This window comes from Hymenobacter mucosus (assembly GCF_900188255.1).
In the GTDB taxonomy this organism is placed as follows: domain Bacteria; phylum Bacteroidota; class Bacteroidia; order Cytophagales; family Hymenobacteraceae; genus Hymenobacter; species Hymenobacter mucosus.
This window is the reverse complement of the sequence record NZ_FZNS01000007.1, coordinates 1-57,671: the sequence shown is the minus strand read 5'-3', so window position 1 is coordinate 57,671 and position 57,671 is coordinate 1. Positions and strand designations below refer to the sequence as shown.

The following is a 57,671-nucleotide window of genomic DNA, read 5'->3' as shown; positions in this document are numbered from 1 at the left end:
CGGCGTGCTTGGCCACAATAGCGTCCATCTTTAGGCCGTTGCGCAGGGTATTAAAGTACTGCTGCTCGTTGAAGCCCGTAGCCGAGCCTTTGCTACCCGACCAGCTGCCGGTGGGCAGAGTGTAGTAGTGCAGCGTGAGGCCCCACATTTGGTTGGTGGGAATGCGCTTCATACATACCTCCGTCCAGTTGGCGTCGTCGCCGTTGGCTCCACTCACAATTTTCTTCATGGGTGGTGCGCCTTCGTAGTTGTGGGCGAAGGTGGCGTAGCGCTTGTACACGTCGGTGTAGTACTCGGGCGTCATGTTGCCCCCGCAGCCCCAGCTTTCGTTGCCAATGCCCCACCACGTCACTTTGTAAGGCTCGGGGTGGCCGTTTTTGCGGCGCTCCTGCACCAGCGGGGTGTCTTGGTTGGCATTCAGATATTCCATCCAGCCGGCCATTTCCTGCACGGTGCCGCTGCCCACGTTGGCGGCCAGGTAGGGCTCGGTGCCCAGCAGGTCGCAGAGTTCTAGAAACTCGTGCGTTCCGAAGCTATTGTCCTCCAGGTTATTGCCCCACCACAGGTTTAGCATCTTGGGGCGCTGGGCGGTAGGTCCGATGCCGTCGCGCCAGTGGTAAGTGTCGGCGAAGCAGCCGCCGGGCCAGCGCAAGTTGGGTACTTTAATCTTCTTGAGGGCCTCTACCACATCCATGCGTAGGCGGCCTTTCTTGGGCACGTTCAGAGCGGGGTCAACCCAGATGCCGTCGTAAATGCAACGCCCCAAGTGCTCGGCAAATTGCCCCTGAATGTGCTTGCTGATGATAAGCTTCGGGTCGCCGGGCTGCACCGTCATTTGCACGGCTTGCGCCACGGAGAGTAGCGGGGCCAAGCTCAGGGCTGCTAGTAGCCCCAGGCGCTGGGTTTGTCGGCGCAGAAAGGAAGGTGCAGAAGTGGAGTGGTGGAGTGGAAAGGTGGGCATAGATGGAAAAAAGAGTGTGGTGGGATGTTAACAGAACAGAATAGAACTTGGGGTTACTGCGCATGTACAGGCAAAGCGGCTTGTAAAACCAATTGCCTCGAAGCAGTATGGTACTTTCCGGCTGTAAACTCGCACTTTTTTAGCACAATCGTTTGCGTAAGATTAGGACGAGCAGGTTCGAATGAGAGTAAGGTCAACCGTAGCTGTAGGGCTTTTGGCAAAGCAGGAAGGCCCAACGAGGCATAAAAAAAGCCGTGCGCGCGGCACCACCCCAGTGCTTGGCCAAGTTCCCACGCCTGCCAAGCCCCTGCTTCTAGTAGAAGCCGAGCCATTCCCTTTCCCCGACCTCCTCATTTCCCCTAACAGAATGAAGGCTACGGAGCAATGTGCTCTGAGTAGTGCCGCGCAGTGCACGGCAAGTTGGACTGATCTTTATCAGAATCAGCGTGATTACTTGAATAGAATAGCCTTGGTAGTACCATCAGCAAACGATACCTGCGCGCGGTCATCGGTAGCTGAGTAAACTACCTTCTTCACGGGCAGCAACTCCTCCGTTCGCCATGGCTGGCCCGACTTTTTCCAGAGCAGCAGCGTTGCGTAGAGGGGAGCAGTAGCTGCCGCCGGGGCCAAGGTAGCAGTGGCATTTATAACCGTGCTAGCAGGCTTCACCGGATGCAAACCGGTAGCATCCACCACTTCTGGCGCCGACCACCCACTGAGGGTAACCATAGCCAGTTGGTACGTGCCATTATCAATGAGTTGCACAGGGTGTCCCTTCACCCGGCGCGTCTCCCGTTTGATGGTGCCCGTGAGGTTGGGCAGAGCGTAATGACCCAGCCGCATGGGCGCCGAACCCGTGCCCACACTCTTGTCTACCCGTAGAATGCCGTTGGGCAAGGGTAAGTCAGCCAGCTGCAAGCGAATAGTTTTGTCGGATTCCAGTTCGGCGGCGCGGTAATACACCCCATCCTCGTACTTTCTGAACGTAAACAGGCGCAGGGGCTCCCACTGCTTGTCCTTGTTTTTGAAGACGTAGTTCATGGCTACCTCCCCATTGGGGCCATCGGCTTGCCAAGGAAACGTGCTGCTGTAGCTCAGGCGATTGTAGCTCTCGTTACCCCGGTAAGGGTCAGTGATGCTACGGTCGGCCGCGGTCCGAATTTCGGCGGCACCCACGTTGGGGTAGTCGGTAACGAGGATATTGGGGCCGGGCTCAAACAGATTGAACACAGTGCCAGGAGCCAGCTCTTTCCCCCAGGGGCCCTCGTTTTCGGTAGCCGTCCAGAAAGGAGAATCGGCCGGTACGAGCAGGCCCAGAAATGCCTTGCCCATCCAGTACACGCTGCCCCGGCAACTATAGGCCTGCACGGCTGGCTCGAAGGCACCGTAGAACCCCAGGGTGGGCACGTTGTCCTGCAGAAACTGGGGGTTTTGCAGAAACTGCAAAATGGCGCCCGACGCAATGCGCCGCATCCAGCCGAAGTTGGTGCCTGGCACCGGCTGCAACCCCATCAGCGGGAAGGGCACCACGGCCCCAAACCGATAGGTAATGCTGCGGCCCCACATAATCATGCTGCCGTCGCGCCCAAACATATAGGGGTAGTTGTTGACTAGCGGGGCGAAGTTGGCCGTGAGTTGCTGCGCTACCTGGGGGTAGTGCTGCCGCCCGTAGTACTCCGACCACAGCCGGCCATACATCTGGAAGGCCCACATGCTATAGTAGTCGAAAGCCGGTGCATCGTCGTACCAGCCCTCGCCGCGGTAGTGCATAAGCTGCTTTTGCAGGTATTCCTCCAGCAGCTTTTCGTTGACCTGATAGCCCCGGCTCTTGAAAAAGCTGAGGATGAAGATGTTGAAGTAGCGCCAGTTTTGGGGCACCGTTGGCCCGTCGCCGTAGCTGAGCATAGTGGCCGCTAAGGCCGCCTGGGTAGCCTTGGGCAACGGGTCCCACAAGATTTCGGGGGCGGCAAACAGAGCTACGGCTAAGCCGCCAAACTCTACTAGGTTCTGGCTGGGGCCACCATTTGCGGCCCGGGGCTTGATGTAGGTGTCGCTCTGCGGGTCAACCAACCGGGTCAGTTGGTGCCGGTAATAGTCGCCCACCTGAATGCCGTTGAGCGTCAGGCTGGGGTCTTCCTTGAGCAAGGGGGCTGCCATGAACAGCGTACGACACAGACCTTCCAGCTTTTCCGTGGGCACTTGGCCCTCATTGCGCGGGTAGCTTTTGCCCGGTTGCTTCGGAAACTGCATGGGGTCGTTGAGGGTGCGCACGTAGCTGAACGCCCCGCTAAGCAGGTAGCGCGCGGCGTCCTGCCAGTGCTTGCGCGTCATGCCCGTAAAGGGGCTGCGCTGCCGATCCGGCTGCTGCACCTCAAACCGGGGCAGCTTGCTTGTGGGGGCTACTACCGTCGTAGTGAAGGCAGTGGGCGCCGGAGTTTGCGCCCCTACCCCGCCCCCGCTGCTCACTCCGGCCAGCAACAGCACCAACCGACCACGACCGGGAGCCTGCTTCAGTGCTTGAAGAGCACCCGCAAGCAAACTAGTAAGGGGCGGGGTAGGCAGGGGCATACGCGGGTTAGTTGGATTTACGGGCTTCGCCCTCGACTTTCACGACGTCCAGAATGGGCTTATCTACGCCTACTAGCTGGCTTTGCTCAGACTTAAGCAGTTCCAGAACCACCACTTCATTGGTGCCTTTCTTGAGCCACTCGGCCGGGGCGTACAGAGTTTGCTGGGGGCCTACCTCCCAGTAGCGGCCTAGGTTGTGCCCATTCAGCCACACAACGCCCTTGCCCCACTGGCTCATATCCAAGTACGTATCGGCGGGAGTGCCTACCGTAAACGTGCCCTGGCGCAGCACCGGGCCGCTTTTCAGGCCGGCGCCTGTTTTGCCGGCCGGTGCCTTCATGGTCTTGGCAATGTCATCGAAGGGCAAGCGGTAGTGCTGCCAGTTCCGCACTTCGGCACCCGCAAAGCGTACTTGCTCGGTGATGCCTTTACGGTTCTGCGTCAGAAATGGACCGAAGTTGAGGCGGCCCAGATTTTCTACCAGAATGTCCAGCGTGACGGTGCCTTTGGGGAGCGTGAGCTCCACCTGGTCCTCGCCCTTGCGCCGATCCAGCACGGCCACCCGTTCCCCGTTCACCATCACAACAGCGTAGTCGCGCAGCTCTTTTAGCTGCAACGTGCCCTTACGCCCGCCCGCTAGCGTGGTGCGGTACAACACAAAGCCATAGGCCTGGTGCAGGGCCTCAAACGACTGGGGCTGGGCGTTTATTACCGGCTGGGGTAAGCGGCTCAGCACACTCACGGGGGCACCCATGCTAATGGCGGGTAGGCGCATGGTGGGCTTAGCGGGCGGCACCGGGGGCAGCGTAGCGCCAGCCGGTAGGTATTTGGCAATTACTTCCCGGAACGCCTGAAACTTGGGCGTGGCGTTGCCCGCCTCATCCAAGGGGGCGTCGTAGTCGTAGCTGCTGGTTTGGGGTTCAAACTTGGTGTCGCCGCCTTTGTAGTTAGCTCCGTTCATGAAGCCGCGGGTGGTGCCCCCGTGGAACATGTACATGTTGATGGAAATACCTGCTGCCAGCACCGAATCGAGGCGGGGCGTGTACTTCTCGGCCGGCACTGTGTGGTGCGGCGTGCCCCACCAGTCGAACCAGGCCGGGTACCACTCCGCAATATAGAAAGGTCCTTTGCCGCCGTGGTAGGTGCGCACCAGTTGTTTCACCTTGCGCGGATCGTCCCAGCCGTTTACGGCAGGCAACAAGCCAGGTAGGTGGCCTTCCTTCACCTTTTCGCCAGGGTCACAGGTATAGAGCAAGCCATCGAAGCCTGCTTGCTGAAACATCGTGCGGTTCAGGGCCAGATAATCCTTGTCGTTGGAGTAGAAGCCGTACTCGTTTTCCACTTGCACCATCAGCACGGGCCCACCGTGGTTGACCTGCAAAGGTGCCAACTGCTTAGCTACTTCCTTCAAATAGCGCCCGTAGGCCGCCAGGTACTTGGGGTCTTTGCTGCGTACTACTAGGCTCGCGTCTTGCTGCAACCAGTAGGGGTAGCCGCCAAATTCCCACTCGGCGCACACGTAGGGACTGGGACGGAGCACCACCCACAGGCCTTCTTCCTGCGCCATGCGCACGAAGGCCGCAATATCATGATTGCCGCGGAAGTCGTACTGCCCGGGCTCGGGCTCGTGCACGTTCCAGAATACGTAGGTGCCAATAGTATTAAGGCCCATGGCCTTAGCCATGCGCATGCGCTGGCGCCAGGCCTCGCGCGGTACGCGGGGGTAGTGCAGCTCACCCGAAATCATCTGAAAGGGCTTGCCATCCAGCAGGAAATCATTGTCTCCCAGCGTAAACGTATGCTGCGCGGCAGTAGACTTAGGTCGAGCTGCTGGTTTGGTTTGTGCGGTTGCCGCGTAGGTTAGGCTCAGGCTGCTTAGTAGCACGGCCCCAGCAAAATGCTTCCCTATCATCACGTACTAAAGTTGTGTGTGGTGAGTTTGTGAAAAGCGTACGTCCCTCCCGCTCCCAATAAGTACGCGTAGATTGACTGGCTTTGTTATGATAAAAACAGCCAGCACTGGGTGCTAAACCGCAAAATCCTGCTTGAATAGGCGTGTTCAGCCAACAGTGCCCTAACAGAGTAGGTAGGTCGAGTGATATCACTTCATCATCCTACTGTGAAAGTGGCGCTGCCTTTAGGGGTACCGCGCCCAAATTACCAGCCCGAAGCATTCTCATGCCTTACGGGGTAGCAGGTTGCTCATGAACCTTTGGCGGGCAAGTAATAATCATGATGATCAAAGGTAGAACTAGCTCTAGGGACGAAACGGGGATAATTCCACCGAAAGGAGGGGGTAAATTGGTACAAACCGCCAGAAGCAGCTCTCTACTGAACTCCTTTGCCTAGCACGCCGCTACGGGATAGTAGTGCGCAGACGCTGGTAAATGCATGGTTTCGGGCGCGTATTAATGAGTAGCCAACTACGCGACAGATAGGCTACAATACTTATGGACACCGACTTCGGCATCTGGTTGCCTACACCGCTTCATTGCTTACTTGGCTAGATGCAATGGTAGCCCAGTTTTCTATTCAGCAGCTACCGGAATAAGGCATCGTTATTATCTTAATTTATATAATTTTTACAATAATTCATTGAATTTTTAATTGCTTAGCTTAAGAAGAATTGACGAATTCAGCCCCCTTTTTCGCTGGAAAGATGGCCGTTGTCGGCTCCTAGGAGCCTGTACTTTTACTCCACCCTAAATCGGTGCCCAGCTTGGTATGTGCAGCTTCTCCGCGGCCACCGACTCCTCGAGCTACTCTCTTTTCTTCCCACCCTGCGGGTTTCGGCCGGCAGTTAGTCCCCTTAGCGTATGAAAACAAAATCTATTCTCCTCTGCGGAGCTCTACTGCCCTTAGTAGCAGCTCCTGTTGCGGCAAATGCCAGTTCTCGGACTACCTCCACAACAGCTCAGCCTTCTACCGTGGCCGATACACCCATAACAGGTACGGTGCTGGATGAAAAAGGCGAGGGCATGCCCGGCGTTACCATTGTGTTGCAAGGCACCACAGTGGGCACAATCACCGATGAGAATGGACGTTTTACCCTGCGCATCCCAAGCGGCACGGTAGGCGCCAAGCTGATTATCACGTCCGTGGGCTATAACCGCCAGGAAATAGTAGTGGGCGAACAAACCACCCTCACGGTGAAGATGGCCGCCAACACGCAGCTGCTCGACGAGGCCGTGGTAGTTGGCTATGGTAGCCAGGAAAAACGAGCCGTGACCAATGCCGTGACCACCGTGGAGGGTAAGGAACTAGCCAAGCTCACCGTGAGCGACGTGGGCTCGGCGCTGCAAGGCAAAGCTTCGGGTGTGACGGTAGTGGGCGCGGGCTCCGAGCCGGGCAGCCAGCCGCAAATTCTGATTCGTGGCATCTCGACTATCAACGGCAACAGCCCCCTGTACGTAGTTGATGGCCTGCCCGTCAACAACATCAACTATCTTAACCCCAAGGACATTGCCACCATATCCGTGCTGAAAGATGCGGCTTCGGCGGCCATCTACGGTTCGCGGGCGGCCAACGGGGTAGTGCTGATTACCACCAAAACGGGCTCCCAAGGCGAGCCCGTTGTTACGGTAGATGCCACCACTGGTGTGTCGGACCCCACGCGCCTCCCCGATATGGCTTCGGCCAGCGAGTACGCCCGCATCATGAACTTAGCGGCCACCAACTCGGGGCAGCCAGCCGTGTACCCCAACCCCGGCTCGTTTACGGAAACCACCAACTGGTGGAAGCAGATTGCCCAGCGGGGCATCACCCAAAACTACTCGGTAGGCCTGTCGGGCGGGAGCGAAAAAGTGCTGTATTCTACGGGTCTGAGTTACTTTAAGGAGCGCGGCCTGGTAAAAGGCTCCGATTTCGACCGCCTGTCGTTGCGCGTGAAAACGCAGTACCAGGCCGCCAAGCGCCTGAAGGTGGGCCAGGACCTGAACCTCACCATGACTACCCAGAACTACCTCAATAGCGGTAGCTTGTTCCGGGATGCATTCAACGACGACCCTATTACCAGACCCCGTGTGGAGGGTACCTCGGGCAACCCCTACGATTACTACGGTGTTTCACCCACCGACATCGGCAACCCCCTCGCTACCATAGAGCGCAACGACGACAAGCGTAACCAGTATTCCTTGGTTGGGAATATATATGCCAACTATGAGTTCTTGCCGGGCTTGGTTGCTGAAACTCGATTTGGCACCAACACCAGCATTTATGAGCGCAATGCGTTCTACCCCTTCTTCAACATTGATGTGAATGAGCGCAATCTCGTCAACTCGGTGACGCGGGAGCACAACCTGACCATCTATTGGAATAATACCAACACGCTGACGTACACCAAGTCGTTTGGTGACCACAACCTGACGGCCCTGGGCGCCGTGACCCTAGAAAAGTTTGACACCCGCACCCAATCGGGTTCGGGCCAGGCCATCCCCAGCAACGACCCCAGCTTGCGCTACCTCGACGCGGCCACCGCCAACTACAGCGCCTACGGCAACGACTACATCAACACCATTGCCTCGCTGATTGGGCGCGTCAACTACGACTTTAAGGGGCGCTACCTGCTGTCGGCCAGTGTGCGGCGTGATGCAGCCTCAGTGTTTCCGGAAAGCAACCGGTGGGGCACCTTCCCCTCCGTGTCGGCGGGCTGGCTAGTGTCGGAAGAGTCTTTCCTGCAAGACGTGGAGCAGCTAAATTTCTTTAAGCTGCGCGCCAGCTGGGGCCGGGTAGGTAACCAGAACATCAGCAACACGGCCTTCATCGGAACCCTGGCCAAAACGTACTACGTGACCGGCGAGGACCCCACGGCGCAGGTAGCAGTAGTACAAAGCAACGTGCCCAACACCGACGTGAAGTGGGAAACAGTGGAGGACTACAACGTGGGCGTTGACCTGGGCTTTTTGCAGAACCGCCTGACGGTAACGGCCGACGTGTTTCGGCGCAACACCTACGACATGCTCATGTACCAGGCCATTCCGGCCCACGTAGGTGCCGGCTACAACAGCCCCATCACCAACGTAGGCAGCCTGCACACCAACGGTTTCGACTTCACGGTGGGCTATGCCAAGTCAACGGGAGCCTTTACTTATGGCCTGAGCGTAAACGGCACGCGGGCTATCAGCAAGATAGATGAGCTAGCCAACGGCCAGGCCCTGTACTCGGGCAACACCCCCATCTTTGGGCGTCCCTCCAAAACGGAAGAAGGCGGCTACGTAGGTGCATATTATGGCTACCAAACCGAAGGCATTTTCCAGAACCAGGCCGAGGTAGCAAACTACCGCACTACCGATGGTAAGGTGATTCAGCCGAACGCGGTACCAGGTGATTTTCGCTTTGCCGACCTCAACAACGACGGCGTGATTGACGCCAAAGATCAGAAGTTCATTGGCAACCCCACGCCGGATTTAACCTTCGGTGTCAACCTCTCGGCAGGCTATTGGGGCTTCGACCTGCAAGCCTCATTGGTGGGTAGCCTGGGCAACGACGTGGTGAATGCCAACAAGGGCTGGTGGTACTCGGGGAGCTATAACTACAACAAGATTGCGGGCCTCGAAGACCGGGCCTGGCACGGCGAAGGCACCTCTAACACGGTTCCGCGCATTGCGGCCAATGACAACAACCAGAACCTCACGCGCTTCTCGACCTTCTACGTGGAAGACGGCTCGTACGCCCGCGTCCGCAATCTGCAGTTGGGCTACACCTTCAACAAGGGCTTTGTGAACACGTTGCGCATGTCCAGCCTGCGCCTGTACGTGAGCGGCCAGAACCTGTTCACCTTCACGAACTACAGCGGCATCGACCCCGAAATTGGCTACGGCCGCTCCTACACCGATGCTGCCTCGGCCCTGAACCGTGGTGTCGACCTGGGTAACTACCCTACTACCCGCACCTACTTGATCGGCGCCAACATCACTTTCTAATCCTTCCCACCCGCCCCTGTCATGAAAAAATACTGCCTATACCTGAGCCTAGCGCTGGGCCTAAGCTTGCAAAGCTGCGAGGACTTCCTAACGCAAACCCCCAACGGCCAGCAAACGACTGCCAACTTCTACACGAACGCCGAAGAATGCACCGCCGCCGTGATGGGGTGCTACGCCCTGACGGACCAAGATGACTGGTGGAAGATTGACCGCAGCCGCATGTTCGGCGACGCGGGCTCGGACGACGCCTGGAAGGGTAACGCCATTGCCGGCGACCAACGCGAGTTTGGTGACTTTTCCCGCTTCTTCTGGCTACCCAACAACGAGTGGTTCGATAACCGCTACACCTTCATTTTCCAAGCCATTGGCAACTGCAACGCAGCCTTGGCGGGCATTGAAAAAGCCCCTATTGATGCTGCGCTAAAGCAGAAGCTACTGGGCGAGCTGAAATTCATCCGGGCCTACAACTACTTTGAGCTGGTGAAGGGCTACGGCGGCGTGCCCCTGGTGCTCACTACGCTGACGCCTGCCGAAGCCCTAGCCGTGCCGCGCGCCTCGGCGGCCGATTGCTACGCTCAAATTATCAAGGATTTGCAGGAAGCCGCTGCGGCCCTACCCGAGAAGCGTGACCGGCCCGGTGCTGAAAAAGGCCGCGCTACCAAAGGCGCCGCCAACGCCTACCTGGCCAAGGCCTACCTCTACACCGAACAGTGGGCCCCGGCTCAGCAAGCTGCGGAGGCAGTTATGAACTCGGCCCAGTACAACCTAAACGACGAGTTCAGCTACGTGTGGAACGTAAACAACCACAACGGCAATGAGTCGATTTTTGAGCTGAACTACAGCCCCAACCAAACCTTTAACCTAGGCACTTCGCTCACGGTGGTAATGCGTAGCCGTGCCGACGGCGGGTGGGGCTTCAACACCCCATCTAGCAACCTGGAGCAAGCTTTCCTTCGCGAAAATGACCCGCGCCTGAAATGGACCATCATCCGGCAGGGCGACAGCGTAGGAACCGCCACGGCCAACTTTGACTACTCGAACTACAACACCAAGCCTTCGGAAAACGAATCGGGCCGTACGAGCCGCAAAATGTTCGTACCCCTGGCCGACCGCCCCGCCAACGAGCGGGAGCACGCCCCACTCAACCGCATTGAGATGCGCTACGCCGACTTGCTGCTGATGCACTCGGAGGCTTCGTACCGCTTAGGGCAGGAGACCAAGGCCCTCTCTTCGCTTAACCTGGTGCGGGCCCGCGCCAACCGCCTGCAGCCCGGCACGGTGCTTCCTCGTCGGTCTACTGGCGCGCAGCTGCTCAACGACATCTGGCTGGAGCGCCGCTTGGAGCTGGCCATGGAAGGCCACCGCTACTACGACCTTGTGCGCCAGCATCGCCTAGTAGCCGTGATTCGAGCCTTCAATGCCTACCAGGCCACCAGCACCGACCCCTACGACAAAGGGAAACTGAAAGACCAGATTTCGGAAAGCAACAACCTGTTTCCGATTCCTACAAACCAGATTCAGCTTTCGGGCGGCGTAGTAACACAAAACCCTGGCTACTAAGCAACGGCACAATTCGCCCGGCGCAGATTGAGTTTGCGCCGGGCGAATTTATGTTAACGTCTGCTTACTACTTCACTCTGCACACCTGCCAACTGGAGCGCAGTGCTTTTTCACTACTCCTCCTGCGGGGCTTGGCTACCCACTTTCTGTAGCCAGGTGGCTGGGCTACCGTTTCATTTCGTTTATTATGCTTCACTTTCTGAGGTGTCTGCCCACAGCGCTGGGCCTTGGTTGGGGTGGGCTGGTGCTGGCTACTAGTTCGGCTGTTGGCCAGCAAGCTCCCGCGCCATCCGTACTTACCGTGCGTATTAACACAAGGCAGCCCCAGCAAACCATTGCCAACTTCGCGGCTTCCGATGCCTGGGCCTGTCAGTTTGTGGGCACTTGGCCGGCGGCCAAAAAAGAAGCCATTGCCGACTTGCTGTTTAGTACCGAAAATGGGCCTGGCGGCCAGCCCAAAGGCATTGGTCTTTCGCAGTGGCGCTTCAATATCGGGGCGGGCAGCGCGGAGCAGGGTGAGCAAAGCGGCATAAAAGACGAATGGCGACGCGCCGAGTCGTTTTTAACGCCCGCGGGTACCTACGACTGGGACCGGCTGGCCGGGCAACGCTGGTTTTTGCAAGCCGCGCGGCGGCGGGGTGTGCAACAGTTTTTGGGCTTCCTAAATAGTCCCCCCGTGTCGCTCACGCGCAACGGTAAGGCCTACGCAACGGCCAAGCAGCCCAATCTGGCACCCGACCGCCATACGGACCTGGCTACCTACTGCGCCCGCGTACTTGAGGGCGTGCGCCAGCGCACGGGCATTACCTTCGACTACCTCAGCCCAGTAAACGAACCGCAATGGGACTGGAGCGACGGTGGTCAGGAGGGCACGCCCTTCCGAAACGAAGACATCACTGGTATTTGCAAAGCCCTCAGCGCGGCGCTGGTTGCCAACAAATTGCCTACCCAACTCCTCATTACCGAGGCCGGCAAGCTAGACTACCTCTTCAGCCCCGCCGACAAGCCCGAACAGGGCGACCAGATAGGCGCTTTCTTCGGCAACGCTACGGCCCCCACGTACTTAGGTAATACGCCGCGCGTTGCCCGTATCATAGCGGGACACAGCTACTTCACTACCTCACCCCAAACCCAGGCCGTAGCCACGCGTCAGCAGCTAGCCGCCCGGGTATCTGCCACCGACAAGCTGACCTATTGGCAATCAGAATACTGCATTCTGGGCGATAATGCCGGCGAAATCAACGGCGGCCCGCGCGACTTGGGCATGACGCCGGCCCTCTACCTGGCCCGCGTAATTCACACCGACCTAACCGTAGCCAATGCGGCGGCTTGGCAGTGGTGGCTCGCCATTTCACCCTACGACTACAAAGACGGCTTAGTGTACGTCGATAAAAACAAGACGGATGGAGCCTTTTACCCCAGCAAAATGCTGTGGGCCCTGGGCAATTTCAGCCGTTTTGTGCGGCCCGGCGCCGTACGCCTAGCTACCCAACTCGACCAGAGCCCTGCCGGTGCGCCGCTGGTATCGGCCTACCGCAGCCCCAACGGGCGACAACTGATAACGGTGGTAGTCAATGAGGGTGCGGCTCCGGCAACCCTGCGTCTTGTAGTATCTGGGCAGCGGCTGGGCTCCGGCCAGCCCTATGTTACCTCGGCTAGTGCTAGTCTGCAGCCTGGTCCGCCAGTACCCGCCACCCAGGCCTTGCGCGTAGCGCCACACTCCATCACCACCCTGGTAAGCACGTTGCGCTAGTTCTTTGCTTAATCCTCCCTGTCTGCTGTGTTATCAGACTTTTGGCTTTACTTCCGACTGGAAATTTCATTTGGGCGACGTGAAGGGCGGTGAGCTACCTGCTACTAACGATCAAGCCTAGCGCCGCCCTCCACCTTACGCTTAGCCGGCACCCCTCGCACCCTACGCCCAAGCCCCGACCGCATTACTCTTGCCACCAAAAACAATGGGGCAGCACCGCTGGAACTTTCCATCGTAGACCAAGTGGGCGCGCCGGTACCCGACGCCAACACCGAAGTAACGGTACGCGTGAACAAGCCCGCCCGGCTGCTGGGAATCGAAAGTGGTGCTCATGCCAGCCATGAGTTCTACACTGGGCCGCGCCGCCACGCCTACCAAGGTTGGTGCTCATATAGGTGTAAGCTACGGGTGCGGGTCCTATTCAAATTCTGATGACCGGGCTCCCTGCCCAAACTATTGCGCTACTGGCCAAGTAGTCTCTGGGTACAGGGCGTTATGTAAGCAAAGCACTTGGCCTAGCCCGAATGGGTTCGTGGCCCTATACTCTCGCGGCAAGGCAGTATGCTGACGTGCTTGGCGGTGCCTTGTTAGTAAGCCAATGGCTTACGTAAGTAAGGTGCCACCGGGCACCAGCGCAGCCGTTTAACACTACCTCACCTGCTCAGGGTGCTTCGTTTACTGCCTTACTGCTCAGCGGGCTAGGCATATTATCAAATCATTTTTCGCCTTTCCGTTACGACCAGGAGCGGGGCTTTTCTATTGTACATACTCCAGCTTAGGACAGCCAGTTTTCTTCTCTTTAATACGTATAGTCCTACTCTGAAATCAGCTTACTATAATTAGTATAGCAGAATAGAAAAAGAGCACCGAAAGGCGAATTGGATTATAGTAGGTTTGTGGGACTACCAACAATAGCCTGCGCTGCCGTCTTTCGAGGATATGCGTGCGTAAGCACCCTGTGATACTACTCTATTTAGTATTGCCTGCACTAAGTATATTCGTGCTCCAAGACCACTATAAGCGGTTAAATTAGAACGGCGCTTTCACCGCTAACATGGGAGCTTCAAGACAAATTACCCGCTCAATTGCTGCTAGAAGTGGGGTCAAAAGATGCCTACTACTGCATATTATAATTAATCCTTAGTTTTGTTTTAGAATTCTTGTTCTCAAAAGCCACATGAAGGCCTAGCCTGATGCATGCGCTATACCATCTGATTTACCAAAGCCACGCGAAAGAACCGTTCAACTTGCCTGAGTTGATAGCCTTATTGACGCAATCCCATAAGCACAACAGTAATAAGAATATTACGGGGCTACTGCTTTACTTGCCAAGTGGACAAATTCTCCAGTTGTTGGAAGGCGAAGAATCCGTCGTCAAGAATTTATATTATGAACACATTGCGCTAGACCCTCGTCATACGGCCTGCACCGTACTAAACGAGGGTCCTTGGGCAAGGCGCAGCTTTCCAGGTTGGTGCGCTAGTTTTCCGTTAGAATACCCTGGGCAGGAGTGTGACCTGCCAGGTTACGTAGAGCCCAGTAAGTTACGCGCAATGATGAGCTCCCTGGCGCCAAACCGCCCGGGGTTGGTACATCTGGTTATGGATTTCATTGCGCAGTATGATGACTCCTTCTAAGGTCGAGAAGCAGAGCAGCTAGTTCGAGCTTAGCTTTCCTTTACAATGTTGGGCTCACTGTCCTTAAGATCAAGGGTAATCTGGGCCATTACTTGGCGTAAAAGAGTATCTGTAATTTCTACTAGCGGTTCTAAGCTCTGCTGATCAAAGTCACCCTCCCAGCTTTCTAGCTGCTCAATGGGCGCCAGCACTTGGAATACTTGCAGGTGGGCCAGGCTGGGCTTGATTTTGTGAGCCGCCGCCTTCAGTATCTGAACATCCTTGGTTTCCAGGGCATTTTGCATACTAAAGAGTACACTTTCACTGCTTTTCAGAAACGTGCGGAGCATGAACGCCACGAAATTGCTGTCGTTTTGGGCGGCGTTTTTGAGGATATCAGGTCGGTAGAGCGTAGGTGCCTGGTCTTGTTTGGAGGACGAGCACAGCAGCCACTCATGCACAATTTTAAGCAGGTCGTCCTCGTGAAACGGCTTCGATAAGTAGTCGTTCATGCCCGCAGCCAAGCATTTCTGGTTATCTCCCCGAATGGCATTGGCCGTGAGGGCAATGATGGGTAGGCGTTGGCCCAGCACCTTGCGCAGTTGCGCAGTAGCCTCTAGGCCATTCATCACGGGCATCTGCACGTCCATCAGAATCAGGTCGAACTCCTGTTCCTGGGCCATGCGTACCGCCACTTCCCCATTTTCGGCTTCCGCCACTTCAATGGAGGCTTGCCGCAGAAACGACTTGGCCAGTACCCGGTTGTATTCATTGTCTTCGACTAGCAGAACCCGCTTGCCGCGTAGCCCCTCCCGAATGAACTTGGACCCTACGGTAAGCTCCTTGCGGGGCAAATCGGCCACCGAACCGATGGGTAGTGACAACGAAAAGGTACTGATGGTACCACGGTGCTTCTCACTTTGAATGCGGATACTGCCACTCATGAGGCGCACCAAGCTTTGAGAAATACTCAGCCCTAAGCCGGTACCACCAAACTTCCGCGAAACCGACGAGTCCTCTTGGCTGAAATCCTGAAACAAGTGCTTGAGATACGCCGGGTCGATACCAATTCCTGTGTCGCTCACGCAAAACTCCACAACTGCCTCCTCGTTAATCGTACCGGTCAGTTCACAAACAATGCTTACTTGGCCTTTCTCCGTGAACTTGATAGAGTTGCCGGCAAGATTGAGCAGCACTTGGGTGATACGATAAGGGTCGCCGAGTAATACATCGGGTATATCTTGGCTTACCTGTACGCTCAGCGTGAGGCCCTTGTCTTCGGCTTTGTACTGCAAGGTTTTTTCCACCTGCTCGCACACCTTCGACAGGTTGAATCCTATTTTCTCAATTGCCATCTTACCGGCTTCTATCTTCGATATATCCAATATATCGTTGATGATAACCAACAGGTTTTCGGCCGAGGAAGAAATGGCGTGCAAGTAATTATTCTGCTGGGTTGAAAGCGGCGTTTTGGACAGCAGCTGACTCATACCCAAAATGGCATTCATGGGCGTGCGAATCTCGTGGCTCATGTTAGCCAAAAACATCTCCTTGGCTTGGGCCGATTCTTCCGCGTGCTTTTTTGCTTCCCGCAGCTTGCTTTCTAGCTGCTTCTGGTGCGTGATGTCGAGGTGAACCCCAATAGAGCCGACAATCTGCTTCTCATCGTTGTAAAGCGGAGCCCCGCTCACCAGCAACCACTTTAGTGCCCCACGCTTGGTTTTTATTGGTACTTCGTACGTGTCGGAAATGCCAGCGGCGCGCAGGTGCCGTTTATCACGCACCATTGCTTGGTTGGCTTCGTCCAATAGCATCTGATCGGGCGTATTATATAGCAATTCGTGCTTCGTGTACCCGCTTATCTCGCAGTAACTATCATTTACGAAAATAGCTTCGCCGTTCAAATTCAATTCTACTAAGCCTAGGTTCAGATTCTCTAGAATGCCCCGATATTTTTCCTCCCGGCGCTTCAGACCATCTTCCTCCCTCCTGCGTTTTGTTATATCTTCATAGTTCCACAGATAACCGATGTAGCTGTTTTTGGCATAAATGGGCGTGGAGTCGCGGCTCAGGGTTCTACCATCTTTCATAGCAATAGCCTCACCGCGCACTACTACCCCTTGCTGGGTAGTACGGCCAGCATCCTGCTGCATAAAAGTGCTTTCATTGCTGAACTCCCCCTTGATCTGTTCGGCTAGCCAAACGCAATCGGCGCCGACCAATTGGGCAGGCGTATAGGGCAACTTGAACAAGCGGCAGAAAATCTCGTTTACCAGAATAACCTTGCGGTTTTCGTCTTCCAGCAGTACCGCCCTATGCAAGTTAGCAATGGTACTGCCCAGCCGCAGAGTCGATGCTTCGAGCGCTAGCTGTGTTTTTGTAATTTCTGTTATATCCGCATGAGTGCCCGTGGCAATGAGAGGGTTGCCATGCTCATCGCGCTTGGTTATCATACCCCGCGACAGAATCCACATGTCTTGCCCTTCTTCGTCGGTTAGCCGGTATGTGGCTGAGTAGAAGGGTAGCTCACCACGTAAGTATGCGCCCATGGTTTGCCGGGCGGTTTCGTAGACTTTGTGCTGTGGGGTAGTGCCCTGATGCTCCTTATCACTGTGCAAGTGCAACGGCTGCCCATCGTAGGCAAACAGTTGGCAGTACTTGGGCGACATATGGAGTAAATTTTTTTGGAAGTCGTACTCCCAGTCATCATTGCCCAAAGCCGTCATGGAGGCCCGCCAGCGCTGCTCGCTTTCCCGAATGGACTCTTGAGCAACGGTAGACGACGTAATATCCTGCAGAATACCTTGGTAGAGCAGGCCCTTCTCGTCTTTACCAGACATTACGGCCGTTCCACGCCACCACCGCAGAGGTTGGCCCGGTACCACGGCCCGTCCTTCAAAGTGCCAGTTGCTGCGCCTCCTGCTTGCTTGGAAGATAGACTCGTGAAAGCGCGTCCGATCATCAGGGTGTATGTAGTCGGTAATTTGCTGGTCTGGATCCGGGCATATCCCGAATAATTCCTGCAATTTCGGACTGACGTAAGTGCACTGGCAGGTGCCGTCAAAATTCCAGCGCCACTCATACAGTACCCCGGGGGCATTCTCAATCAGGGTCCGGAAACGTTGTTCACTTTCCGTGAGCACAACCTGCGTTTGCTTCCAGACAGAAATGTCCTCAACCATCCCGGCGTAGAACAGCAACTCACCGGCACTATCAAAGATAGGCTGGCATTTTACCCGAATCCAGTCTCCTTCCTTCGTGGAGCAAGGATTGGGCACTTCATACTCGTAGGGTAGCAGCTGGGCTAGGCAGTGGTTAATGTAAGCATCCGTAGCGGTGCCCAGCAGGCTTTTTCCCAGTAATAATTTAGCCTCTACCCCTAGTACATCCTCCAAGGTAAGCCCGCACATTTTGGTGAAGCCCGCATTTACCCACGTAATCCGCCCGTGTGCATCACTAAGCAGCAGAGCCGTAAATACTTGCTGCATGAGCAGTAAACACTGGTCTAGCTGATGTGCGATAGGCCAAGCAGTAGGCGCGTGCTGCTTGGTCTGGGTCGCTTTAAGAGCAAGAATCTCGGCTTCCTTTTGCGCTAGCAGTGCCCGCAACTCCGAATTTTCCATTGCAAGCAGGGCACTCTGGTAATTACTCATTGCCATTAAAATTCTCCGTCTTGGATCATTTTATAAATAGTAGACCGCCCAATGTCCAGCTTCTTGGCTACCAAGGGCACATTGTTCTCATACTTGTCTAGGTGATGGCGAATGATGGTGCAGGTATATTCGCGTAGAGTTTTTTCCTCGGCCAGCAGCCCATTGTTTTTAGCGGCGGGAGGAAACAAGATATCCTCCGGCTGAATTTCCCGACTGTTACTCAGCACCGCAGCTAGTTCGATGATGGTTTTCAGCTCCCGAACATTTCCGGGGTAGTCATACGATATCAGCTTTTCGTGGGCAGTTGGCGCAATGCTCATGGATGGCTTCTGGTAGGCCTTGCAGAACTCATCTAGGAAGTGCTTGCCCAGCAGGATAATATCCATTTGCCGGTCGCGCAGGGGAGGCAGCACAATTGGCAAGCCAATGATGCGATAGTACAGGTCTTCCCGAAAGCTGCCTTTCTTGGTTTCCTCAGCCAGGTTTTTATGCGTAGCCGTCACCAGGCGCACATTCAGCTTGATCTTCTCGCTTCCTCCTACGCGCTGCAATTCCCGCTCCTGCAAAACGCGCAGCAACTTAGACTGAACATTGGGGTGCAGCTCGCCAATCTCATCGAGAAACAACGTGCCGTTATTGGCTTCCTCAAATTTGCCAATCTTGCGGCTGATGGCTCCCGTGAAGGCGCCTTTCTCGTGACCAAACAGCTCGCTTTCTACTAGTTCGCCGGGAATAGCCGCCATGTTCAGCGCAACAAAAGGTCCTTTTTGCCGCTCCGAGTTCATATGAATAGCCTTGGCCACCAGCTCTTTGCCGGTGCCCGTTTCCCCATTGATGGATACGTTGACGGGCGTTTGTGCGGCCCGCTCCATCAGGTCGAAGGTGCGCAGTACGGCTGGGCTGTTGCCTTTCAGCAGCTTGTTGAAGCTGTACTTATCCTGCAACTGCCTTTCCAGGTGTTGAACCTGCTGCTTTAGAGCCGACGTTTCGCGAATCTTCTGGATGGCATTCCACAGAAGCTCTTTGGTGTACTCATCCTTCACCAAGTAGTCGGTAGCACCCAGCTTCAACAGTTCAACGGCCGTTGCAATCTTGCTTTGGGCGCTAATAACGATAACGGGCACCCCAGGAAAGTGGCGTAAAATCTTTTTAAGCAGCTTGTCGCCACTGATATCCGGCAGCGAAAAGTCGATAGTAATAACATCGGGCTTTTCCTGAACTGCCTCAAAGAATTCCTTACCGAGAGAGTAGAGTTTGACTGTATAATCTGGATTTAGAGAGAGTTGATACTGTAGTAGTTGGCCATACCAAGGGTCATCTTCAACAATACAAATGTTGAACTTCGTACTTATGTCGGATTTCATTCGCAAACGAAAAAACGCGTAACACTATAAGCATATGGGCTAAAAATCACACCCCATACTACTCTTTCAAAGTCGGTTAAAAAGGACTAATGGAGTCACTTGCACTATAGTATAGCTCATCCGTTGCAATGTCCAGTAATAGCACTTTACTACATAAATAGCATGCGCTAGCCGGGAAATGACATGACAAAAAATTGCACTTTTATTAATCACCAATTATTAACACTAGAATACTGGCTGTATTTCATGGAAACAGCCCGCTTTATTCACTACAAAATGTACATACATAGGATACAGCCACAAATTTAGTGTTTATACGATATCAAACGATATTTAATTATCTATTCCATAGTACTATACAGCGAAATTTTTTTTTGTAGAATCTAATTTCCCAAAATGAACTGGCTTTTAAAATACAGGAATAGTCCTAGTATTGGTTATAGTTACGCAGTACAATACTTTAAGTTTTGTGCATTGCTTATTTAAAATATAAATTATATAATAAATTTATTATCCTCACAATCTCTGTTTTGTACTTTATGGTAGTAATAGTTTTTTAGCAAACTGCCAATAAATTCCCATTTTTGGAAAAGCTGATTTTCATCACGTTTTGCTACTCTTCATAAAACATCGTCAAGGATTGGTAGTGACCAAGCTGATGTTCCAATAAGGATTGCTGACTTAGGGTACTCAGCAACGGCCGCACGCCCTCTTTGTACTTTGCAGCAGACACGCGCTCTATTAGGTAGTTATACTTCTGGGCAATGATATCCCACTTGTACCGTCGCTCTGCCACGGCCTTCATCTCGACGCCTACGTTCTTCCACGTAGCGAAGCCGATGGTTACAATAGCCGCTTTTAACTGCTCTTTGGAAGCGAAGTATAAGGCTTTGTGTTCGGTGGTAGCCGTGTTGAATGCTACATTGTAGGCAAGAATAGGTAGTCCTAAGTACATGGCTTCGACTAAGGACGGGTTGGTGCCACCGGCGCTATGCCCATGAATGTACATAAAGCAATTGCCACGCAGTACGTCGAGTTCTTCCTGGTTGTAGATGGGGTCCAGCAAATGCAGATTGGGGAAGGCACCGTAAGAAGCTTTCAGCTGACGGCCAAACTCGCTATTGTTCCAGTTACCAACGAGCACGAAGGGATAATCAGTCAGTTCCGCGAATGCCTCCAGAATTAGATGTACGTTGTTTTCTGGCTCGATACGGCACACCTTGAAGGCGTAGGGGCTGCTCAGAAAGGCATACTTCTGTTTGTAGGTAGCGGTAATAGGCTGGCGTACAGTATGGTCGCCGCCGTACTCAATTACGCGGCTCCGGGTGCTGTACGTACGGGCAGTATAATCCTGAATGGCATCGTTATCAGAAATATCGGCGTGGGAGTACTTCACGGCTAGGTTTTCAGCGTAGCGTAGGTACCATTTGGCGAGGCGGTTCCACTTGTCACGGCGCCACTCAATGCCGTCGATGGAAACGATAATTTTCTTACGCGTGAGGAGCTTCACGAAGGGCAGCATAATGCCGCCCGGTACGCCCAGGATGAGCAGCACATCAGCAAAAAACAGGGCGTGCAAGATGCAGAAACAGTCGTAGAGTACGCTCTGAATCCCGTTGGCATCAAGGGGAACGTATACTAGTTGCGCTCCTTCGTAGTGGCTTTGCCGTTTCTCCCGCGGGTACTTCTTACCGCTGCAATAAACGGTTAGCTCGTGTTTATGGCCCAGGTATTTTACTAGGTAGGCCGCTAGGGTTTCAAATCCGCCGTAGCAGGCGGGCAGGCCTACGGTACCAATAATGGCGACTTTCTTGCTGGTCATTGTTCGTAAAGAGAAGAATAGAGGGAAAGGGAATAGAGGCGCGGCTTCTGACACTACTGGCCGGAAGGAAGCAGCCTAGGCCGCAGCCGAGCGTTAAGCGCCGATAGGATTGCCGGTTTCCTGCGCGGCAGGCACGAACACGTGGGAAAACTCAGCCTGGAAATGACGCCGAATCTGTTCGCCGAAGCGAGCAGGAGAAAAAGCGGCGGCGCGCTGCAAACAGGCCGCCGACATGCGAGCATAGGCCCGCGGGTTGTTGCGCAACAGCAGCAGTGCCTGTTGCAAGGCGGGCAGGTCGCGCCCATCAATGGCAAAACCGGTCTGCCCAATCAAGTTTACTTCGCTGACGCCTCCTACCGGGGGTACCACCACTGGCCGACCGTAGTACATAGCTTCCAGGATGGTCATGCCGAACGTTTCTACCCACTCTGCGGGCCGAGACAGGTTGACGACTACTGCCGCCCGCTGGTAGAAGGGGTGCATGTTGCAGGTGGTTGGAAACAGGGTAAGGTTGGCGGGGATGGAATAGGTTGCCCGGTAGCCATCCAGTTGCGCGGCGCTGGCGTTGAGCACCAATTCAAACTGCATATCGGGCAGCGTGCGGGCTAACTGAAAAAACTCGGGCACTCCTTTATAGTCCTTTAGTGAGCAAGCCATTAGCACCACAAATGGCTGCTCAGTAGGACTCGGTGCGTGATGGGCTTCCGTAAGAAATGTGAGCGGCAAGGCATTGTAGACTACCTCTTGATGACGGACCGTTAGCCCTAGCGCTTCCTGCACGTAACGAGACACAAAGAGGGCACGGTCGGCCGTCAGATTTACAATGCGGCACAGCAGGCGCTTAAGCAGTGCGGGCCGAATAGACACTTCGTGCAGATGGTAGACTACCCGGGCCCCGCGGCACTTGGCCGCCAGCGCCGCCCCACCCGGCAACAATGAGTTGATGTAGACCACCGTGCTGGGGGTTGCTAGCCGCATTACGGAGATGAATACCGCCACCTGGGCCCACAGGAAATTAATCAACGTGCGCCACCGGTTAGGGCTCCAGCGGTACGGAAGAGCATGCGTTATCACCCCGGGTAAGTCGCTGAGGAAGCCGGGCTCCTCGTTGGGGGTAGCAGTGAGCAGATCTACCCGATAACCAGCGCTTAGCAGAAAATCGAGCGCGTTGCGCAGCACCAGCGGGCTACCGCTACGGTCGTTAAGTAAATGAACAGCAATAACGTTTTTCATTGAGCAAGGACGTTCTGATAGATGCGCTGCAGTTGCTGACCTCGCCGGGCCCAGGTATGATGGGCAGCTACGTGGGCACGACTACGCTGGGCTTCGGCGGCGAGTAGGGCCGGGTTGGCAAACAGCTGGGTTAGCAGAGCGGCGAAGTCGTGGATGTTTTGCCGGAAGGAGGCGTAGGGCACTTGCAGGCAGGAAGCTGGGGGTACTAGCTCGCCAGGACCTTCGTTTTGGTAGCACAGCACCGGCACGCCATAACTCATTGCCTCGGCTACTACCATCCCAGCGCCTTCGTGGGAAGGAAAGAAAAACACGGAGGCCTGCCCGTAGAGCTGCAGTAGCTCGGCGCGGTCGAGCCAAGCCAGATGCTGGGTGCACTGCGCTACGCCCCGCTGCGCAAGTAATGCGTGCAGGCGCTTTTCCTCAGGGCCGCTCCCAATAAGTAACAGGCGTGCTTTCGGAAGGTCGGCGGGACTCAGACCGTGGTAAAACTCGGCGAAGGCCTCAATGACCATATCAAACCCTTTGAGGGGGACCATTCGGGCGGCAATCATCACTGTGAAGTTCTCGGGCGACATTCTTGGGGTTGCCAAAGGCAAATCCACCGCCACGGAGGGCACAATTTCAAACTGTTCGGCCTTAAGGCGCAGCCGGGGCGCTACCGTAGAGTTCATGCAAAGCACCCGGCGGGCCGACCGTTGCGTGATGCCCAGAAAGGGGTCGAACTGCCAGAAGGCATGCTTCATGAGGCCCAGGAGCCGGTCTTTGCCGTAGGCCAGGGCCCCGTGCTGACGTAAGTGACTAGCCGGAATGGGCGGGTGATGCCCAATGGGCCCCCACACCAGCGGCCGACCCAGTAACCATAGAAAGGAAGGTGTCCAGTCGTTGTGGAAGTTGAGGTTGTGCACCAAATCAACCAGTGGGCGGCGGTACCACAGCCACACTCCCAGCCCCAGCTGCCACAAGTAGAAGTACAGCACCGACAGCAGCGGGCCCTTTTTCCACCAACGCGTCCAGGCCGGCAAATCAAAGTAGAGAAAGGTGATGGAGGAAGCTAGCGGCGCCAGTTCGGGGTGCTCGGCAAGAAACTTGTCGATGGGAGGCTGATTGTTTTCACGCGTGACGGCCACCACCCGGTGCGAGCGGGCCGCCTGCAGAATAAAGCTCCACCCCATGCCATCTTCAGAGCCCTTGTAGGGATTGACGGCGTAGGCCGTGATGAGCACAGTTTTCATCAGGCAACGGCCGCTATGTGGGGCGCGGGCACTCCCGAAGTCTCCCGCACGGAAATCACCCGGGCCGGAACGCCCGCAACCACGCTACGCGCCGGCATTGAGCGCGTAACAACGGCGCCGGCCGCTACTACGCAGCCTTCGCCTATGTGCACCCCATCAAGAACCGTTACTTTGCTACCAATCCAGCAGTTGGGCCCAATATGAATGCCCCGCCGCGTGACGCCCTGCAAACGAATCAGCGCGTCAACGTCCGCGTGGCAATGATTTTCGGGATGGCAGCTGAAGTACTGCCCAATAATGCAGTTGGCCTCAATGCGAAGCCCGCCGCCCCCACCCAAATAGGCAAACTCTCCTATGCCTACCTGATTGCCGATGTAAATGTGCTCGCCTGGCTCCTGCAGGGAGGTAGACACCACAACCTGGCTGTAGGCGCCAATGCTTACGTTGTGGCCCAGCGTTAGCCCCCCGGTAGAGAGGCCGCTGAACCGAACATGGTCACCGGCTTTCAGCCAGCGGCCAAAGCGGATGCGGCTCAAGTAGTTAAACTGTACGTTGTGGCCCAGCATGGCGCCCTGGGGGTTGCGGCCCCGCAGCCACAACAGGCTGCCCCGCATGAGGGCGCCGGCGGTGCGGACTGCAAAGGCGAGCAGCCAGGTAGTGGGCACGGCGGGGTGAATGACGAAGTGCGGGTTGCGACGCCGCACCCAATTTTGTAGCGGTGTTTTCATTTGATTTCTTGCTGGATGTAGCGGCCGATAAGCGTGAGCGTAGCGTCGAGGTTGTGGTTTTCAATAGGCACGTACTGCGACTGGTGGTAGCGGCCCGAGAGTTGCCCAAACAGGGCTTGGTACTTTTGGGTGAGCTGCACAATGGTATCGGCCGACAGCTCCTGCTTGCGCCGCAGAATTTCCTCGGGGGCGGCGTACAGGAAGAAGTTCAAGCGGGGCTTGTTGACGAAGGTGTACAGCGCCTTAGTGAAGCGCTCAGGCAGGCAGATGTTGCTGCGGCGGCTGTCGTTGATAAAGTCGAAGTAGTACCGGTCGTAGAGCACCACGTGGCCGCGGCGCGTGTACTTCAGCCACACCACGGCTTGTCCCAGCACGTAATCGAGGTAGTAATAGCTGAAGCGGGCCAGCGAAGAACTCACCTTCTGGTTGTTGCCCTGGCGTGGCAGCGTGTGCGCCGAGCGCTTTTCGGCTTCCTGGCGGCCATATTTCCAGGCGCTCAGGATAGGTAGTACCGAGGGGCGGTGCCGAATCACAACTACACGCTTGCGCCACTTCTTTTCCAGGCGCTCCTTCACATGCGCAATTACCGTAGACTTACCGGCCCCATCTACCCCACTAAACGTGATGACAAACCCTTGCGGGCGAAAAAAGGAGGCAATGGTGCTCAAGCCGTACTGGCAGGTCCGCCACCACCGGCTCACCGCCTGGTTGCCGGGTTGGCGGGCTACCTGCTGGCGCAGCTGCTTGCCTAAGCTGGGCTCATAGTGGGCCGCGCTGGTCAGGCTATCGAAGTGCAGGCCGTATTTGTTGCCGAAGTAGGTTAGCAACTGCTGCTGCTCCGGGGCGGGGCGCTGCTGGAAGTGCCGCAGGTGCGTAGTGGGCACGTGGCTTTGGTTCAGCCAGTAAAACAGCCACGTGTATTCGAAATCGTGGTGGGGAGCGGGCACAGGCACGGCTGCCGTGGCGGCTTGAGCATGAGCCAAGACTTCCGCGCTGTTGCCGATGCGCACTGCTTTACGCAGGAGTTGGTGCAGCACATCCACGGAGAGAAATGACCCATCCTGAAAAAAGCAGTCGACGGATACCATGTGCGCCTGCCGCCGCACGGCCGCCGAGCGAACCACGGGAAAACGCTGTAAGAAAGCCGCTACCTCGGTGCCGCGCTCCTTAGTAAGCAGCAAGTCTACATCGGAGGTGGGCGAAGGGTAGTAAGCATTTTCGGCGCGCGGCTTCAGCACTACCCCGCCCTGGGGCGCAAGTCCATCCAAGAGGTCGTAGAGACACAGCTGGCGGTGTTCTAGGTGAGAGGCTAGCTCCAGGGTCAGAAGCTCGTTCCAACCAGCCAGCAGCCACTGTATTTGGGTGTGCCACTGCTCCTGCTCGTGGTATACGAGGGCAAAGCTGGAAATCTGATGCAGCAGATACAGACGCAGCGCCAGTTGCAGCTGAGATTCCGTGAAGGCCGGAAACTGTTCCCAAGCCTGGTCCCAAAGCTGCTGTCGAATATCTGTTCCTGTGGCTCGGCGCACTAGTAGCCCTTGCTGCACATGAAAGTGAAACAAATCGTAGAGCAGTGGCGCTTCGGGCAAAGCAAACTCTAAGTCATATAAAGCCAGCTTCTCCGGCTCTACCCAGCAATTCCAGGGCGTAAAGTCTCCGTGGGCAAAAGCCAGCGGCACCACTTGTTGAGGATTGATCTGGCGCAGCAGGTGCTGAAGCTTGGCGCGCAGGCCATACGGAATGCGGGTTTCGGGTAGGGCCTGCAAAGCGGTTACCTGCTGCTGCACTGTTTGCCAGAAATCAGTGTCGGCCAGGTTGCGGTGCACCATGGTTTCGCGCAGTTGCTCTTGCAGGTAAGCAAAGTGCTGATAGATAGGTGCGCTGGCCCGTACTGCGTGCGTAGACTTGACGCTGGTTTGGAGCAGAAAATCTGGCCCGGCCTTCACAACCTCTGGCACTTGAAAAGAGGTGCTTGGGCGGCGCGACAACGCCCGTAAGACCTTCGTTTCGGCCTGCACCTTGTGAGCTGCTTTTAGCGTAAGCGGAAGCTTGGCAAACACCTGCTGCCCGGCAGCGTCAGCGTAGCAGCAAACGGCTTTGCGGTAGGGGCCCGGCGTACCCGTGAACAAGGCAAAGTCAGGGGTAGGCCAAGGTTGCGCCTGCGTGCTGGCAAAGCGGTACGGCAGGAGCGGGAATAACGCATCGGCAATGCCCACGGCATAGGCACTTCGGACGAAGGCACTAAATAGCTTGGCTTTGGGCGAAGCCGCATTATAAAACTCCAGAAACAGTGGCTGGCGCAGCGTAGCGGGCCACACCCAACGCAGGCCGCCAGCAGGGTTGTGAAACCCACGCAGTTGCAAGCCACCCTCAGCAACCGGTACGTAGCCAAGCTTGCCCATCAGGTCGGTGAGTAGCTCCTGGTCGGTATCTAATCCTATAGTAGTTGTGGTCATGCGGGAAGTAATGCCAAGGCAGGGCCAAAACCATCTTTCAGCATAAGCACCTTTGTTTCAACCTACTACACCACCATCCTCTGACTACTATGTCCATAAACTGGACAGTCACTCTATCTGGTGGAATGCCTTTGCGGGTATACTCATGCGGTGCTATACCAGCCTACCTTCCTCCCACCCTGAGTCATGCGCGGTACAGACTGTTCTGCTACGCGGGGTTTTCAATTCAGCATAGCAATCTTACATATCATTGATTATCATCATATTAAACTCCTCCTTTAGCTCATACCTAGTCATTCCACAATTTGGACGTGCAGGAGTTGGGGCCAACCGTAGCCCTACCCCCCGCACGAAAGCTAAAACCTACGGAGCGGCTTGGGTTTCGCTGGCTGGGCCGTACCGCCGGGTAAGAACCATAGGAAACCCATCGGTAGGCAAGCGCACTTCCAACAGCAAATCATGCTCGGGCCCAGTGAGGTGCAGCACAGGCCGGGGGGCACCCAGAGCATCAAGCAACGAGAAGACGCTGGTTGGGTCCGTTACAATTACCACGGTCTTGCCCTTAAACTGCCGCTCTATGCGCAGTGCCACGGCTGGCAGTTGGCTAGGATTGTACTCCTGAATAGTATGATGCAACGTTTGAGCCAGCGGCGCCACGGTAGCCCGCGAACTGGTGGCCGAGGTAGCAAGCAACCCAGCTACCCCGCGGCGGCGCAGTAACTCAAGCAGTGCCTGGGCCCGCGCCTGACCAGCCGGCGCCAATGGCGGATCGGGGAGGCCAGTGGTAGTTAGCTTTTCGGCGGCGCAAACTAATAGCACCGTTGTGACGGCGCCCCCCGTGCGAGTGCGGGGCATTGCTGTATGGTTCAGCAGCAGCAAAACAACAAGTACCAAGGACCGCAACAGGCTAGGCCAGGCAGCCGAAAATGCGCCCTGAGAAACGAAAAAAATCATAAAAGCTACGAACAGATAGGGTAAAAAAATCCGGCTGCGGATCAGGCAGCCGGATGATGACAATACATGGAAAACCAGTACCGCTAGTGCTTACCAGGAACCGCAACGGCAAACCACTCCTTGACGCGGCCCAACACGGTAGTTTGCGGTTGGCGGGCCAGGCGCCCCCTAGGTTTAAAGTGCGTCTGGTCGAAGCCCAAAGCGGGGCGGCGCTGCCGCCGTACGGGCTTGGGATGGTGATGATGTGAGCAGCCATGGGAGGCATCGTGGCCTCCCGAGTACGTAAAGCCGGGCGCGAGGGACGCCAGCATAACGGGCGCCTCAATGGGAGATAGTGCCCCCTCAGATTCCGCCGAGTAATCAAGCTCCGACAACGCATCATCGGTCAGCTGGGGCATAAATAGACGCGAAATCACTAATAGGCTCAACATAAGCGCGCACCGGCTCAGGAGCACGAAAGAACTAACAGCGTGCATAGTACAGACAGGAAAGAAAGGTAGAGACAAGGGCCGGAGTGGCTAACAACAGAAGCCCGGCAGTAAGTGGCGGCGCGGCGGCCCTACGCGGCCAGCAGCAGCTCGGGGCGTTTCCGCCGGAGGAAAAGCTTTTCGGCCGTAGACAGCAGCGGATGGTAGCGCTGACTGATCATGAAAATCAGCATCTGGTAGAATAAGATGCCGTAGTTGGTTTGGCCGAAGATGCCGAACTCGGTAAATGAGTTGATCAGGATGGGAATGAAGATGCTGATAATCAGTAGGCGCTTTTCGGGAGCAGAGTAGGTCAGAAACCCGCGTACCGTGCAAACCAACTGCGCCAGCACCAGCCCAAACCCTACCAAGCCCAGGTTCAGAAGCACCTGAATGAAGGTGTTGTGGGTCATTTGCGCAGCATACGTATGCGTGCTCTGGAAGTAGTCGCCGTAGGCAATACGCATGAAGCCGTAGCCTAGGAGCGGCTCTTTCGGTAGTCCTTCGGTGAGCAGGGCTTTCCAGAATGGCAGGCGGCCCGTTAGGCTAAGTACTTCTTCCAAACCGCCCTGCTTGACAAACACGTTCTGCACCACCAAGGGCACTATCAACAAGGCACTAGCTGCCACCGCCAGCTTCAGGCGCGCCCGCCCCGATTGCCACACGTGAAACAACACTAGCAACAGAAACCCAACCAGAGAGGACCGGGAACCCGTCAGGAGTAGGGCGTAGAATACCGGCAGCATTTTCACCAGCGTAAGGCGGAAGTGATGCCGGCGGTAGAGGTCGAAGGCGAGGCAGGACAGGCACACTACGCACAGCATACCCAGTTCATTGGGGTTCATGAGGAAGCCACCCAAGCGTGCTTCCTCGCCGCCGTGGGTCATGCGGTAAAACACGTCGGGTGCTACCAGCATGCCCACCACAAAAAGCACCACCATCAGAAAGGAAGCGTTGCCCAGTACGTTCGACAAGCGAATGGTACTCGTGGGAAAGAACGACTCAAGCAGCGAAAAGCACTTGACGAAGTAGAAAGCGAAAACAAAGCTTTCTACATCCATGAGCAGTTGAAGCATAGAGTAGCCAGGGTCAGTAGACCAGAGCACCGATGCCAAGCCCAGGAGCAGGTAACCGCCATAAAGCAGCGGAGCAAGGCTATTCTGCCACCGGAAGGAATCTACCGCCCCCCGACGCAGGATGAGCTGATAAACGCCCACGATGGCGCCCGTCATGGCAAGGCGGCTGGCTATTTTGAGCACCCGCGTAACGCCCACGTTGTCGCTCCAGGTGAAAAAGCCGGCAATCTTAATCAGCAGGATAACAGTCAGGACTACCTGCAAGGTGCGCAGAAACCCACGGTACCGCAGGGCTGATGATGCGGCGGGAAGAGAAAGAGTAGAAGTGCTATGCATAGTATGCCCGCCGATACATGCGCTGGTATTCCTGAAGGAGCGTGGGCCAGTAGAATGCGGTGGTAACCATGGCGTGGCAACGCTGGCTGAGCTGCTGGCGGGGAGTATTGATCCACTGCTGGTACACCTGCCGGAGGCCCGCCGCTAACTGGGAAGGCTGCGCTTCTTCTACCACCTGCCCACACTCAAAGTGCCGGATATAGGAGCCCATATTGGTGGCTTCCGTCACCACGCAGGGAATACCCAGTGAAGCGGCTTCCAGCACGGCGGTAGGTAGCCCTTCGTAGTGGGAAGGATGGGCAAACACATCCAACTGCGCTAGCAAGCCCATTTTCTCATTGCCGAAGCGGCTGCCCAGCACTTTTACCTTGCCGGCGGGTACGGCGGCCGCCCAGCGTTCTACTTTTTCCCGGTCGGGGCCGTCGCCAATAATCCACAGCTCTGCCGAGGGCATGTGCTGGGCAAACTCGGCAAACCCCGCAATCAGGCAGCTCAGGCCCTTGTGCTTTTCATCGAGGCGGCCACAGAAGCCCACTCGGAAGATGCCCCGCGGCTCCGTTCGGCACACTTCCATAAGGGGCATTTCAAAACCGTAGGGCAGTAGGCAGGTGGGCAGGCCGGCCCGCAGGCCGCGCAGGCCCGTTACTTCGCTTTGCCCTAGGCAGTGCACCAGCGCCGCCCCTTGCAGCAGGTGACGCTCACACAACCGGAGGTACAATTGCTTTACCAAGCCATTTTTGCGCATGGCCTGGGCGCTATAGCTACCGTGAGGCGTCACCACGTAGTGAATACCCAGCTCAGTCAGCTTTTTAGCGGCCGAATAATACGCGGGAATGAAGCCCCCGTGCAGGTGAACCACGGCCTGACCAGCCATCTGCGTGAGGGCCGACACCAGTTCGGGGTGCACTTGGAAGGGGTTGCGGCACGCCCGAAACAGGCGGGTGGTAAAATCACGGGGCGGGTAGTTTTCTACCACATCTTGGGTAATGCCCCACACCTCCGCATTCCAGCCAGCTCGGCATTGCTGCGTAGCTAAGGCATGTACTACCTTGTTCACGCCGTTCATCCTTTCTGGATTTGCTTTGCCTAGTATGAGATGAATTACTTTCATAGAGTTTCTTGAGTTGGGGAAGCCAGGATTTCAGTTGCTTGTTGGGATTCAGCCTGCCATACCACTAGGGCCCAGTACAAGCCCAGCACGGCCTGCGCCACAATCCAGCCTAGCACCACGCCACTGGCTTGCCAAGTGCCAACCAGCCACCGCGCCAGCCCGAACGAGACGGCCACGCTGAGCACGTAGCCCACGAAGTAGGGCCGGGCGCTAGGCAACAGGCGCACGGTGAGGCGCAGCGGGTACACTAGCAGAATAACCACGTAGAGCAAGCAGCACCAGCGCAACACGTTGCAGTACTGGGCGCTATCTGCTTGTAGCCACTCAATGATAGGACCCGCCAGCCCAAACAAAGCCAGGATGGGCAGGGCCGCCAGCAAGAGCATGGTGCGCGCCAGGCGGGCACGCTGCTGGGCAAACAAGGCGGGTTGATGAACGTACTGGCTCAGCTTGGGCAGGGCATAGTTTTCCGCGGCTTGCAGCCCCACGTTGAACAGGCCCATGAAGGTTTGGGCCAGCCGCAGCACCCCCAGCATCGCGGCGCTGCCCGTCCAGCCGGCAAATACTAGCAAGGCGTTGGAGGAAAGCCACTGCACCAGCACAGTAGGGAGAAGCCAGCGGGCTTGCAGCCAGTGCGCTGCAACGAAGTGACGCTCGAACCGAATGCGAAAGGTGAGCCGTAGCGCCCAGCCGGATAGTAGCAGAGCAGGAACGGTAGTTAGTCCTACCGCCCACAGCACGGCGGGCAGCGTAGCGGCTTCGTGGTGCAAGGCCCAGTAGGCGAGCACCAGCAGCTGCCCTCCCGCCGATAGGACGTCGCTGGCGAGGGCTACTTGCACGTTACCGTCGGCCAATAGCAGTTTGCGGGCGGTATCCTGCCCGCAACACACCACCATGCATACCAGAAAGGCGGGTAGCGCCAGCGTACCATAGTGCAAGGCCAGGGCCCCCGCTGCTACCACTACCACAGCCGCCAGGCTAAAGCCCATTTGCATGGCCAGCAGCGCTTGGCGGTAGGCTGGCCGGCGGGTGGCAGCCGTTTGCCCGTACACGGTTTGCATGGGCTGGCTGACGAAGGCTCCTTGCAGCGCCAAGGCCAGCAACAACACCATCTGCCAGGCACTGTACTCCCCAAAGGTGGCCAAGCCACTGAGCTTGGCAATAAAAATATTGGTGAGAAAGGAAGTGGCGCTGACCACTGCCTGGCCCGCTACTACCCAGTAGCGGGCCGGCAGGGTCGGCCAGCTACGCCGTAGCGGGAGTGCCAGCATGGGCTTCACTGGCTAGCTGCCAGGTAGTTTGCCGAGCGGAGCGCTTCCAGAAGGAGCGCAATGGGCTGGGCTGGTAGCCTTCGCGATTCAAGCAGAAGTGCACGTTGGGAAGCTTGTACTCCGCTACCAGCAGTTCCAGCTCCTTGATGCGGTGCAGAGGGGTAGTGCGGCTATCCAGCAATACCAAGTTTACGTCGGCGCCGGCCATTACGGCCAGGCTGTGGCTATCCTCGGCCAAGGCCAGGTTGTGCACCAGCATCAGCTCCGAGCTGAGGGTGTCGGGATTCAGCGTGTTATGGTCGTTAATGTAAATGCAGCGGGTCTTTTTCCCTTGGGCGTCCAGGGCTGCCGCCAGATTCTCGAAGAAGAAGGAGTGGCCTTCCAGGTCGGTGAAAGCACTCACAACCAATTTACTACCCATGGGCAGCAGGCCTTTCAGCTCCAAGCGGGTAGCCAACTGCCGGAAGTACGCCACGCGCTGCCCGGCCGTAGCCAGGTAGGGCACGCTAGCCGCAATGGGGATGATGGTTTCCTTCTGAACCTGGTGCGTATCGTTGGGGGTAGCATGCAGCAGGGAGAATAGGTATACCAATACGGTACCAACCAGCATACCCAGGAAGCCAGACACGGCCAGCACCAGCTCGTGGTTGGGGGCAATGGGCTTATCGGGCACTGCGCCCTCCGAAATGATTCGGTGCGAGGACGTGGGAGCGGCCTTGGCAATTTCGGCTTCAGTCTTTTTCTCGTGCAGCAGCGTGTAAAGCTTCTCGTTCAACTGGAAGTTACGCTCCAGAATAGCCAGGTTTTTCTCGCGGGTGGGCAAGCCCACAAAGCCTTTCTCCGCCTGGCGGATGGCCTGGTCGATTTCGCCATACTTGATGGTCAGGGCGTTGCGGGTGTTCTTGATGCTTTCCAGCAGGTAGCCATTCAGGTCGGCCAGCTTCTGGTCAATAGCTACCACCTTCTCATCCTCGGGCTTGAAGCGAAGCAGCATGTCGCGCTTATCTGCTTGCAGCTCCTTCATCTTCTTCACCATGTCGTTGGAGAGCAGATCGTTGAACGCCTCGAAGGTGGGGGCCAGCTCCAAAATGTTCTTCTTGCCCGACTGCATGTACTGGTACAGGCTATTGGCCGCCGCTAGGCTCATGCGCAGGTTGGCGCGCTGAATTTTCATCTCCGAAATCTTGTGCAGTTCCGTGTCGGTTTCCTGCCCAATGTTCACAATGCGCTTCTGGTCGCGGTAGCCTTCAATGGAGTTTTCGGAATGGGCTAGGCTCTCCCCCACCGTCTTCAGCTGCTTGTCAATGAACTCCACCGAGGTGTTAGCCACCTTGTATTTGTTTTCGAGGTAGTCCGTCATGTACGCCCCCGACAGCGCATTTACTAGGTCGGCGGCTTTTTCGGCTACCGGGCTGCGGAAGCTTACCCGAATAACGGCTACGTCCTTGTCCACGCTAGTGATGTCGAGGTGGTCTAGCACGTCCTGCATAAGCTGGGTGCGGGAGTGATGAACAAACTCGTAGGTGTCGGCCAAGGCCAGGCCGGGCTTGGCTTGGAGCAGCGCCTGGTTTTTCTCGATGACTACATTGGCACCGGCAAAATGCAGGAGTTGACCAAACTGGCCGACTACGGTTTCGCCATCGGGCGAGGTAAGAGCCAACTGGTTGTCGGCGTTGATTTCCAGCTTGAAGGGCTGATCTTCCCACTTGCGGTTGCGGAGTTGCAGGGTCACAGCAAATGGGCTTTGCTTGTACAGCTCCGTCTTGCGGATTTCACCCACCCGGTAAGTGCTCAGGTCGAACGGAAGCTGTTGTAAGGCCTTGCCTACCAGGAACTGTGACTTGATAAGCTCCACTTCGGCGCCCGTCTTGTTATTGGGCGAAAAGGCGTCGGAGGTCTTAATCAGGGTAGTATTGATGGGGCCTTCGTTTGCTTCGGCCAGCTTGATTTTGGCCGTGCTCTCGTAGAGTGGCGTGGCGTAGCGGAGGTACTCATAGGCAGCTAGTACGGCCAGGGCCGTGCAAAGCAGGATTATCGGGAGGCCCCGCCACAGGGTGCGTACTACACGCAGATTGTTTTTTAGCTCGCTCATAGTGCAAATACCAAACGGGTGAGGACGATAATAGCGGTGATGCTGGAGGCAACGGCCAGGGCCGTGCCCGATTTCTTGTCGAACTGCTTACCGTTGCGGGCCGGGATGTACACCACGTCGCCGGGTAGCACCACAATGTTGTTCAGGTCGAAATGATCGAGCTGGGTTAAGTCTACCTCCAGCTCCCGCACGTCCGAGCCATTGGCCCGGAGCACCTTCACGTGTTCCTTATCGGCGTGCACGCTGAAGTCACCGGCGCGCCCTAGCACTTCAACCAGAGTGTTGCGCTCTTTTTCAAGCAACTGGGTGCCGGGGGTGTTCACCTCACCCAGAACCGTAATTTCCTTGTTGAGGACCTTGATGTTCACCTGGGGGTTCACAATCCACTGGCTTAGCACCTGCTTCAAGTTTGCCTCCGCTTCTGGCACGGTTAGCCCTTGCACTTGGAAGGCCCCAACCTTTGGCAGTGACACTTTGCCGGTAGCATCTACCAGCAGCCACTTGCCATAAATCTCGTTGGAGTTGTAGATGCTGTAGATAGAGCCAACGCTAAGTTCCTCGTGGTCCCACACGCTCACGCTCAGCTTGTCGTCTTTGCGAATCTGATACTGGTAGTCGGGGTCAAGCGTCAGCTTTTTATACTCCGTTTTGCTTGCTGATTGAAATAAGTTCTGCGTGCAGCTTGTCAGCAAACAAAGCCACAGCAGCAGGCCCGGAAGTACGAGTCGTTTCATAAGAACACTAATGAGAAAAAAGGGAGAGCCCACCGAGAAAGGTGAAGGTGAAGCTCAACAGATTGAAGAATGAAAGAAGACGGGAGGAACGGGGAGGCTTTTGGCGGGCCAGCATGGTGCGCACTACCAAGATCTTGGCTAGCACCGCCCCTATTTTGGAAGTAAGCTGTTCGTCCTTGACGATGTAGTCGAAGGCACCGTACTTGAGCGACTCTACGGCCACCTCCACTTGCTGCTGTCCGCTCACAAACACCACGTAGATGTCGGGGTTGAAGCGCTTGATGGCCTTGAGCGTGTCGGTACCCGATACGCTGTCCATTACTTGATCTAGAAAGATGATATCCGGCTCCTCGATGAGGGCGTTTAGGCACGTGGCCCCACTTTCGAAACTGTGAACATCCTCGAAGCCATTGATGCGGAGGGCGTTTTCCATGAGTTTCAGGCAGAACGGGTCGTCGTCCACCACAAAGATTTTGTGTCGCTCTTTTAGCATAGGTGTTGTTTTGGTCTGCCTTATACCACATGCATACCAAAAGCAACTTTTGCTTTAAGTGTTTATTTAGCAATCACTTATAAACTAACAAGCTCGTGCCAAAGCTCTATTTTCTGGATCATCGTCCAGGAAGTGGAGTAGCTTACCCTGGTTCTTGGGGGTAGCCATGGGTAGCAGTAATCTTAGCCCGCTACCGTATCCAGTGTCGCTTAGTTGGCAGCGCCGATTGGCTATGGTAGCTCTACTATCAACTTACAGGATGCCACTCGTACGGGCCAGTGCTGGCGCTTGGGAATAGCCTTTCCCTCCGTGAGAAGATGAGCAGCTAGGGCTCGCACAATTCAGGAGATTCTGCCTCGGTATGGTTGGGCGGGTTCTCTAATGCAGCAGTCCATAATCTAGAGCAGATCTCTACCTATTGGACGGCCTCATATGTAGGGTTATCATTTAAACACCTGGCAAACAGGCGCTTTGTAGTAGCACAGGAAGTTGGTCCCGCATTGGCAGGTACTGGCGCACGGGGGTATGCATCCATCACTCCCCAACCTCGTCTACCTCCTTACTTCTTTTCCCATGTCCGATTCTACCCTTGCTGGTCTCACTCAGGTTGGTATACCCCCTAGGTTATTGTGCCGGTGGCCAGCTGTGCTAGGCGCCCTAGCTGCGTGCGTGCTATCAATTGGAAAACCTGCCTACGCCCAGGAGCCTACATGGCGCTGGGCATCGCACTCCACGGAAAATGGTAATGTGGTAGTGGCAAAAGTTGCCACCGATGCCGCTGGCAACAGTTACGTTACGGGGCGCTTTACCCATCACCTTCAGCTTGGCTCCTACTCGCTGCAAAGCGTGGGCAGCAGCGACGTATTTGCGGCCAAGCTGTCGGCAAGTGGGGAGTGGCAGTGGGCTACCGCCGCAGGAGGAGCTGGCACCGACATGGCATCGGGCCTCGTGGTGGACGCCGACGGCAACGTAACTGTGGCCGGGTCCTTCACGGAATCGGCAAGCTTTGGCAGCTTCACCAAACGCAGCCAAGGCGGCCACGATATGTTTGTGGCTAGCCTCACCCCTGCTGGTACGTGGCGTGCCGTGAGCACCGCAGGAGGCACCGAGCAGGACCAAATCACCGCAATAGCGCTGGACGCTCAGCACAATGTGGTGGTGGGCGGTCGTTTCCGGGGCGAAGTATCTTTCGAGACCAACACCCTAAGCAGCACTGCTACTTCGGATGCTTTCGTGGCGAAGCTCGACGACCAAGGCCGGTGGGTGTGGGCCCGCCAAACCCAGGGCAGCGACCAAACGGTTATCAACAGCCTCACCATTGGTCACGCGGGAGACATATATACGGCCGGCTACTTTGCCGGAACCACCCACCTTGGCCCCGCCCAGCTGACTAGTGCCGGAACCCACGATGCCTTCGTAGCCAAGGTAGATGGAGCTGGCAACTGGCAGTGGGCCACAACCGGTGGTGGCCCCAGCACCGACTACGCCAAAGCCATAGCCGTTAGTGCCGATGGCAACGTGTTCGTGACGGGCTCCTTTAGCGGGCGCGCTTCCTTTGGCGCCTTTGATTTTCTAAGCCAGGGCGGAGACGACGCCTACGTGGCCCGGCTCACGCCCCAAGGCCAGTGGCAGTGGGTATATACGGTACGCGGAAACGCTATGGAAGACGCTACTGATGTGTGCCTGGGCCCGGGAGGTAGCATTTACATTACCGGTTGCTTTAGCCGGGGGGCCCAGTATGGCACATCTACCCTGGTCAGCCAAGGCAGCACCGACCTTTTCATGGCTCGCCTCAGCAAAAGTGGCCGCTGGCTCGATTTCCTAACCTTTGGCAGCCTTGCTACTGACGACGCCGGCACCATCCGGACTGCACCCAACGGCGACGTGTATGTGGGCGGAATATTAGGCTCTGCTGCGCGTTTAGGCGCCTTTTCAACCGGCAATGCTTTAAACCAGCTCTTCGTTGGCCGCGTGGAATTTCCCGTCCGGATGACTGCTGATATTCGATAATCTACTTGCTAATACGTCGTTAATTATACCTCCACAATTGGTAGGCACAGGCGGCATACTTGCAGGCTGAGCTCAAGATAAGAACAGCCTTTCTCTTAATAGCCTGCGGCAGCTACCCACTAGTAGAGAGTAGTAGCCGCAGGCTAAAATGATGGTACGGCGGTGGGTTCTTCGGGCAGTATTACCGTGAACGTGGTGCCAGCACCCAGTGTACTAGCAACATCTAGGGTGCCGCCGCGCCGGTGTACCAGCGTGCTAATTAAGTGCAGCCCCAGCCCTGCTCCTTCGCCTTCGGTGGTCAGGCGCGTGAAGGGCTGGAACAGCCGGTCCCGGTCGCGTGCCAAGTCAATGCCGCGTCCGTTATCCGTCACCTTAAGCTCCACCATTTGCCCTTGGCGGCGGCTCTGTACCTGGATTACGGGAGCCCGCTCCGGCGACCGGTATTTGAGCGCGTTATACACCAGGTTGCGCATAATGCTTTCCAGGTAAGCTTGAGGGTAGCGGATGGTGGGAGCCGCGCCAAAATCGGCGGTAAGAGTGCCTTGTTGCTGGTGAAGCAGTTCGGTCACTTCTGCTTCTACGGTGGCGTAGACCTCAGCCCAGGCAATGGTACCGGTGGCGGGGGCGGCCGCCTCGTACTGGGTGTGCAATACTTGCAGCAGCCCGCGCACCGTGTTCGATAGGCGCTGAACTTCCTGCTCCAGCAACGTCACAATGTGGTCTTGCGCGGAGCCGGGTTCTTCCTCGTAGTATAGCTCCAGCAGTCCTTGCAAGTTGGTGGCCGGACTCTTGAGGTCGTGGGCGACGATGTGCACAAACGAATCCAGGGAGGCATTCATGTTGCGCAACACGTGGTTCAGGCGCTGCGCTTCGTGCACGGCCCGGGCCCGGGCCAAAGCGCGGCCGGCGTAATCGGCCACCAGAGAGAAAAAGGTGTGGTAGGCTTCGTCGAGGGGGCGGCGGGCGCTCAAGCCCACGATGAGTATAGTGGCCGGACCACTGTTTGCTTCGCCCACGAACAGTGGCAAAAGCAACGCCCGCGTGGGCGCCTCCGGCCACTCGCCGGTGGGCCATACCCCAAAGCGCTCTTGCAGGGAGGCTACTAGTAGGGGCCGGCCCTGTTGCAATACAGCGCCCACGGGCCAGCCCAAGTTGCTGTTTGCGGGGGGTGAGAGGGCAATGATGGTAGGAGCGGTCGGCTCGCCGGCCGGCAACCCAAACCACGCCCGCAGTTGTGCTTGCGTTGTGCCTTCTTCGTGCGTGTAGAGCAAGGCGAAAGGAATATCATCGGCGTTGGTAGACAATGCCGAGATGATGTGCTGGGTTGCTTCCGCCGGCTGAACCGACAACGCGGTTTGGGACGTGAGGTGACTGAGCAAAGCCAGCCGCCGCTGTTGCAGCACGGTAGAAGTAGTTTCTAGGGCCGTAACGAAAATGCCCCCAACGGTGCCTGCCTCGTTGTAAATAGGGCTATGGGAGAAATTAAAATAGGTTTCCTCAATAAACCCCTGTCGGTTGGGCAGCACCAACTGATTCTCGAAGTACGTTGCCTGGCCCGCCAGCACAGAAGCGAAGATTCCTTGCAGGAAGGGCCACATTTCGCGCCACCAGGGCTCGGCGGGTTGGCCCAGGGCGCCGGGGTGCTTACCCTGTAGAATAGTGGCGTACCCGTCGTTATAAAAGTGCACCAGCTGGGGGCCCCAGTGCACCATCATGGGAAAGCGCGAGCCCAGCATAATGCTAACGGCCGTGCGGAGGCATTGGGGCCAACCGCGTACCGGCCCCAACAGAGTAGCAGACCAATCTAATTCCCGAATGCGCTGCCCCATCTCCCCGCCTCCGGGAAACAAACGCATCAGCAAGTCCGCTTCCGACTGCGATTCTTCCTGAACAGGCAACGAAGGTGACGAAGACATACTACAGTAAATATCAGCGCGAACCAGCAATCAAGACCATAGGTCAACGAGAGAGGCTATTAACAGGTTAGACCGAATAGGACAGTATCGGTACTACCTTGGCTATCAAAAGTAGTCTTTAAAGTTCAGCATAGTGGGATTATCTCCCCGCATTAGGCGCCGAAAACGGCAATTTTTGTTCAGCTTGGAACGGGCAGCTCATCGGGCTGTTAGGTTTGACGACGCTAGGCAGGCACCTGTACGTGGAGGTAGCGAACGTGTCATTCGGGTTGGCAGCCCAATAGTAGGCAGCGCCCACCAGCCGGTAGGAAGGCAGAATCAGGAAGCAGCACAAAGCCCCTCCGCGCTGCTTACCTTACCTGGTAGTAGGCAAGGTAGGCAGTGCGGAGGGGCTAGTCATAGAGGGCGGGCGCTATAAAGCGCTTACCAATTCGCGCCAAGCTTCTTGCTCTGGGAGGCCGGGCTTGCGCTTGCCAAACAGCAACAGCAAGTTGTGGCCAGCGGCATCAAACAGCTCCACCGAGGTCACGATGCCGTCGGCAGTTGGTTTCTGTACGGCCCAGGCTTGGGCAACGTCCCCGAGCTTGAGGTGCAGGTTGAAGTCGGGGTCCAGCACGTTAAGCCAGGGGCCGGTAGGAACAATACGCTCCGTGAGGCCCGTGTGAATCTGGATGCAGCCGCGGCTAGCCACAAACAGCATGACGGGCAACTGCTGTGCCGAGGCGGTACGCAGGGCCTGGTCGATGGCCGTAACGTCTAGTCGGCGTACCAGCTCCGGCGGGGCTAAGCGTAGCGCCTGCGTGCGGCTTACCTTAAATGTGCGAAGCAAACCAAAAAACTCGTGTGTATCCTGGAGGGCCCGCCACGCCGCCCGAAAGCCGTCCACGTCGATAGCGGCATCGTCGGCTTCGGGGTCGGGAGTTGGAGTAGATTGGGTGGTGAGGCTAACGGGCTGGGAGCTAGCCCGGAATTGCGCTACCAGGGTATCGTAGGCGGCCGCATTACTTTCTTCTAGCAGGTAGATCTTGTGCACAGCCTCCCCATCGGCGGCAAAAAACTGGAGGCTGCGACGGCCGTTTTCCTCTACCGCGAAGCCAAACTGCCAGTAGCTCATAAACAGGCGCAAGTCAATGTCTTCGCCCAGCACCAGACCTACGTGGCCGTTAAAGGAAACCTTTTGATACTGGCCCTTTCGCTCGTGCACTGCACTGTCGTTGCGGGTAAGAGCCAGTACGCGGCCCAGGGTGGGCACTTGCTTAAGAAGCTCCTGAAAGTCGCCGTGCAAGAAAACCACCGGCGAATTGGGATGGCTAGTGCAGCGGGTAGCTAGCAGCTCGGCCTCGCTGGCGTGCAGCGCCCGGGCGGCATCACGAATACGGGTTTTCGGGTTTTGCTGCTGGTAGGCGTGCCAGCGCTCGGCCAGGGAGGCAGTTAGAGTTTCCATAAAAGAAGAACAAGAGTAGGGAGTAAAGCAAAGAATAACGCCGCAGTAAGCATCAGCGCACGATGCGTGGGCAGGGCACAATGAGCGGGCAGCCAAGGCCAGGATGTTGCAGTAGCTGCACCTCCAGCTGAAAGGCCCGGTGAATGCTCTCGCACGTAAGTACTTGCCCGGGAGTGCCGTAGGCCAAGCCTTGGCCGTGGTGTAGTAAAAGGACGCGGTCGGCGTACTGGGCGGCTAGGTTTAAATCGTGGAGTACGGCAATGACACCAAAGCCCCGGGCCACCAGCCCCCGCGCAATAGCAAGGGTGTGGTGCTGGTGGTGCAAATCGAGGCCCGTGAGGGGCTCATCCAGCAGCAAAAAGCCGTTGGGCGCTTCCCACACCTGGGCCAGCACCCGCGCCAACTGGGCCCGCTGCTGCTCTCCGCCCGAAAGCGTGGGGTAGCTGCGGCCCGCCAGCGCCGACAGCCCCACCGTATTGAGGGCGGCTTCCACAATCCAGTGGTCGGTGGGGGTTGGTTGCCCCAGGAAGTGCGGGTAGCGCCCCATCATAACCAGCTCAGCCACGGGGAAATCGAGGGCCAGCAGGTGGTGTTGGGTAAGGATGGCGCGGCCCTTAGCCAGCGCAGCCGGGGAGTGGGCGGCCAGGGGGCGGCCCTGAAACTGCACGCAGCCGCTAGTGGGTAGCAGGTCGCCGCTAAGCAAGCGCAGCAGGGTAGATTTGCCCGCCCCGTTGGCCCCCACAACAGCCAACAACTCTCCTGGGCGGGCCCGGAGGGAAATCTGTTGCAGCAGAATTTTCCGACCGGTTTGGTACGTCAGATTTTCACAAGTAAACATACGGCAAGGGGTAGGCTACCTGCCTACAGAAGAGGTAGCGGTGACGACTAAGCGCGGCGCAGCTTCCGCTGGCGCAGCAAAATCCAGAGAAAAGTAGGCGCCCCGAGCAGGGCGGTAAGAATACCAATGGGTAGCTCGGCCGGGGCTACTAGGGTACGCGCTAGCGTATCGGCCAGCACCAGCACCGCGGCCCCACCCAGGGCCGAGCCCGGCAGCACCCGGCGGTTGTCGGGGCCTGCCACTATGCGAATAAGATGGGGGACCAACAGTCCCAAAAAGCCAATGGAGCCCACCACTGCCACGCTAGCGCCCACCGCCAAGGTCGACAAGCCTATGAGTTGACGCTTAAGACTGTTCACGGGCAAACCTAAGTGGGCAGCTTGTTCCTCGCCCAGAGCCAGCAGATTCAGCGGCTTACCCAGGCGGGGCAGCAGCAGCAGCGGGAACAGCAAAAACGGAAGGAGGCGCAGCACCGTCGGCCAGGAGGCGCCGCCTAGGCTGCCTAGGCCCCAGAACGTGATGCTGCGCAGTTGCTCGTCGGTGGCTACGTAGGTGAGCAAGCCCGTGCAGGCGCCCGCCAACGCGTTGATGGCAATGCCTACCAGCAGCATGGTTGCTACTACCGTGCGGCCTCCTTCGCGGGAGATGCGGTAGACCAGAAAGGTAGTGCCGCATGCCCCGGCAAAAGCCACCAGCGGCAGTAAGTAGAACCCCAACCACTCCCGTAGAGGCCCCCAGCTCGTTAGTAGCGCCATCAGCTTTACGTCTAACACAATGGTAGCCACGGCTGCCAGCGAGGCTCCCGACGAGATACCGATTAGCCCGGCATCGGCGAGGGGGTTGCGGAATAGCCCCTGCATGCTAGTGCCCGCCAGCCCTAATGCCGCCCCTACCAGCACACCTAGGCACACCCGCGGCAGGCGAATGGCCCACAGCACGGCCTCTTGTTGGGGCTCAAAGGCTAAGCTGGTTGTGAGCCCCAGCTTGTGCAGCAGAATACCGAGCAGGGCCGGCACCGGAATAGATAGGGCCCCGGCTCCCGCCCCTATTACTACGGCCGCCAAGAGCAAGAATACCAAGCCCGGCAAGAGCAGACGCTGCCGCTTGGGCACTGGGGCTACCGCTTGGGGCCGGAGTAGAGTGGGCGGAGCAGGCAGCGCGGGGGCTTGGCTGAGAGTAGTCATGCAGAAATGTTATTTCAACTTGCTGGCCAGCTCCGCCGTGGCCTGGCCCAGGCGGGGGCCAAACCCAGTGAGCAACTGCCCATCCATTTCTATTATGCGGCCGGTACGGCCCGCCGTGGTTTGTGCTACCCCCGGAATCTGGAGCAGGCCGGCCGTTCCGCCCAGGCTTTGCAGCCCGCTGTCGAACAGTAGTAGCACGTCGGGATTGGCAGCTACCAGGGCTTCCGCCGTCAGGGGCTTGAAGTCGGAAAAGCCAGTGGCGGCATTGCGGGCCCCAGCCAGGTGTACCATTTTCTCCACCGAAGTACCCTGACCCGCTACCATGAGGGTGCCGGCTCCGCGGGCGTAAATAAATAGCACCTTAGGCGCCGTGGCCGACCTTTTCACTTTCGTCAAATCAGCGTCTAGGCGGGCCAGAACGGCGGGCACTTGGGCGGTGGCGCCAAACGTGGCTGCCATCTCTTTAATAAGCTGCTTGGTGCCGGCTACGGAATACTCTTGCCGAAATAGGTGCACCGCAATACCAGCCGCCTTTAGCTGGGACGCTACTTCTGGCTTCAACGATTCCGTGGTGCCCACCACCAGGGTAGGATTCAGAGCCAGTACGCCCTCGGCCGATATGTTGCGGTTGTGCCCCACTCTCGGAAGTTGAGCCAAAGATACCGGGTAGGTGCTGGTTACGTCTACGCCCACCAGCTGAGGCTGGCGGCCCAGGGCACAGATGATTTCACTGATAGTGCCATTGAGCGACACGATGCGCGGAGTAGCTGCCGCCGATTGCCGACCTACCATCAGCAGCAATAGGAGGCCAGAAAGCAGAAAAAAACGAAGGTGATGCATGGGTAAAGCAACGTTGTGCCGGCAGCGGACCACCCAACGGGCGCAATGCCTTGGACCCGGAGAGTAGGCGGCCCGCGCCGGACTTATTTCAGATTTACAGAACCGTTGGGCTGGTACACATAGCGGAAAGTGTAGTATCCGCTGGGCTCGGTGCCCGTAGGGGTAGCGGGAGCATCTTTGTAATAGCTCACTATTTCCAGCTTAGCGTACTTGCCCGTAGCTGTGCGCACCAGCAGTACGCGGCCCGCAATGGGCGTTACAATATGGGTAGTGGAGTTGTAGTTGTACCATCCTTTGCCAGAGCCGGTGGTAATGGCTTTGGCCGTGGGCGAGTCTACTTGGTACCCGGTGGTGGGAGCCGCTACTATTTCCGCAAACAGCCCTTCTTGTACAAGGGCGCCGCCCTGCCCGGGGCCGCTGCTACCTCCATTGGTCAGGATGGTTGTGCCCCGCACGGCAATATCCCACTTAGTGGTAGCCGAGTCAGTGTAAGGCACTTCGCTCTTGGTAGCCAGGTTGTAAAAGGCGTAGTGCTTGGGGGTGCCGGGCTGGCCGGTGGTTGGGTTGGTAGCACGGGGCATGGGCGCTAGGTTGGTTGTGGTTTCGGTTTTTAGCGCGGCCGCCGGCTGCACCTCGTTGGCATCGTCGTCGTCATTGGAGCAGGCACTGATACCAAGGGTTGCGCTGACAGCAGCCAGCAGCGTAAGGCGGGAGAATAGCTCGTTCATTGGAAGAAAAAGAAAGGATGAATAGGAAGGATGCTGAGGAAAGCCGGCGCTATTTCTGCCCCAACGCCACGGTTAGGCTGGCGTAGTAGAGGCGACCGGGCACGGTGCTCAGGTAGGCGGGGTCCGTGTAGCCCAGCACGTTGTCGAGGCCAGCTTGCAGGGTGTAGCGCTGGCGCAGGGTTTTGGCGGCCGCTACGTTCCAGAGCCAGTAGCCGCGCACATACTCATTAGCGGCGTCCAGAATCTGGTTGCCATTGCGGTCCTGGAAACCGTAGCGCCCCCTGTACACTCCCCGCACGCTCCCCGACCACCCCCTGGCAGCATCGTTGTAAAACAGCTTCGCGTTGGCTGAGTGGCGGGAGCGGTTGTAGAGCCCCCCGTAATCGGCGGGGGTGAGACGGGCCGTTTCCAGGGTTTCAGAGTCGCGGCGGTATATGGTGCCGGCTTTTAGCTGCGCTACCACGTTGCGGTCCTTTGCTAGTAAATACTGGTAGCCCCCACTGAGCGTAAGAGTTGGTAGCACGAGGTAGCGAGCTTCGACCTCGACGCCTTGCGTGTAGGCCCGGCTCACGTTGCGGTAGGAGTACACCGACTGCCCATTGGCTTTTTGGGCTACCGCCGCCGTTTCAATCAGGTTGCGTAAGTTGTTGTGAAAGAAGTTGGCTGTCAGGCGCAGCTTGTCGTTGGGGTCTGCCTGCACCCCGGCATTGTAGGCCTGGGAGCTTTCGGCGGTGAGGTTGCTGGCTTGCTCTAATAAAGTAGCGTCGATGAGGGGCTGGCCGGTAGCCGGGTCTAGCGCTAGTTGCCCTTGGGCAGCCAGCTGAACTACTTTTTCCTGTACCTGGTGGGTACCAAACACGCTGTAGCCCACGGCAGGATTAGAAAAATTCAGGTACAGCTGACGAAAATCGGGGGCCCGGAAGCCCCGGCCCACCGTGGCCCGCACCGCCAGCCACGGCCGCACCTGATAGCGCCCCGAGAGCTTGGGGCTGAGCTGACTTCGATACTGGCTGTGCCCATCAAAGCGGGCCCCGGCCAGCAGGTTCAAGCCCGGTAGCGGCGTCCAGTCGTCCTGCACGTAGCCGTAGCCCGAGCGCATCTGCTGGCGCCGCTCGTAGCGGGTGGCTTCTACGGCTTCTGCTAGGTAGCCCCCTCCCACCGTGAGGGTGTGCTGGGGGAGCACGTGCCAGTCGAGTTGGACTTCGGGGCGGGCGAAGGTTTGGCGGAAGTAGCTGGCGTCGTAGGTTGAGCCGTCGACGGTATAAGTGTAGTCCTCTTGAGTGCGGTAGCCGGCGTAGTAGAAGCGCAGGGTCCCGAGTACTTTATCGGAAAAGCAGCGGGTAAGCGAGGGCGTAACGCTGTAGTCCTGCTGGCGAGTGCGGAGCCGCATTTCAGCCTTTGGGCCAGCTTCCGTAGTAAGCACCACGTTGCTGGCCTGGTTTTCTATAAAATACCGCCCCGATACGCTGAGCGTGGTTTTGTCGTCGAGCTGGTAAGTAAGCCGACTCTGGCCGGTGTAACTGGTGAAGGGTGGCACCGTGGCCGCGCTGCTGGCAGGCTGCAAAGAATAGCCCGCCGAGCTGTACCGGTTGCCGAACACCGTGAGGCCCACGTTGCCCTGCTTGTGGTTGAACGTGCCGCCCAGGTCGGCCGTGCGGTTGGTACCGTACCGCAGGCGCACTTCGCCCCGGGTACCGGGCTGGGGCTTCTGGGTGATGATGTTTACTACCCCCGCCAGGGCCTCCGAGCCCCATAGTGCGGAGGCGGGGCCTTTCACTACCTCCACTCGCTCAATATTGCCCACCGCCACCCGGGAAAGCTCCAGCGTGCCCGCCGTGCGGCCAATCAGCGGCTCCCCATCTACCAAAATCAGGGTGTACTCGGGGTTGAGCCCTTGCATCTGCACGCCACGCCCATGGTCGGCCACAATGGAAAGCCCGGTTTGCTCCCCTAGCACGTCGTTCAGGCGCACGGCTCCTATCGTCCGGATCTGCTGCCGGCTCACTACGGTTACCGGAATGGGCACGTCCGCCAGAGTCTTCTCGGTGCGGGTAGCCGTCACCACTACCTCGCGCAACTGCAGGTGTCGAGCACTGGTATCAGCGGCTATTCCCTGCGCGTTCGTCTGTCGCGAGCTCCCCAGCAAGGTCATTCCCAGAAGTGAAGCAAACGACAAACGCATGTGCCAAGCGGTTTTTCGTGGCTACTACTCGGTAGCAACACGGCGTATTTTGTTTAGAAATATTCTAAACAGTGGCAAATGTAGAAACAGTCATTTCCCCGACAACACTTATTTAGAATAATTTTAAATAAAGTTGCTTTTGCCTTCTACCGTCCTTTACCTTCGCCATTCCTACTCCTCCCCTCACTCTCTTCGCAATTCGCAAATCATGAAATTCAGCTTCTAAACCCCGCTTCTTATGCGCAAGCACAACGGCATGCGGCCCCAGGATATCATCGTGCTAGTAAAGCTCCTTACCCTTGATTCTGGTGCTTGGCAAGGCAAACACTTAGCGGCAGCCTTATGCATCAGCCCCGCAGAAATTTCGGATGCTCTTCGCCGGTGTCAGTACGCCCGCTTATTGCAGGCCGATGGACGCACCGTACAACGGCAAACTGTAATGCGGTTTCTGGAGCACGGGCTACCCTACGTGTTTCCTGTTCATCTCACGGGATTTGTGCAGGGGACGCCCACTGCGTGGAGTGCCCTGCCCGGACTCATGCCCCAGCACGGGACTACCCTACCAACCTGCGTTTGGGAAGACCCAGCGGGTACTACCTGGGGACTATCCGTGAGCCCCCTCTACCCTACCCTACCGGCCGCGGCTCATCAAGACGCCGCCTGGCACCAGATTTTGGCCTTGCTGGATGTGTTGCGCCTAGGCATGGGCCCCTTACGCTCCTCGGCCCATCGGCTGCTCAGTCGGCGCCTGTTAGACAAGGTCAGTAACCACTGTGCTGAGTAAGCCATAGCACAGGTACAAGCCTGCCTTTCTTGTCAGGTCCAACTCACTTCCTTGCATTGGTATGTACTGCGGTTATGGCACTAAAAAGCGGACCTAGTGGACCCGCACATGGTAATGTACAAGCCCAACTAGGTCCGCTTCTTACAAGTGAAGCCTTTTGTTACTTTGCCGGGTAGCCTCAGCCTTACCCTGGTAGCTGCCGCTGAAAGTGAAGCTGTAGAATGGTGTTGATTTTGTCTTCCGTGAGTGGTTTGCTGGCCAGGCCGGCAATGGGCAGGTCGTTGAGGCGGGCCAAGTCCGTGGAGTTCATACTAGTAGTCAGCACCACAATGATAATGGCTTCCTGATGCGCCTGGGGTAGGCTTTTATAGGCTTCCAGGAACTCGATGCCGTTCATGGCGGGCATGTTCACGTCCAGCAAAATCAGGGCCGGGCACGAGGTGGTAGGCGCTACGCACTGGCTTTGCAGCAAGGTTAAGGCTTCCAGCCCGTCGCGGGCGATGATGAATTGGTCCGTCACGTTGAGGGAGCGTAACAAGGACTCGTTGAGATAGTTGGTCGTGGTGTCGTCGTCCACGAGCAGGATACTAGAAAGCTTTTGCAAGAGTAGAGAGGTAAGTTGAGTACGGAAGCGCGAGCAGGCGACGACGTTAGCGGACCAAGGGTAGGGTAACGGTGAAGGTGCTTCCCACACCAGATTCACTGCGCACCTGCACAGTACCTCCAGCATTTTCAACAATTCGCTTGACCATGTACAGCCCTACACCCGAGCCCTCAATATGCGAGTGCAAACGCTGAAACAGGCCAAAAAGCCGTTGCTGCTGGCGCTCGTCAAGTCCCAGCCCATTGTCCTGCACCACTAGCAGTACGTGCGTCGCATCCTGCCAGCTGTGTACTCGTACGTCAGGAATCCGGCTAGGGTGACGGTATTTTAACGCATTGCTCAACAGATTGTACACCACCGACCGTAGGTTTTTCGGCGACAGGGGCAGTTCTGGGGTGCCGGCTAGCTCCACCGTTACGCGTGCCGCCGTCATTTCCAGCAGTGGGGCCAGGTCTAGCTGCACATCGGCAACTATGGCGGCCAGGCCCATGGGCTCAACCTCCGGGCTGCTTTCCTGCTGCAAGCGGGAGATGTCGGTGAGGTGACCAATGGTTTGCTGAAAGCGCACTACCGCCTCTTTCATCATGCCCAGAATGCGCGCCACCGAGTTGCTCGTTGACTGGTTGCGCAAGTCGCGGCTGAGGGCATCGAGCAGGCCTTCGATATTGGCAATGGGCACCTTCAAGTCGTGGCTGGCCGTGTACACAAAGGTGTCCAGGTCGGCGTTGGTGCGCGTGAGCTGCTGGTTGATAGCGCCCAACTCCTTGTTGCTGATTTGCAGCTCTTCGTTGAGTTCCTGCACCCGCTGGTGGGCCAGCACCTGTTCCGTCACGTCGAGGCCGAAGATGGCAACGCCCGCAATGTGGTCTTCTTCGCGGTAGGCTTGGTAGGTGAAGTCGAAGTAGCGCGTGGTTGGCTCCTGCCCCTCTAGGAAGGTGGTGATGGGTATTTCTGGCTGAAACTGAGTAGTGCCGCTGGCATACACGCCATCGAAGAGGCTAAGCAGTGGGGCCGCGTCCGGCTGAATTTCCAGCATGGTGCGTCCCCGTAGCGCCTGCTCCGGAAACAGCGCTTGGTAGGCCGGGTTTAGGTACTCTACTCGGTGGTCGGGCCCACGCAGCAAGCAGATTACGGCCGGGGCCTGCTCAAATAGTTGAAATACATTTTCGCGCTCCTCCTTTTGGCGCCGCACTGCTGCCAACACTGCCGCCTGCAGCGTGTCGGCCTGGCGGCGGGAAAGCACCTGCTTGGTGATGTCCAAGGCAAAAACCAGGATACCCTGGGTCTGGCCCTGCCCATCCAGGAGGGGCTGGTAAATGAAATCTAGGTAGCGTTGGTCATCCTGGCCCGTATGGGGGTCATGAAGCAGAGCCGATATTTCGCGCCCATGGTAGAGCTGGCCCGTTGTGTACACGTTGTCGAGCAGTTCAATGAAGCCCTGCTCCGCAACTTCCGGCAGCACCTCGGCCACCATAGCACCCAGGCGGGGCCGGCCGGCCGTAAGCGTGAGGTAATGGTCGTTGAAAAAGGAGAAGCGGTGCTCGGGGCCGCTGAGAGTAGCTACTGAGGCGGGCACCTGCCCCAAAATCCGACGTAGCAGGTTTTGCTGAGCCTCCAGCTGGCGCGTACGATCCCGCACCCGCGCATCCAGCTGATGATTTAGCTGCTCCAGTTGCTGGCGGGCCATTACCTGGTCCGTCACCTCGGAAGCTACCACCATTACCCCGCTAATTGTACCGTCTGGCTCGTACGTAGGCAGGTACACAAAGTCCCAGTATACCGTTTCGAGGCGGCCATTGCGGTTAATGGTGGATGCCATCTCGCGGGCTTCGTGCGGTTTACCCGTCAGGCGGACTTGGTCGAGAAGTTCTTCGTAGCCCTGGCCGGCAACTTCGGGTAGCACAGCAAACAGGGGGGCGCCCACCGTTTGCGCGGGAGTGCGGCCCCACAATGCGCACACAGTAGGATTGGCTAGCTCAATGATGTAGTGCGGACCCCGGTAGAGGGCAATGGCCACCGGGGCCTGCTCAAATATGCGCTGAAGCTCACCCCGCTGGCGCTCCGCGTCTTGCTGGGCCAGTTGGAGCTCTTGGGTGCGCGCCAGCACGCGAGCCTCCAAAGCTTCGTTGCTGGCCGCCAACTCTTGGTTGAGCTGATGCACTTGGTAGCGCGCCAGCACTTGCTCCGTTACTTCCGTACCGCTGGCAATCAGCCCCACCGTATCACCCACCTCGTTTTTTAGGGGTTGAAACACGAAGTTGACGTAAGCCTGGGTGGGTAGGCCGGTGTGTTTGCGAGCCAGTGTCACGGGGGCCTCGGTGATGGTGAAAGGCTGCCCCGTAGCAAGCACATCCGACAGAATCTGCTCGAAGCCCTGCCCAGCCGTGTCAGGTACGGCCTCAAAATACGGCTTGCCCAGTACTTGCTCCGGTTTGCGCCCCCAAATGGCTGCCACGGCTGGATTAGCTAGCTCCACGCGCAACTCGGGGCCGCGCATAATGGCAATGGCCGCGGGCATTTGCTCAAATACTTGATACAGGTGGGCCCGCTCTTGCTTGGTGGCTAATTGAACCCGGCGGAGCTCCTGGGTCTGGGCTAGCACCCGCGCCTCCAAGTTCTCATTTAGTTGGCGGAGTTCCTGCTGAGTGCGCTCTAGCTCCGCATTCCTAGCCAATATTGCCTTGTTATCCCTTTGCAACTCCCCATTGGCGAAATGCGCATGTTGCTCTTTCGCCTCAACTTGCTGGCGAGCCAGCACTTGCCTCGTCACGTCGATGGCTATAGCAATAAGACCCGTAACCTCTCCCTGGGCATTGTGCCAGGGTTGGTAGGTGCAGTTGTAATAACCCTTAACTGGTGCGGTCTCCGGAGTAGAAGCTAAGCTGACGGCTACTTCCTGCAAGAACAAAGGCTCTCCAGATTGCAGAACGGAGGTGAAGAGAGCTTAAAACCCGTGCTCCTGCAAGTCGGGTAGAGCCTCGAAAAAAGGGCGGCCAATGATATGCGCAGGCGAACGGCCCCAGATTAAGCCCAAGACCGTATCAGCTTGCTCAACAACGAACTCCGGCCCTTGTAGAATTCCGACGCCCGCCGGAGTCTGCTCGATTAAGTGAAGTAAGCTAACCCGTTGGTTTTCCGCTGCTGACAACGCTGCTTGTTCCCGCACCTCACGTTCGCGTACCTGCGCTTCTGCCCGTATGCGCTCCGTCACATCAACCACGCTATGCACGATACCGGTTACGGCACCGTGTGCATCGCGGACCGGCGTGTTGTGCGCTTCCCAGTAGTGTTCTACCATATCGCCCGGTACCGTGGGGTGGGGCAAGCTATAGTGCTGCACGGCCATGCGGTGGAACTGACCAGTAGCCAATACCTGCTGCAAGGAAGCTAGCAGGCTGGTTATGGTATTGCCCTCAGGGGTGCCGGGCGGGCCGGGAAATACATCCAGCAGGTACTGGTCGATGAGGTGGGCGCGGCTCATACCCGAATCGGTCAGGTAGGCGTCACTCACGGCCACTATGCGCAGCTCGGGGGTGAGCAGCAGGTAGGCCCCTGGCAAGGCAGCAAATACATCTGACAACATTTCGGTACTAGTGAAAACAGGGAATGGGCGCGCAACGGGTTCGGGCCCAGCTACTGGCGAAGCCGACGGGTCAGGAGTCATGTAAGCAAATAGGACTACCGCCGAAGAGTAAAATAGCTTGGCAGATCGAGAAAGTCTTATTGCAAACTTAGGTAAACGCTATGCTGCTAAGTTCCTCAAGCTAAAAAATGATTTGTCTCTCATCACCCCCATTTTATCTGCAAAATCTTCTATTTTCAACCTAATATATTTAAAAAAGTGCGTAAAATAGTACTATTCGGCTGCTGGAACGGGCCGCTTTATCTGTTCAGGTAAGAACATATTCACTGGTACTCCGCACGAGCACACAGGTTGACCAATAACAAAACTATCAGCATTGCGCAGCCAAGCTTCTGCTCTCTTTTCTACTAGAGAAGCGGTTTAGTTCCGGTGCACGCATTAGTCAGTAAAAGGCAGCCACTCTCCTACTCAAAGCTAGTTTTTGCATAACATACCGACTCGTACAGCACCTTCTTTTTTCACTTATTTATATAATTTTATTTATATACATATGCAGTATCAGGGAGCAACTCTGAATGCAATTGGTCCCTCTATCGTCACCAGCTTTAGCATGACTTTGTATAACAACCAATCAGGGAAATACTGCCAGTTGATGTACGCGTTATCAATCCCTACTTCCTTTCCCGCTTGGTTACTCTTACACATGATTATCAACGCAGGCATCCAAGTCTACTACCACGATTAGGGCCTCTTGACCTGAATAGGCATGTTTTTAAAGTACATTTTCTGCTAGACTGCTAAGTAGAGGAGCGTCTTATTCTCCGTTGAAGTAGCAGAGTTGAAGCATAATTCTTTAGCTCTTCACTACCGCGTGTGCACATAGCCACTTTACATCTTCTTGCATCTATACGTTTATACGTTTTAATGTAATAACGTATAAACGTTTCACAGTACATACGCTGATATGCTACTACGTTGCTACATATAAGAATCATAGCATCCTATACATTGCAACGCTCACACCACAAGGCATGATACCTTTATATACGTACTACGTTTATACGTTTTTATGTTTCTACATAGAAACGTTTTAATAGATAACTTGTTGATTGTAAGTATACTGTATTAATATAATAGAGGGGGTTGACGATGAAATCGATTGGTAAAATTAACATTGTCATAGCTATTGCCTGGACACATGGCGCAAGTACACTCTTACGTTTATACGTATAAACGTAAGAGTGTACTTGCGCTGCTACATCTGAATGTAGTAGCGTTGCAACGTATCTGCGTAAATATGCTTTACTTGCAGGGGTACACCTCAATAGTATGCTGCATGCGGACACTCTGCTTTTCAAACAATAAAGGAGGAGTAGGTAAAACAACCTCTGCTCTGAACGTTGGCTTGGCCTTGGCCCGGCGTGGTCACCGGGTATTGTTCTGTGATTGTGACCCCCAGCGGAGTCTTACCATTTCCTTTGATGGCGCAGATATACCCGAGCACGTTGGCCTACTACTCATGCGCAAGGGAGAGTTCACGCTCGACGATATTCACGCCGTTATTCGTCCGGTAGGAGAGAACGTGGACCTGCTACCCGCTAGCGCCGAAATGGAAGCCAACGAAGCGCAACTGCCGGGCTGGGACGCGGAGCACTCCACTCGTCTCGCCGACATTCTGGAAATGGTTGCGCCGGAATATGATTATTGCGTGATTGACACAAAAGGCAGTATTGGTACTCTTACCTGGATTGCCTTAGCTGCCACCGATTTGCTGTACATCCCCGTAGACCCCGAGTTCTACGGGTTTGAGGGCCTTACCAACCTTATCAACACGTGCACCCGGTTGCGCCGGCGCATCAATCCAACGCTGCGCATAGGGGGCATATTTTTCACGAAGTATTCGCCCGCCTACCGAGCTCGTCTGCGTCACGACGTAGTGGATTTGATTAAAGACCATTACGGCAAGGAGGTACCCGTTTTTCAGACAACCATTCGCCAGAGCACGGCCATACCAAACGCCCAGATGGCGGGCACTGGCCTGTTTGATTACGCGCCCGATTCTACCGGGGCGGAAGATTATGAAGCCTTAACCGACGAAATCATCCAGTACATCCATGGCAACTAATCCCTCCAAGACAACGCCGCGGCCTGCCCTGGCCCGCTACAAGGATAAGCCCCGTCCTACGCTGTCTGCTAACCCCGCGGGCACCCCCCCGCCGGTACCCGTGATTGAGGGCATTGTGGATGCGCCTCCTGCCGCCCCCAAGCTCCAAGTTCCTGCCGCCAGCAGCACGCCCCCGAGTCCAGTACCGCAACGGGGTAGGGGAGAGGAGAAGCCAAACGCCACCCCTACACCGTCACCAGAGGCTACTCTGCCCGACGTACCAGAGCAAGTGCCCTTCAACTCACAGATTAAGTTTGAGACGTATCTGCGCATCAAACAGGCCCAGTTTTACGACCGTGTCAAGATCAAGGACCTCACGGATGAAGCCCTGAATTATTACCTCGATCAGTTTGAGGGTGCTAATACTCCCTTGCCGCCCAAAGTGCTGCAGGAGGTGTTGAATCAAGGCAAAATCAAAGGCTACAAGAAGCGAAGCTAACCGCAACGGCCCTGCCACTGCACTACCAGTACCCGCAGTTCGGTGGCAGGGCCTCTTAGGGCTTGTACCATCAGGCTACCTTTGGCGCTGGATGGGCCTTGCGCGCCACGAGAACGGCCAGCTTATCAATTTACGTTAGCCCAGGAGCCCGGCGGCATGGAGGAGGCCACCAAGAGCGCCGCCCAGCACCAACCAGGCGGAATTGATTTTATAACGCAGTAGAAGCACTGTGCTAACCGTGGGTAAAGCAACCGCAGGCACATCTACAACAGCAGTGCGAGCCAGCGACACGGCAGCCATCAAGACCCAGGAGGTTACATTTAACCCGTCGGGAAAGGCGCTAGCCAGCGCCGACTGCCGCAGGGAATCTGGCAGCGGAATAACATAGCTGCTGCCGGACAACACCGACTCAATTTTAACGAACACCAAAAACAGACGGGTGAGGCCCAAGGGTACGGAAGTACTAGCTGTTCCGATTCCGACTACTGCCAGCAGCAGGGCCAGGGCACCCATAGCAACCATAAGCAGGAGCAATGCTGGTGGCACCCGTTTGCTTGTCAGGGTAAGTCAGCACGCTCATTACTCCTGCCGCGCCAAACAGGACCAGCACTTCTAGCACTCATTTTCTGTAATTCTATTAGACTGGTGACAGGAACTTGATCTGGCAGAAAAGGCGAGTAGGAACAGATAGGCGCATCTTTTCCGGTTCTAGCATGCTTGATTAAGCTAACCAAGGAGAGCCCCCTTTCGGATGGTGCCATTTTTCACGCAGATGGGGTCGGGCTCTAACGAGAATGAGTATTCAAGCCAGTGGTGCCATTTTTCACGCAGATGCTCAAAGAGATATTTCTCTGTCCTACCTATCCCGCCCGACCTACTTGCGAACTTGCTTACGGCTTCACATTAAGCGCTTTACCGGCTCTGCACTAGCAGTTATACAACTCCAAACAGAAAAAATCAAAATCAAAAAAATCAGAATCCTCTTCTGTCTTCTAATACTTTTCTTTATATTCTATATTCAGGGCCTCGTAACGCATTGACTTTCATTTAGATAAACGCGTTATCTACGTGAAGAATGGCACTTTGCTGCGTGAAAAGTGGCACTTTACTGCGTGAAGAATGGCACCATCTGCGTGAAAAACGGCACTTTGCTGCGTGAGAAATGGCACTCCTACGTGAGAAATGGCACCATCTGCGTGAAAAACGGCACTGTGGTTCTTCCCGTACCAACATTGCGTGAAATACTCTGGCTTTTCACGCAGGAAATTTTATATTCGTGCACTCCGCCACCAGCGCCTCTGCCATGCTGCCCGTTATTCCTGTCTACTCGCGTGCCTACCAAGCTAATGCACTGGTGCGGGCCCCGTTGAAACTTACGCACGTAGAGGCGCGGATTTTTGCTCTGGCCCTGGGCTGTATTCATCAGGGCCAAACGGAGCTTCCTGGCATCGTAATTCCGCTGGGTAGAGTGATAACTCAGAAAAAGGGCGGGAGTGTGTACGAAACCATTCGAGATGCCTGCAAAAGCTTGATGTCGAAGGTAGTAACCATTGAGTCGCAGACGGGTAATAAGAAGCGCTTTACGGCTTACTCCATCATCAGCTATATCGACATCAACGAGGGCACGGGCTTGCTTACCGGCAACTTCGCCCCCGAGATAAAGCCTTTTCTGTTGCAATTGGCTGAACAGTACACCCATGTAGAAATTGAGACCTTGCTTACGTTGCGCTCAGCTCACGCGCATCGTCTGTATTGGCTGCTGAAATCGTGGGACGATGTAGGAATTTGGGAAGTGCCTTTCGACACGTTGCGTAAGCAAGTACTCGGGGATGACAACGACGTAACGTATACGCTGTTCTACGATTTCAAGCGCTACGTACTGGAGCCCTCCGTACGGGAACTGCATTCATTGGGGTGGCTGGTAAGCTACACACCGGTAAAGGAAGGCAAGAAAGTACAGAGCGTGCGGTTCACCATTCCTAAGCCCCAAACCAGCCTACCCGAGCATGAGGAGATAATGCCTATTGCTCCCCCAGCCACGAAAAGCAAATCCAAGGCTGCTGACAAGCAGATGAGCTTAGGGTTGGTAGCAGAACTCCCCACGTTGCAGCAGCGCATTGTGACGCGCCTGCAAAAGCTTAAAATGACCACGCCCCAGATTGACCACGTACTAGCGTTCATGGGCGATGACGAGCCACGCATTGCCAAGCTGATGAAGGTAACCCACCCGCTGCTGCGCGACTATGAAGCCGGCAACAAGGTGTTTGACAACTTGGGTGGTGCCGCCGTCAACTTACTGAAAACCGAATTTCCGGGCCTATATCCCACGCTAAAAGCCTAGCTACTACCACACGTAGTCATTCAGGGTAGCAAGCAGCAGGGCGTGTACTGCCCCAGTAGGCGCTGAGTGCGTATGACACCATTTACTACCAGAAAGGCGCGAGCCACTGCTCGCGCCTTTCTGGTAGTAAGTTGCTTTGCTTGCGATAGGTTGAAGCTAGAGCTGCCGCCTTACCGCAGTTCGTGCAAAGCTACGGGGTCCATGTCGGTGTATTCCAGGTTTTCGCCGGCCATGCCCCAAATGAAGGCGTAAGCAGCTGTACCGCAGCCCGTGTGAATAGACCACGGCGGCGAGAGAATAGCTTGCTCACTGCTCACCCACAACGGCCGCGTTTCGTTGGGCTCGCCCATGAGGTGAAGAACCCGCTGGTTTTCTGGAAGGTTGAAGTACAGGTAGGCTTCCATGCGCCTCGTGTGCGTATGCGAAGGCATAGTGTTCCATACGGAGCCAGGCTTGAGTTGAGTAAGACCCATTACCAATTGACAGCTCGCAATACCCTCGGCGTAGATGTACTTGTAGATGGTGCGCTGATTGGCTGTCTCCAGGGTACCCATTTCCACTGGCGTCGCCTCGGCCTGGGTACGCAGCGTGGTAGGATACTCCTTATGGGCCGGCGCCGACAACACATAGTACCGGGCACCGTCGCCGGTAAACTGTACTTCTTTGGCACCTTTGCCCACGTACAGACAGTCTTGAGTGCCGAGGGCATACGTAGTGCCATCTACCGTCACCTGCCCCGGGGCGCCAATGTTGAGAACTCCCATCTCACGACGCTCCAAAAAGTAGTTGGCTTTGAGTTCCTCGGGGTTTGGTAAAGACAAGGCTTGTCCCTGGGGTACTACGCCCCCCACAATCATGCGGTCGTAGTGCGTGTACACCAGGGTTATCTCGCCGCCGATGAAAAGCTGTTCAATAAGAAAATGCTCCCGCAGCGCAGTGGTATTCATCTGGGCAGTTTCACGTGGGCTAACAGCAAAGCGTTGATTCATAGCAAGAAAAGAAAGTAGGTAACGCAGAAAAAACAGTTTTAGCGGCCCATCCAGCCGCCATCGACGGTGAGGATGGTGCCATGCACGTAGTCGGCCGCGGCCGAGGCCAGAAACACGGTGGGCCCCTTGAAGTCCGCGGGCGTGCCCCAGCGCCCGGCCGGAATGCGGGCCAGAATGCTCTGGGCACGGTCCGGGTCCTGGCGCAGGGCCTGCGTGTTGTCGGT

The 57,671-nt window shown here is 56.5% G+C and carries 40 protein-coding genes and 1 pseudogene (1 of these 41 running past the window's edge); 10 read left to right on the top strand and 31 right to left on the bottom strand.

The features are described 5' to 3' along the window. From CHB83_RS16550 to CHB83_RS16540, 3 genes are all read right to left on the bottom strand, one after another. Positions 1 to 961, bottom strand: partial view of an alpha-N-arabinofuranosidase gene (locus CHB83_RS16550; RefSeq protein WP_089333413.1) — the 5' portion only. It extends 644 nt beyond the left edge of the window; the window shows 961 of its 1,605 coding nt (coding positions 1-961); it begins with the start codon at positions 959 to 961; its stop codon lies beyond the left edge, outside the window. A gap of 450 nt (positions 962 to 1,411) precedes the next feature. Next, positions 1,412 to 3,529: a DUF2264 domain-containing protein gene (locus tag CHB83_RS16545; protein ID WP_089333412.1), complete on the bottom strand. Its 2,118-nt coding sequence runs from the start codon at positions 3,527 to 3,529 to the stop codon at positions 1,412 to 1,414. A gap of 7 nt (positions 3,530 to 3,536) precedes the next feature. Continuing rightward, complete coding sequence (locus tag CHB83_RS16540; RefSeq protein ID WP_089333411.1) at positions 3,537 to 5,441, bottom strand: glycoside hydrolase family 35 protein; 1,905 nt, start codon at positions 5,439 to 5,441, stop codon at positions 3,537 to 3,539. A gap of 904 nt (positions 5,442 to 6,345) precedes the next feature. Between CHB83_RS16540 and CHB83_RS16535 the strand changes: the two genes are divergently transcribed. The 5 genes and pseudogenes from CHB83_RS16535 (at position 6,346) to CHB83_RS24405 (ending at position 14,400) form a co-directional block, all read left to right on the top strand. Next, on the top strand, positions 6,346 to 9,450 hold the full coding sequence (locus tag CHB83_RS16535) for a SusC/RagA family TonB-linked outer membrane protein (protein WP_089333410.1): 3,105 nt from the start codon (positions 6,346 to 6,348) through the stop codon (positions 9,448 to 9,450). Positions 9,451 to 9,471: 21 nt separating this feature from the next. Next, positions 9,472 to 11,010 (top strand): RagB/SusD family nutrient uptake outer membrane protein, encoded by a 1,539-nt coding sequence (locus tag CHB83_RS16530; protein WP_089333409.1) that lies wholly within the window; start codon positions 9,472 to 9,474, stop codon positions 11,008 to 11,010. 187 nt (positions 11,011 to 11,197) lie between these two features. Beyond that, positions 11,198 to 12,763, top strand: coding sequence for a glycoside hydrolase (locus CHB83_RS16525; protein ID WP_089333408.1), 1,566 nt, complete (start codon positions 11,198 to 11,200; stop codon positions 12,761 to 12,763). A 177-nt stretch (positions 12,764 to 12,940) separates the two neighbouring features. Next, positions 12,941 to 13,195, top strand: a pseudogene (locus tag CHB83_RS24410) (hypothetical protein); the annotation flags it as partial. A gap of 761 nt (positions 13,196 to 13,956) precedes the next feature. Further along, complete coding sequence (locus tag CHB83_RS24405; protein ID WP_089333406.1) at positions 13,957 to 14,400, top strand: BLUF domain-containing protein; 444 nt, start codon at positions 13,957 to 13,959, stop codon at positions 14,398 to 14,400. A gap of 29 nt (positions 14,401 to 14,429) precedes the next feature. Here CHB83_RS24405 and CHB83_RS16510 read toward each other — a convergent pair whose 3' ends face one another. From CHB83_RS16510 to CHB83_RS16440, 15 genes are all read right to left on the bottom strand, one after another. Continuing rightward, entirely contained in the window at positions 14,430 to 18,002 is a 3,573-nt protein-coding gene (locus CHB83_RS16510; RefSeq protein ID WP_179225546.1) for a PAS domain S-box protein, read from the bottom strand. A 35-nt stretch (positions 18,003 to 18,037) separates the two neighbouring features. Further along, a complete protein-coding gene (locus CHB83_RS16505; protein ID WP_089333404.1) occupies positions 18,038 to 19,396 on the bottom strand; it encodes a sigma-54-dependent transcriptional regulator in 1,359 nt (452 codons plus the stop codon). A gap of 613 nt (positions 19,397 to 20,009) precedes the next feature. Continuing rightward, a complete protein-coding gene (locus tag CHB83_RS16500) occupies positions 20,010 to 21,218 on the bottom strand; it encodes a DUF1972 domain-containing protein (protein WP_089333403.1) in 1,209 nt (402 codons plus the stop codon). A 93-nt stretch (positions 21,219 to 21,311) separates the two neighbouring features. Then, on the bottom strand, positions 21,312 to 22,451 hold the full coding sequence (locus tag CHB83_RS16495) for a glycosyltransferase (protein ID WP_089333402.1): 1,140 nt from the start codon (positions 22,449 to 22,451) through the stop codon (positions 21,312 to 21,314). Then, positions 22,448 to 23,683: a glycosyltransferase family 4 protein gene (locus tag CHB83_RS16490; protein ID WP_089333401.1), complete on the bottom strand. Its 1,236-nt coding sequence runs from the start codon at positions 23,681 to 23,683 to the stop codon at positions 22,448 to 22,450. Before CHB83_RS16490 ends, CHB83_RS16495 begins: the two co-directional genes overlap by 4 nt. Continuing rightward, complete coding sequence (locus tag CHB83_RS16485; protein ID WP_089333400.1) at positions 23,683 to 24,411, bottom strand: acyltransferase; 729 nt, start codon at positions 24,409 to 24,411, stop codon at positions 23,683 to 23,685. Before CHB83_RS16485 ends, CHB83_RS16490 begins: the two co-directional genes overlap by 1 nt. Beyond that, a complete protein-coding gene (locus tag CHB83_RS16480) occupies positions 24,408 to 26,867 on the bottom strand; it encodes a hypothetical protein (RefSeq protein WP_089333399.1) in 2,460 nt (819 codons plus the stop codon). Before CHB83_RS16480 ends, CHB83_RS16485 begins: the two co-directional genes overlap by 4 nt. 363 nt (positions 26,868 to 27,230) lie before the next feature. Continuing rightward, complete coding sequence (locus tag CHB83_RS16475; protein ID WP_143437164.1) at positions 27,231 to 27,722, bottom strand: histidine phosphatase family protein; 492 nt, start codon at positions 27,720 to 27,722, stop codon at positions 27,231 to 27,233. A gap of 182 nt (positions 27,723 to 27,904) precedes the next feature. Continuing rightward, complete coding sequence (locus CHB83_RS16470) at positions 27,905 to 28,297, bottom strand: hypothetical protein (RefSeq protein ID WP_143437163.1); 393 nt, start codon at positions 28,295 to 28,297, stop codon at positions 27,905 to 27,907. Positions 28,298 to 28,380: 83 nt separating this feature from the next. Continuing rightward, entirely contained in the window at positions 28,381 to 29,700 is a 1,320-nt protein-coding gene (locus tag CHB83_RS16465) for an O-antigen ligase family protein (protein WP_089333396.1), read from the bottom strand. Further along, positions 29,693 to 30,811, bottom strand: a complete 1,119-nt coding sequence (locus CHB83_RS16460; protein ID WP_089333395.1) for a glycosyltransferase family 4 protein — start codon at positions 30,809 to 30,811, stop codon at positions 29,693 to 29,695. The genes CHB83_RS16465 and CHB83_RS16460 overlap by 8 nt, the downstream gene beginning before the upstream one ends. Beyond that, on the bottom strand, positions 30,808 to 32,082 hold the full coding sequence (locus tag CHB83_RS16455; RefSeq protein WP_089333394.1) for an MATE family efflux transporter: 1,275 nt from the start codon (positions 32,080 to 32,082) through the stop codon (positions 30,808 to 30,810). Before CHB83_RS16455 ends, CHB83_RS16460 begins: the two co-directional genes overlap by 4 nt. Then, positions 32,057 to 34,174, bottom strand: a complete 2,118-nt coding sequence (locus tag CHB83_RS16450) for a GumC family protein (RefSeq protein WP_089333393.1) — start codon at positions 34,172 to 34,174, stop codon at positions 32,057 to 32,059. The genes CHB83_RS16455 and CHB83_RS16450 overlap by 26 nt, the downstream gene beginning before the upstream one ends. Next, on the bottom strand, positions 34,171 to 34,908 hold the full coding sequence (locus CHB83_RS16445) for a polysaccharide biosynthesis/export family protein (RefSeq protein ID WP_089333392.1): 738 nt from the start codon (positions 34,906 to 34,908) through the stop codon (positions 34,171 to 34,173). The genes CHB83_RS16450 and CHB83_RS16445 overlap by 4 nt, the downstream gene beginning before the upstream one ends. 7 nt (positions 34,909 to 34,915) lie before the next feature. Beyond that, positions 34,916 to 35,401, bottom strand: coding sequence for a response regulator (locus CHB83_RS16440; protein WP_089333391.1), 486 nt, complete (start codon positions 35,399 to 35,401; stop codon positions 34,916 to 34,918). Positions 35,402 to 35,974: 573 nt separating this feature from the next. Between CHB83_RS16440 and CHB83_RS16435 the strand changes: the two genes are divergently transcribed. After that, complete coding sequence (locus CHB83_RS16435) at positions 35,975 to 37,411, top strand: NHL repeat-containing protein (RefSeq protein WP_143437162.1); 1,437 nt, start codon at positions 35,975 to 35,977, stop codon at positions 37,409 to 37,411. Positions 37,412 to 37,554: 143 nt separating this feature from the next. Here the strand turns inward: CHB83_RS16435 and CHB83_RS16430 are convergent, their stop codons facing one another. From CHB83_RS16430 to CHB83_RS16400, 7 genes are all read right to left on the bottom strand, one after another. Beyond that, complete coding sequence (locus CHB83_RS16430; RefSeq protein ID WP_089333389.1) at positions 37,555 to 39,327, bottom strand: sensor histidine kinase; 1,773 nt, start codon at positions 39,325 to 39,327, stop codon at positions 37,555 to 37,557. 412 nt (positions 39,328 to 39,739) lie between these two features. Continuing rightward, complete coding sequence (locus CHB83_RS16425; RefSeq protein ID WP_089333388.1) at positions 39,740 to 40,771, bottom strand: hemin-degrading factor; 1,032 nt, start codon at positions 40,769 to 40,771, stop codon at positions 39,740 to 39,742. Between the two features lie 52 nt (positions 40,772 to 40,823). Continuing rightward, entirely contained in the window at positions 40,824 to 41,609 is a 786-nt protein-coding gene (locus CHB83_RS16420; protein ID WP_089333387.1) for a heme ABC transporter ATP-binding protein, read from the bottom strand. A gap of 47 nt (positions 41,610 to 41,656) precedes the next feature. Next, the gene (locus CHB83_RS16415; protein ID WP_089333386.1) at positions 41,657 to 42,793 is read right to left on the bottom strand and encodes a FecCD family ABC transporter permease; all 1,137 of its coding nucleotides are present in this window, start codon (positions 42,791 to 42,793) and stop codon (positions 41,657 to 41,659) included. 9 nt (positions 42,794 to 42,802) lie between these two features. Continuing rightward, complete coding sequence (locus tag CHB83_RS16410) at positions 42,803 to 43,633, bottom strand: heme/hemin ABC transporter substrate-binding protein (RefSeq protein ID WP_089333385.1); 831 nt, start codon at positions 43,631 to 43,633, stop codon at positions 42,803 to 42,805. Positions 43,634 to 43,716: 83 nt separating this feature from the next. Further along, the gene (locus tag CHB83_RS16405; RefSeq protein WP_089333384.1) at positions 43,717 to 44,361 is read right to left on the bottom strand and encodes an HmuY family protein; all 645 of its coding nucleotides are present in this window, start codon (positions 44,359 to 44,361) and stop codon (positions 43,717 to 43,719) included. Positions 44,362 to 44,410: 49 nt separating this feature from the next. After that, entirely contained in the window at positions 44,411 to 46,543 is a 2,133-nt protein-coding gene (locus CHB83_RS16400; protein WP_089333383.1) for a TonB-dependent receptor plug domain-containing protein, read from the bottom strand. A 238-nt stretch (positions 46,544 to 46,781) separates the two neighbouring features. On the opposite strand from CHB83_RS16400, the gene CHB83_RS16395 reads away from it, so the two are divergent. Further along, positions 46,782 to 47,327: a hypothetical protein gene (locus CHB83_RS16395; RefSeq protein ID WP_089333382.1), complete on the top strand. Its 546-nt coding sequence runs from the start codon at positions 46,782 to 46,784 to the stop codon at positions 47,325 to 47,327. A 184-nt stretch (positions 47,328 to 47,511) separates the two neighbouring features. On the opposite strand, the gene CHB83_RS16390 is transcribed toward CHB83_RS16395, so the two are convergent. From CHB83_RS16390 to CHB83_RS16380, 3 genes are read right to left on the bottom strand one after another with little or no spacing between them, the layout of a single operon-like run. After that, on the bottom strand, positions 47,512 to 47,931 hold the full coding sequence (locus CHB83_RS16390; RefSeq protein WP_089333381.1) for a response regulator: 420 nt from the start codon (positions 47,929 to 47,931) through the stop codon (positions 47,512 to 47,514). A 46-nt stretch (positions 47,932 to 47,977) separates the two neighbouring features. Beyond that, entirely contained in the window at positions 47,978 to 50,839 is a 2,862-nt protein-coding gene (locus CHB83_RS16385; protein WP_089333380.1) for a PAS domain-containing sensor histidine kinase, read from the bottom strand. Positions 50,840 to 50,875: 36 nt separating this feature from the next. Beyond that, positions 50,876 to 51,595 carry a PAS domain-containing protein gene (locus CHB83_RS16380; protein ID WP_089333379.1) on the bottom strand — a complete coding sequence of 240 codons (720 nt, stop codon included), beginning with the start codon at positions 51,593 to 51,595 and terminating at the stop codon, positions 50,876 to 50,878. A 1,255-nt stretch (positions 51,596 to 52,850) separates the two neighbouring features. On the opposite strand from CHB83_RS16380, the gene CHB83_RS16370 reads away from it, so the two are divergent. Next, positions 52,851 to 53,639, top strand: coding sequence for a ParA family protein (locus CHB83_RS16370; protein ID WP_179225545.1), 789 nt, complete (start codon positions 52,851 to 52,853; stop codon positions 53,637 to 53,639). Further along, positions 53,629 to 54,117 (top strand): hypothetical protein, encoded by a 489-nt coding sequence (locus CHB83_RS16365; protein WP_089333376.1) that lies wholly within the window; start codon positions 53,629 to 53,631, stop codon positions 54,115 to 54,117. The genes CHB83_RS16370 and CHB83_RS16365 overlap by 11 nt, the downstream gene beginning before the upstream one ends. Before the next feature lie 135 nt (positions 54,118 to 54,252). Here CHB83_RS16365 and CHB83_RS16360 read toward each other — a convergent pair whose 3' ends face one another. Beyond that, a complete protein-coding gene (locus CHB83_RS16360; RefSeq protein ID WP_089333375.1) occupies positions 54,253 to 54,639 on the bottom strand; it encodes a hypothetical protein in 387 nt (128 codons plus the stop codon). A 781-nt stretch (positions 54,640 to 55,420) separates the two neighbouring features. Here CHB83_RS16360 and CHB83_RS16350 point away from each other — a divergent pair. Beyond that, positions 55,421 to 56,458: a replication initiation protein gene (locus CHB83_RS16350; protein WP_089333373.1), complete on the top strand. Its 1,038-nt coding sequence runs from the start codon at positions 55,421 to 55,423 to the stop codon at positions 56,456 to 56,458. A 170-nt stretch (positions 56,459 to 56,628) separates the two neighbouring features. On the opposite strand, the gene kduI is transcribed toward CHB83_RS16350, so the two are convergent. Both kduI and CHB83_RS16340 read right to left on the bottom strand, forming a co-directional pair. Continuing rightward, positions 56,629 to 57,447 (bottom strand): 5-dehydro-4-deoxy-D-glucuronate isomerase, encoded by an 819-nt coding sequence (kduI, locus tag CHB83_RS16345; protein WP_089333372.1) that lies wholly within the window; start codon positions 57,445 to 57,447, stop codon positions 56,629 to 56,631. Positions 57,448 to 57,485: 38 nt separating this feature from the next. Further along, the coding region (locus tag CHB83_RS16340) for an SDR family oxidoreductase (RefSeq protein ID WP_143436983.1) at positions 57,486 to 57,671 on the bottom strand (186 nt) is incomplete at its 5' end.

Excerpts from the sequence above, each read along its gene's own strand:
- CHB83_RS16545 (WP_089333412.1), bottom strand. The coding sequence starts at position 3,529 with ATGCCCCTGCCTACCCCGCCCCTTACTAGTTTGCTTGCGGGTGCTCTT.
- CHB83_RS16540 (WP_089333411.1), bottom strand. The coding sequence starts at position 5,441 with ATGATAGGGAAGCATTTTGCTGGGGCCGTGCTACTAAGCAGCCTGAGC.
- CHB83_RS16535 (WP_089333410.1), top strand. The coding sequence starts at position 6,346 with ATGAAAACAAAATCTATTCTCCTCTGCGGAGCTCTACTGCCCTTAGTA.
- CHB83_RS16530 (WP_089333409.1), top strand. The coding sequence starts at position 9,472 with ATGAAAAAATACTGCCTATACCTGAGCCTAGCGCTGGGCCTAAGCTTG.
- CHB83_RS16525 (WP_089333408.1), top strand. The coding sequence starts at position 11,198 with ATGCTTCACTTTCTGAGGTGTCTGCCCACAGCGCTGGGCCTTGGTTGG.
- CHB83_RS24405 (WP_089333406.1), top strand. The coding sequence starts at position 13,957 with ATGCATGCGCTATACCATCTGATTTACCAAAGCCACGCGAAAGAACCG.
- CHB83_RS16510 (WP_179225546.1), bottom strand. The coding sequence starts at position 18,002 with ATGGAAAATTCGGAGTTGCGGGCACTGCTAGCGCAAAAGGAAGCCGAG.
- CHB83_RS16505 (WP_089333404.1), bottom strand. The coding sequence starts at position 19,396 with ATGAAATCCGACATAAGTACGAAGTTCAACATTTGTATTGTTGAAGAT.
- CHB83_RS16500 (WP_089333403.1), bottom strand. The coding sequence starts at position 21,218 with ATGACCAGCAAGAAAGTCGCCATTATTGGTACCGTAGGCCTGCCCGCC.
- CHB83_RS16495 (WP_089333402.1), bottom strand. The coding sequence starts at position 22,451 with ATGAAAAACGTTATTGCTGTTCATTTACTTAACGACCGTAGCGGTAGC.
- CHB83_RS16490 (WP_089333401.1), bottom strand. The coding sequence starts at position 23,683 with ATGAAAACTGTGCTCATCACGGCCTACGCCGTCAATCCCTACAAGGGC.
- CHB83_RS16485 (WP_089333400.1), bottom strand. The coding sequence starts at position 24,411 with ATGAAAACACCGCTACAAAATTGGGTGCGGCGTCGCAACCCGCACTTC.
- CHB83_RS16480 (WP_089333399.1), bottom strand. The coding sequence starts at position 26,867 with ATGACCACAACTACTATAGGATTAGATACCGACCAGGAGCTACTCACC.
- CHB83_RS16475 (WP_143437164.1), bottom strand. The coding sequence starts at position 27,722 with ATGCCCCGCACTCGCACGGGGGGCGCCGTCACAACGGTGCTATTAGTT.
- CHB83_RS16470 (WP_143437163.1), bottom strand. The coding sequence starts at position 28,297 with ATGCACGCTGTTAGTTCTTTCGTGCTCCTGAGCCGGTGCGCGCTTATG.
- CHB83_RS16465 (WP_089333396.1), bottom strand. The coding sequence starts at position 29,700 with ATGCATAGCACTTCTACTCTTTCTCTTCCCGCCGCATCATCAGCCCTG.
- CHB83_RS16460 (WP_089333395.1), bottom strand. The coding sequence starts at position 30,811 with ATGAAAGTAATTCATCTCATACTAGGCAAAGCAAATCCAGAAAGGATG.
- CHB83_RS16455 (WP_089333394.1), bottom strand. The coding sequence starts at position 32,082 with ATGCTGGCACTCCCGCTACGGCGTAGCTGGCCGACCCTGCCGGCCCGC.
- CHB83_RS16450 (WP_089333393.1), bottom strand. The coding sequence starts at position 34,174 with ATGAGCGAGCTAAAAAACAATCTGCGTGTAGTACGCACCCTGTGGCGG.
- CHB83_RS16445 (WP_089333392.1), bottom strand. The coding sequence starts at position 34,908 with ATGAAACGACTCGTACTTCCGGGCCTGCTGCTGTGGCTTTGTTTGCTG.
- CHB83_RS16440 (WP_089333391.1), bottom strand. The coding sequence starts at position 35,401 with ATGCTAAAAGAGCGACACAAAATCTTTGTGGTGGACGACGACCCGTTC.
- CHB83_RS16435 (WP_143437162.1), top strand. The coding sequence starts at position 35,975 with ATGTCCGATTCTACCCTTGCTGGTCTCACTCAGGTTGGTATACCCCCT.
- CHB83_RS16430 (WP_089333389.1), bottom strand. The coding sequence starts at position 39,327 with ATGTCTTCGTCACCTTCGTTGCCTGTTCAGGAAGAATCGCAGTCGGAA.
- CHB83_RS16425 (WP_089333388.1), bottom strand. The coding sequence starts at position 40,771 with ATGGAAACTCTAACTGCCTCCCTGGCCGAGCGCTGGCACGCCTACCAG.
- CHB83_RS16420 (WP_089333387.1), bottom strand. The coding sequence starts at position 41,609 with ATGTTTACTTGTGAAAATCTGACGTACCAAACCGGTCGGAAAATTCTG.
- CHB83_RS16415 (WP_089333386.1), bottom strand. The coding sequence starts at position 42,793 with ATGACTACTCTCAGCCAAGCCCCCGCGCTGCCTGCTCCGCCCACTCTA.
- CHB83_RS16410 (WP_089333385.1), bottom strand. The coding sequence starts at position 43,633 with ATGCATCACCTTCGTTTTTTTCTGCTTTCTGGCCTCCTATTGCTGCTG.
- CHB83_RS16405 (WP_089333384.1), bottom strand. The coding sequence starts at position 44,361 with ATGAACGAGCTATTCTCCCGCCTTACGCTGCTGGCTGCTGTCAGCGCA.
- CHB83_RS16400 (WP_089333383.1), bottom strand. The coding sequence starts at position 46,543 with ATGCGTTTGTCGTTTGCTTCACTTCTGGGAATGACCTTGCTGGGGAGC.
- CHB83_RS16395 (WP_089333382.1), top strand. The coding sequence starts at position 46,782 with ATGCGCAAGCACAACGGCATGCGGCCCCAGGATATCATCGTGCTAGTA.
- CHB83_RS16380 (WP_089333379.1), bottom strand. The coding sequence starts at position 51,595 with ATGACTCCTGACCCGTCGGCTTCGCCAGTAGCTGGGCCCGAACCCGTT.
- CHB83_RS16370 (WP_179225545.1), top strand. The coding sequence starts at position 52,851 with ATGCGGACACTCTGCTTTTCAAACAATAAAGGAGGAGTAGGTAAAACA.
- CHB83_RS16365 (WP_089333376.1), top strand. The coding sequence starts at position 53,629 with ATGGCAACTAATCCCTCCAAGACAACGCCGCGGCCTGCCCTGGCCCGC.
- CHB83_RS16360 (WP_089333375.1), bottom strand. The coding sequence starts at position 54,639 with ATGGTTGCTATGGGTGCCCTGGCCCTGCTGCTGGCAGTAGTCGGAATC.
- CHB83_RS16350 (WP_089333373.1), top strand. The coding sequence starts at position 55,421 with ATGCTGCCCGTTATTCCTGTCTACTCGCGTGCCTACCAAGCTAATGCA.
- kduI (WP_089333372.1), bottom strand. The coding sequence starts at position 57,447 with ATGAATCAACGCTTTGCTGTTAGCCCACGTGAAACTGCCCAGATGAAT.